Raw genomic sequence first — 57,671 nt, forward strand, 5'->3', positions numbered from 1 at the left:
CTTTTGTAATCGCTGCTTTAACATTACCGTCGAAGACCCTTGCACAATTTGCACGAATGCCAATCGCAATGAGCGCCAAGTCTGTGTAGTCGAGGAGCCACTCGATGTGGTGGCCTTAGAGCGCACTGGCGAATTCAAAGGCCTATATCATGTGCTACACGGAGCCATTTCGCCAGTCGAAGGTATTAATCCCGAAGATTTGCGGATTCGTGAGTTGTTAGCTCGTTTGCGGGTCGAGCCAATCGAAGAAGTGATTCTTTCGACCAATCCCAATCTTGAGGGCGATGCAACGGCGGCCTATCTGGCACGCGAGATTATCCCCTTGGGTATTCGGGTAACGCGCTTGGCGCGGGGCTTGCCAATGGGTAGCGATCTTGAGTATGCCGATGAAGTAACCTTGGGGCGAGCATTGCAAGGCCGTCGCGAAATGTAAGCCTGCCTTGCAGAGCGGGCGCGGTGTGGTATGATAGCTCAAACATCAGAACACACTGCACAGTTTGTTGATAAGGAGCCACTATGGGGATGAAAGACATTTTGGCCAGCGCGATTGAAACCGTACCCGGCGTGAAATTAGCCGGAGTCGTGGGCACAGACGGGCTGGGCGTTGAAATGCTCCTCAACGATGTTGATGCAAACTTTAGCAAAGATATTGCTGAAGTGGAGCTCGGTGGCCTTGCTGCCGCCGCTGCGGGAGCCGCCTCGCGCTTAAAGGCTGGCCATGTCCGTGATGTCGCGGTTGAGACCGATAATGCCACCTACTTGGCATCGCAAATCATCCCCGGCTACTTTGCTGTGTTGGCGGTTAATGGTGGTGGCAATCTTGGCCGCGCCCGCTTTGCGCTCAAACAATTGGTGGTTAAGCTCCAAGATACGCTGTAATCATCATAATCCTACGAGAGTTGCTTCGGCCTACTACTCGTAGGATTATTGTATTTAATTCGCCGCCAAATCAGGCAATTCATTAGGCGGTAGAACAATTTGTGGACGGGGCCACAACGATTTTTGCTTGATAATAACTTCTAACATCATTAGCCAGAGCATCAATACCGCTGCAAATATCTCAATCACTGTCGATGTCTTGAAAATAATTAATATTATCAAGATTATAAAAAGCATTTGAAGATTAAGTTTCTTCAAACTATTCTGAAAGTAGATCGTCAGTAAATAGATAACGGTTGGATAGATTGTAATAATATGATGTGTCCAAGAAAAAGGAGCAATCAAAAAGATGAGTGGCATCGTTACAAAAACAATTTTTTCAAGCGCCTCACGATCATTTTGATCGATATATCGATAAACAACAAAGAATGTAATAATGACTAAGCCAATACAAATAATATAGGTAGCAGCTTTGGCAAATAACGGATAATCGGCAATCTTTGATGAATCATCTTTGATCAAGCTTTCGGTAAAGATTCCATTAACCCCTGTATTATCAAACAACGATACATCAGTTAATCCCTCTGGATATTCACCATACCCTCCACTAGGTACAACATTCACAAGCCAATCTTGCCAGACGAAACTTGGAATAAATAGCGTCGATCCAAGGGTCATTAATAGTAGCAAGCTTGTTGTTTTAATTAATAATTTATAATTTTTATTAATCAATAGCACAGGCAAAATAACAATTGGATACATTTTTAAAATAATTGCCAGCGCTAAAGCTAAGCAGGCAATAGTTTGAAACCTATCTTTCAACAGTATAAATATCAATAAAAATACTAGCACAATAACACTAACTTGACCGCTATAGGTGTTTTCAACTAATGGATATGAATTATAGATGATAATCGTCAATAATAACGATTGAATTGATAGATATTTGTAATTAAAAATCTTAATCAAAAGAAATATTGCAGCGATTATTGCAAGGTGATTAATAATTGAATAGATAATTAATGCATTTTTATACTCAAATAATGATAATGGATAAAATAATATAGCACTTGGTGGTATATAGAGAAATGGAAATATTTTCTTTTCAGTATTTGATTGGAGATAATTAAAATCATATGGTGAAACATTATGATTAAATAAGGCATCACTCGCCCAATAAAATGAAGGAAAATCAATCGTTTTTTGCTCGCTAGTAATTTTTATGCCATATTCAAAAGTGAAATTAGCGATACTTAGTAACGTAACAATGATTAATATCAGCTTGATCGACCACATGATTTTAGAATTCGGCGATGTAAGGCTCAGCATGGGGTTCCAGTCCTCATTAAACTATTGCCGCCGAGCACGGTTTTTCGCTGCACGCAGCCGCTCTAAGGGGTCAGTAATCTCATCGAGATTGACCGCTTTGGGTGGTGGCCCCTGGGTTGGGGTTGGTGCTGGCATACTCGGCTTGGGCGCTGGGTCAACCTTTGTAGAAGCTGAAGGCGCTGCTTCGGGCTTGGGCTGGGCTACTGGTGGGGTATAATTGGCTCCAGGTTGATAGATTGGTGTATTTTTCGGGGTAATCGGGGCAGGCTCAGCCGCTGCCTGAGTTTGACCCATTTTATTGCGGGCACGTTGTTTGGCGGCAGCTAAATCGCCCATCGTTGGCGAAGGTGTCGCTTGACGGCGACGCACTCCGGCCAAGGCTTGGCCTAATTGACCAAAGCGCAAGCGTCGCGCCGCAATATCGAGCAACAATAAAGCCAGCGCGGCCAATAGCAAACTAAAGTGAATCGGCGTAGCTCGCGTAACCAATTCAAGTGAATGCTCAAAGACTTTGGTTGCATCGGTTAAAACGCGGCCTTGGCTACGTTGGGCAATCAACGCCAGCAAATTGGGGTTGGCTTGGCCTTGGCGATATTCAGGTGAGTAAGGTACAATCACCCCTGCCGTTTCTTGAAATACCGCTTGGCCTTCGCGATTACGGCCACCCAATTGCAAGAAGTAGGTTCCCGCGCCAGGGCTGGCAATTCGGCCTTGATAGATGCCAGCACTCACTTCAACCAAGGTCAAGCCTGATTGCACCCCACCATCATTGACCACGTTGCCATCGATCACCAACCCAGTTAACGGAGCATTATTGGCATCGCGAGCATTTAAAATGATTTCCATCTCTGGGCCAACAAACGTTGCATTAACGCTAATTGTTTCATTTGAGATTACTGGCAGCGTCCAGCCAACAATTTGGGCCGCCAAGCGCTCAAATTGATCCCAGCGTACTAAATTTGTGCCCCATTTGCCTTTCATATCGCTCATCCAAGCAACTGAACGACCCAAGCCATATTGCCATTGAGCCAATAACGGCGCATCTTCATCGGCCCACAACACCATATTGGCATTTTGCTTGGGCATCGTGCCGTTATAGCCCAGCAGTTGCGGCCAATTGGCGGTATTCAACTCGGCCATAATCACACTATCGCTGCCGAGCAAGGGCAAGAAGGCCTTTTCAACAATATAGGGAGCCAGCGAAAGTTGGGCATCTTGTAGCACAATATCGGGCAACGATAATGCATCTTCAACCAAGAAGTGCCGCCCACCACCAGCAACTGCCACGTTATTCAAAAAGCCAACATCGCCACCATTGCCAATTGCAATCGTGCTGGTGGTAATGCCTAAACGTCGATGTTCATCGGTCAGGCGCACAGCATTTTCTTGTTGCTGCGAATCCGAGCCATCAGCTAGCAAAATAATGTGGCGAATCGGGGCATTACGGCCTTTAAGTACATTGCCAGCAGCAACCAAACTATCGTGAACATTAATCCCGCCGCCGCCAGTCACGCCACGGGCAATAATCTCACTTTGGGCAACTTCGCGTTCTGAGCCAGCAACTGGCCCATATTGGTTTTGCACAGCGCTATCAAACGGCAACACGGTAATTTCATCAAAATCGCGCAGCAATTGCACCACTCGCGCCGCGCCTTCAGAGGCCAAGGTTACTTTTTCGCGGCCACCAACGACTTCGCTCATACTGCCCGAAATATCAAAGATCACCGCCACGCTCACTGGTGGGTATTTTTCGCGATTGCGCAATTGCATTTCTACGGGCAGCAATTCTTCGATTGGGGTGCTGGTGTAGCCCCCAATGCCAAAGCTATTTTCGCCGCCAAGCATCACAAAACCGCGCCCAAGATCGCGCACAAACGTTTGGAGCGCTTGCTGCGATTCATCGGCAATCAGGCGTTCGGGCACATTCGCCAAGACAACTGCTTCATAATCGGCTAAATCGGCGAGAGTTGTCGGCAAGCCGGTTGAGCCAACCACGGTTACCTGTAATTGGGCAGCCTCTAGCGCTGGCGCAATATTTTCAGCATCGGCAGGATCGTTGGCAACGATCAGCACTTTGGGCGGGCCTTGCAAATTCACCAAGGCAGTGGCTTCGTTGTTTTGTTTGCGAATATCATTGGTTGGAATAATCTGGGCTGAAACTTTATGAAAGCCCTGATCGTTCAAAACCACAGTTGAGGTATATTCCAAGGTACCTTTGGGCAAGCTGAGGCTTGATTCGGCATATAATTGACGATCGATCAAAATCCGAATGGTAGCATCCTGCGCTTCGTTACTATCAATTTGGGCTACAATTTGTAATTCTTGGCCGATACGGGCTTGGCCGGGCATGCGCAAGGCAGTAATTGCCACCTCAGCTCCGCCAATTTGAGCAATTTCCACCACATCGACGACAATCTGACGATCGTTGGCTAATTCGAGTGCTTTGAGCGATTGGCCGCTATTCTCGCCACCATCAGAGAGCAAAACTACCCGTTTTTGAGTATCAGCCGGAAACAGCGCAAAACTCAACGTCATGGCTTGCTCTAAATCTGTTCGTGCGGCGATTGGTACCGATTGAATGCGGCTGAGCGTGCGTACTTCCGAGGGCAAACGTTCGATCAAGGCATTTTGGCCAAACACAATAATTGCTGCTTGATCGTCTTTGGGCATAGTTTGCAGCGCATCAGCAATAAATTGATCTTGCAAACTACGCTGATTGGGAGTGATCGAATCTGAGGTATCAACCAAAAAAATCGTGGTGAGTTGTTGCACAGGAGAAATGATTTGTGCGCCTGCCAGTGAGCCAATCAGGCTGATTAACAACAAACTGCGCAGGAGCAATGAGCCAATTAAGCGGCTACGTTGGAAACGCCGCCCGTTCATCCAGCCTAAGGCAATAACGGGTATAAGTAGTAATAAAAACCATAAATAGCTTGGCGCAACAAACGAAATCCCCATAGCAACACCTTTTAATCAAACTTCTCGATCAATCAATGTTGCTATGGTATCACGTTTGGCAAGCCTTAGCATTTTAGGCTCGGGCTGTGGCAGGGTTCTGAGGCAAGGGCTTGTTGCGACGGGTAATTAGGATGCGATAGATCGTCATAAACACAACGCTCGCACCGGTGGCCCAATACCACAAACTCACCAATGGCGTACTGCTATCAGTGCCGCTGAAAATGCCATGAGCCAAAACCGTTAAAAATAGGCCAAAACTGGCGTAGTGAATCACCCGCCAAGCGCCACGGCCAATCCAGCGTTTGAGCCAAAAACTCACCGTCACCAGCGCCAAACCATAGAACCCAAGCTGACCTAAGCCAACCCACAATGGTTTATATTGGCTGCTAGCAAATGGCACGAGCAATTGTTTTAATGTGTAATTGCTATAACCATCGCCCAGCAAAATCACCGTATGAAACAGGCCAAAGCCAATCCCCAAGATACTAGCGTGCTGATGCAGATCGAGCATGGTTGGGCCGCCATTCCACAAACGCGCAACTTTACCCGTCAGCGAAAGCCCAAATAGCATCGAGAGCCAGACCAAACTATAGGCTACCAAGCCACTTGAGCGCGAAAGATACCAAAAAGCTTTGGGTTGGTCGCCAATCAACGAGCTGCTCAGGCCAGGAATCCAGCGCGGCATAACCAAAACCGCCGCCACAATTCCAATAATTAAAGCAATCATCAAGCTCATCAGGTTGGCGCTAACATCCTCAAGCATTTCGTCAGCGCTGGGAGTTGGCACATTTGGCGCAGCTTTGGCAATTGGCTTTGGGACAGCAACAGGCTGAGTTGTGCCAAGTGGTAAGGTTGCCACAACTTGATTTGGCAAAACTGATTCATTTTGTTTGGCAGCATTTTGGGCACGAATCGCCGCCAAACGCGCAGCTTTATCTTGAATCACAGGCTCGGTTGGCTCAATAGGTTGGGCTTTTTTGGCAGCATTTTGGGCACGAATCGCCGCCAAACGCGCGGCTTTATCATTTTCTGAAGCACTCATCGACATTACTCCCAACGATAACTATTAAAACGTTCGCTGCTATAGCTTTTGCCAGCGTGATCAAAGGCCAGCGCCGCAAAAGCAGGGTGCTGATTAATCCAAGCTAAGCCAGGTTCAATGCCCAGCAACACCACAATTTTGGCGGCTACCTCGGCTTGCGCTGCACTGGGCGCAATCACGGTGGCACTCAACACATCGCTCGTACTTGGTGCGCCTGTGCGCGGGTCGATTAAGTGATGTTGCCAGCGATCGCCTTTGCGCCAGCGCCGATAATCAACTCCTGAGGTTGCCACACCGCCAGTTGCAAACCAGATCATGGCTTCACGCTGCTGGGTGCGTGGGTTTGGCACGCCAACAGCCCAAGCCAAGCCATCTTGGCGCTGGCCTGCGGTTGCCAAATCGCCACCGACATCAACCAAGCAGGCCGCTTGCGTTGCGAATTGCTGAGCGGTTCGATCGGCGGCCCAACCCTTGGCAATGCCACCCAAATCAAGGGCGGTATCACGGGCTAGTTGCACCAAACGACCTTGATCGCGGCGGGAAATTGCCAGCCATGCTTGTGGCTGATAGTGCCAAGCCTGTGGTTGGTTGAGCGCGTTGCTCAACAATTCAAATGAGCGGTCATAGCCAGCATGCAAAAGCGCGGGCAGCAGGGTTGGCACAACTAAGCCTTTGCTCCAAGCGGCGGCATCGAGCGCCAAACCCAGCACTTCCCACAGGGTTTCGCTGACTGCCAGTGGCCGACCAGCCCGCTGATTGAGCCGCATCAATTCGCTATTTGAGCGAAAACGGCTTAGCGTTTGCTCCCAAGCCTCAAACCATTGTGGCACTGCCGCAAGATCGATTGACTGATCGCTAAGCACTGCCACCTCGCAACCCATTGCCCGAAAGATCAATTCGCCCATAAAGCACCTTTAGCGTGATGAACGAGTGTTGCGTGATGGTGCAGCAGGAGCGGCTGGCGCTGGCGCTGGCACGGCGGTCGGTACGGGCGCAACTTGACGGGGAGCGGCTGGCTGCGGCGCTGCTTGGCTGGGCGCATTGCCACTGCCACTACCGGTTGCTGGCTCACTTGGTACACTCTGGTTGGGTGCGCTTGGCTGAGTGCTGCCACCAGCGCTATCATTGGGAATGCGAATAATGCGATGGCCATTGCGGGTCAGTGGTGCAACCGTTGGCAGCGCTGGTAACTCAACTTGTGGTGCTTCGGCTACCGCCACAATTGGCTCAGGCGTGGCAAGTTCGGCACTGAAATCGACCGCTTGTTGATTGGAAAGCACTGCCCAGCCAGTGAGGGTCGCCGCGATTGCGGCAACACTCATGCTGGTATTGAGCATCAAACTGCTACGACGTTTTGGTGAATTGCTCATCGTGTTGTTTCCTTAGTTATCATCATCTTTTTTATCGTCGTCGTCTTTTTTATCATCGTCTTTGTGGTCGTCATCGCTACCACTATTGCTGTCACCACCATGGTCGTCATTGACATCATCGCTGCCATTGTCGTCGCTGCCACTGTCGTCGCTGCTACCAGACTCAACCTTGGCATAGACCACGCTGCCACTGTAGGCATCGACATAGACCCGACTATCGTTGGCAAAACGCACTTCGTAGACCAACGCGCCATGTTCTTCTTCCAACTCGACTTTGATCACCGTGCCGCCACCAAGATAGGCCACCGCCGCACTCGCAGCAGCATCGGGCGAGATTGTGCTTGGTGCTGGGGCGTTGGTTGGAGCAGGAGCCTGGGTTGGCGGTGCAACCGCAGTATTGGCCAAAACCGCGCCAGTGTTGGCATCGATATAGACCAAGCCGCGATCCAGCCGTGCTTCGTAAGCAGGTGTACCAGCATAATTAACTAACTCTGGCGTGGCCAATAAGCTGGCTCCAGGTGCAGCGGCCAAAGCCAATTGGCCAGCTTGCTCGGCTGAAATTGCATATTGCGGCGCATTCGAGCGTTCAACCGGAGCTTGGGTTGGTTGGGCTGGAGCTTGCGCAACGGGTTGGGCCGCTGGTACTTGAGCAACTGGTTGTTGTGCCGGAGCAGGCTCACGCACCACAATTGGCTCTTGCAAACGGGCATTGGCCTCGTCGATCGTGCGATTGGCTTCTTCAATCCGCTGGCTGGCTTCCAATAATTGTTGTTGATAGGCTTGATCGCTGGCCGTTGCAGTTGCTTGTACATCACCATCGCTGATTACATTTGGTACAGTGTTATCCATACCTGCAGCCAATTCAATTGGGCTAGGCTGAGCCAACGAACGAACCACGCCAACCACAATCGCCAAAACAAAAGTTGTCAGTACGGCGGCAAGTAAAAGTGCAAACTTGGGTTTCATCAGAGCCTCCTGTTGTTTGAATAACTGACCCAAGCATAGCAACTGTTTCTTGGAATATTCTTGACCAAGCTTGTGAATTTTCCAAGAATCTTCCAAGAATTAATTATTAGAGTAAGAGCATCACTTTTATGGTTTATTGGAGGTTGCTCATGACCGATCTAGCCCAATATCACCCATTGTTGGTCCATGCTCCATTGATGCTGTTGCCCACAGCAATTTTATTGCGCGTGTTACACTTGATTTGGCCCAAGGCTGGCTTTCGCATAACCGCAATTCTCTTATTGGTGGCTGGGGTTGGGCTGGGAATTTTATCCGAGGAAAGTGGCGAGGCTGCTGAGCATGCCGCCGAAGCGCGATCGGCCAATGTTGAAGCCATTCAAGCAACTGGCACCATTCCGGAAATGTTTGGTGAAGGCTCACTTTTAGAGACCCATGCCTCCTTGGCTGAAACCACCGTCATCGTCTTTATGCTGTTGCTGATTAGCGAAGCGATGTTGCTATTCCTAAGTCAACCATTGTTCGCCCGCTGGCGTGGATCTTTCAGCTTGCCAAGCGGCTTGCACAAACCTTTGGAAATTGGCTGGGTGGTCGTTGGAGTTGCAGCGATCGCTTTGGTGGTTTTAACTGGCCATTATGGTGGTAAGCTGGTCTATGAGCATGGGATTGGCGTTTCATTGAGTGCAATGCAATAAGGAACGAGCATGCGGGTGTTGCTAATTGAAGATGATCGCAAATTGGCCCGCTTGATTGAGCGAGCCCTGCGCGATGAACATCATCAGGTTGATCTGGCTTACGAGGGCGATAGTGGCTTGGATATGGCGCTGCATGGTATGTATGATGTGGCAGTGATCGATTGGATGTTGCCTGAGCGCGATGGTCCCAGCATTTGTCGGGCAATTCGCGCCGCCAAACTCAACACCAGGTTGCTTTTATTGACCGCACGGAGCCAAATTGAAGATCGGGTCACGGGCTTGGATAGCGGAGCCGACGATTATTTGAGCAAACCATTTGCCTTTGAGGAATTGTTGGCGCGAGTACGAGCTTTGGGGCGGCGCTTCAACAGCAATCTAAGCAGCGAAGAATTACGCTCAGGCGAGGTTGTGCTTGATCTGCGGGCGCACACGGCGCGGCGAGCCAATCAGCAGCTCGATTTAACCGCTACCGAATGGAATTTGCTCGAATGTTTGATTCGCAATAGCAACCAAGCCCTGAGTCGCCAACAATTGCTTGATTATGTCTGGTCGTATGAGCGTGATGTGCAACCATCGATGGTTGATGTCTATATCTCATACCTGCGGCGCAAACTTGAGCAACCAGCCAAACGTGATCCGATTCAAACCGTGCGAGGGGTTGGCTATCGTTGGGTGAGCGACAATGCTTAATCGATTGCGTTGGCGCTTAACCTTAATTTACGCTTGCACTGCTTTGCTGCTGTTGGCGGCAGTTGGCGGTAGCGTTTATTGGATGACAGTGCGCTATTTTCGCTTTGCCACCGAACGGGCCTTGCTCGAACGCATGACCTTGGAATTTGAGCAATTGGCCGCGCCCTTGCCGCCTGCCCTGCAAGCCTATCGCCCTCAGCAATTGCCCGATGAACGCCCAGTTGATAATGGGACACTTGCCAGTACGTTCGTTTTCACGATCGACCAAAACGGCCAAGTCTTCAACCCCAATCCGTGGAACCCGCCAATTCAGCCTGATCAAGCGGCGATTGAGGCGGCTAAGGCCGGCAAACTTGATCTGCGCACCATCAACTTGGCTGATGGAACCCAAGTCGCTTTGTTGACTGAAAAATTGACTCGAAGCGATGGCCCAGCTTTTTTGCAAGTTGGGCGCGTGCTCAACGAGCAAGAAGCGGCGTTAAGCACCTTGTTAAAAGGCCTAGTTGCTTTGTGGGCTGGGAGTGTGGTGGTTTTGGGCTGGTTTGGTTGGTGGTTGGCCGGGCGATCATTGCGGCCTGCCCAACAAGCTTGGGAGCGCCAACAAGCCTTTATCGCCAACGCCAGCCATGAATTGCGTGCCCCGCTGACCTTGATGCGAGCCAGCAGCGAAATTGCCCTGCGTGAATCGACCGACCCTGCCGAGCAACAGGAATTGCTTGAAGATATTTTGGCCGAAACCTATCACATGGCGCGGTTGGTTGAAGATTTACTGTTGCTCTCGCGGCTTGATGCTGCCAAAACCAATCTTCAGCGCGAAACTATCGATCTAACTGAGTTATGCCAGGATGTAGCCAAAGACGCTGGGCGCTTGGCACAAAATGCAGGAGTGGAGATTCGCGTGGCACATGCCGAGGGTCAGATCAAAGCGGATCGCACTCGCTTGCGCCAAGTTTTGTTAATTTTGCTGGATAACGCAATTGCCCATACACCGCGTGGTGGGAGCGTAGTTATTCACGCTGAACGCAAACAAGCTAACTATCAAATTAGCGTGATCGATACTGGCAAAGGCATCGATCCCAAACATCTCAAGCACATTTTCGAGCGTTTTTATCGGGTTGATAGTGCGCGAATCGCTGGCGGACGCGGCAACGGCCTTGGGTTATCCATCGCCCAAGCATTGATTCAAGCCCATAATGGCACAATTGAAGCTCAGAGCAACGTCGGCACTGGCACGACGATGATGATTACATTACCAAAATAATCCCTCACCTCTTCTCCCACGGCAGCAGGCGCGGGGCTAGCGCTCCTATTCATCCATTTCTTCAACCAACATGGGCACTCGAATGATAATCTGCGTGCCTTCGCCTGCCGATGAACGAATCTCGCAGGAGCCACCAGCGAGGCTTGCCCGTTCGCCCATATTCAACAACCCAAACGAGCCACGTTCCTCATATGAAGTCGTGATGCTCTTGAGATCAAAACCAATGCCACTATCACGCACCACAGCAGTGAGCATATGCCGCTCATGATCTTGAAAAAGCTCAATCCAGACCATTGAGGCTTTGGCATGTTTACGGGCATTATTGACCGCCTCTTGAATAATCATAAAGGTGGCGGCGGCAGTTTGTGGGGCCAAACGACCAAGGAAATTGCCAGGTGTAAAGCGCACTTGCATCCCCGATGGATCACGAAATTTGCTGGCGTATTCGTGTAGGGTTGCAATTAAGCCTTGGGTTTCGAGACCCAACGGGCGTAACTCAAACAACAGAGTACGCAACTCTTGGTAGGTTTTTTTGACCAAGGCCGCCAACGAATTAAGCTCATCTTCGACGCGCTCAGGCATGGCCTGCATCAATTTCTTGATGAACTCGATGTTCATGGCAATTGCTGCGACCGATTGGGTTGGCCCATCGTGCAGATCGCGATTGATTTGATGGCGCACTTCTTCTTCTTTGCGAATCAAGCGATCGCGTTCTTCTTTGAGTTTGGTGTAGAGATTGGCATTTTCAATCGAGATCGCCGCTTGGTTGGCCAGCATCGAGAGCGTGCGCAAATCGTGCTCGGTAAACGGGCCATTACGCTTATTGACCGCCTGAATTACCCCAACGGTCCGCTCGCGTGAACGCACTGGCACAGTCAGAATATTGCGGGTTTGATGCGAAATATCGCTATCAACTTGGCGATAGAAGCGCGCATCATTTTGCGGATCATCGACAATCAAGCCTTGACCATGGGTTACGACCCAGCCAGCGAAGCCTTGATCCATTGGCATGCGATAAGAACGCAATTCTTGGTTGTTGCTCGATGGTGTTTCAAAATACAGCTCTTTATGCACTTCATCGACCAACAGCAACGAGGCACTTTCGCTATCGACCAATTGGGTCACTTTTTCGATAATCGTGCGCAAAAGGCTGCGCAAATCAATATCACTGGCAATCGATTGGCTCACTTGATAGAGCAAATTCATCTCATCAAGCTCGCTGCGCGTCGTGTTGAGCAAGGCCACCCGATCGGCGGCTCCGCCAGCCACACCTACCAAAAGCAAGGCCAATTCGCCCTCGTTCTCAGGTGATACGCGGTCGGCAGAAACAATCAGGTGCAACAGGCCAACCTCATCATCACCGGAACGCAAGGTTAATTCCACCAAGGCTAGCTCATCGTTAATCCCATAGACCCCTAAATCCTGCTCGCCGCCAGTGGTGCGCTCGAAGACCGAGCGAGCCTGCTCGATCATTTCGTGGCCATCTGCGGGCAATTCGCCATGCTCCAGCGAAAACGGCACATTCAATGGGTCAATATAGAGCAATGCCCCTGCTTGGGCCGGCCAAAACTCAATTAAACGTTGCAAAAACGAATCAAGCAGATCCTGTGGGTTTTGGTAGGCGGTTGCCGTGAGCAACTGACTGAATGTTTGCCAGCGTTGAGCATCGAGAGTTATTGATGGCATTACCGAGCCTCCTTGCAGTATCAACTCAATCTACCCTAGCCATGCAACAGCGTCAAGCCTTGATCATGGTTGATCAGTTTTAGCATAGTTTTGCAATGATGGCTCAATCAACTAATCGTCATGTTGGTTAATGGCGGATGCTTGCCGATTATCTAACAGCAGCTATTTCATAAACAAATAGCGGGCACCAATGATAAACAGAAATGCGCCATAGAGCTTTTTCATGGTTGCCGACGAAATTGGCGCAGCAATTTTGGCTCCAAAATAGGTTCCAACTAGCAAACCAAGCGCAATAACGATCGAAGCTCGCCAATCTAAATTGCCCTCTTTATAGTAAACAAAAGCGCCGAGCAACCCAACTGGCAAAATTTGTGCGCCAATCGATGTGCCAGTCGCAAATTTCTGATCGAGTGCCAGCAACAAGACCATGGCTGGTACCATAATCGCCCCGCCACCAATTCCGAACATGCCGCCAGCCACTCCAGCGACCAACCCAATCAGAAGAAGATTGATAATCATGCCAACGCTTAGTGTAATCACGCGCTTTTGCTCCTTCGGTTGCTGATCCATTGATTCCTCCATTGACAGCTTGCCGCTATAATAGCGCAAACTGACCAATAACTTAGCACCGAATAGGATTGATACTTTGGAATTATTGTATGGACGCAATGCTGTTTTAGAGGCGTTACGCGCCAATCGGCGCAAATTGGGACGTTTACTGATCGCCGATGGCATCAAAGAGGGCGAATCGATGCAGGCGATCAATACAATTGCCCGCGAACGCCGAATTCAAGTTGCTAAAGTGCAGCGTGGTGAGCTTGATAAACGCACTGCTGGGGCAAACCATCAAGGCATTGCCCTCGAATGCGGTGCCTATCCCTATGTCGAAGTTGACGATATTATTGAGCTAGCCCGTGAGCGTGGCGAACAGCCGCTGATCTTGATTTTCGACCATTTGCAAGACCCACAAAATATTGGCACACTGATGCGTACCGCCGAAATTGTCGGCGCACATGGCATTATTTTCCCCGATCGACGCTCGGCCAGCATCACACCAGCGGTAATTAATGCTTCGGCGGGTGCAGTTGAGCATTTGTATGTGGCTCAAATTACCAATATTGCCCAAACTATCAAGCACCTGCAAGAGTACAATATTTGGGTGGCGGGAGTTGAAGATGATGAGCGGGCTGTCGATTTTGATAAGGCCAATTTGCGCGGAGCTTTAGCCTTGGTGATTGGCGCGGAAGGCCCAGGCTTGGCCCGCTTAACCCGCGAACGCTGCGATTTGTTGGTGCGCTTGCCGATGCGCGGCAAAGTCGCCTCGCTCAACGCCGCCACTGCTGGCTCAATCATTTTGTATCATGCTTGGCGAGTGAGGGGCTAGCGGCTAGGGGTCAGGGGCTAGGGATCAGAGGCCAGGGTTGTGATTGCACTGAATCAAATCGAACTGCCCCCTCATCCCTGAATCCTGACCCCTTCGTGCTCTTCGTGTCCTTCGTGGATCAATCGCTATACTACGCCCGTGGAGAACACCATGCTACGCAACAACGAACTATGGATCGCGATTGCCATCGCGGTAACCTCAACGATCATCGCGCGGTTGCCAGTGCTGCATTGGCTGGTTTATCCGTTTGAGCTGTTCAATACCTTTGTGCATGAGCTTGGCCATGGCTTTGCTTCATTACTGACTGGCGGCAAACTCGATCGGCTTGAAGTGTATTCAAATGGCGAGGGCGTGGCCTGGACAGCTGGCGGCATTCGTTGGATTGTGGCCAGTGCTGGCTATTTGAGCAGCGCCTTGGTTGGCGGCGCATTATTAATTCTTTCAGCACGGGGCATTAGCGCTGATCGCGTCACATTAATTATTGGAATTGCGCTGTTTGTGCTGTGTGGCTTGTTTGTTCGTAATATTTTTGGCATTATTGTTGGTATTTTGCTGGCGGGTGCATTCATTGCCGCTAGTTATAAATTGGCGTTGCACTGGAACGAGTGGCTCTTGTTAGTTTTGGGCGTGCAAACCATCTTAAATGCGCTCGATAGCTTATGGGATTTACTGCGACTTTCATCCTACCGTCGCCATGTCACCAGCGATGCCCTGATTATGCAACAAGCAACCGGAGTTCCAGCAATTTTATGGGCGTTGGTGTGGAGCGGCATCGCCCTCTTGATTTTGTGGCAGGCCATTCGATTTGCCTACTTCCGTGACATTTAGCCCATTCAAGCGCCGCCAGATGTGATATGCTCTAGGGGTGATCGAAGTAACCCGGAGGCAATCGCTATGCTGGAGGAGATTTTCGCTCCGCAATCGGTGGCCGTGGTGGGAGCATCTCCCGATCCATCACGTCTTGGTCACCGTGTCCTCAAAAATGTAATCGACAATGGCTATAAAGGGCGAATCTACCCGATTCATCCTACTGCCAGTGCAGTTTTAGGCCAAACGGCCTACCCGTCGGTCGCTGCTGTTCCCGCTGATGTTGAATTGGCAGTTTTGGTTATTCCACCGCAGCATGTCTTAAATGTGGTCGAAGAATGCGGCCAAAAAGGTGTGCGCGGTTTAGTCGTGATCACCGCAGGATTCAAGGAAGTAGGCGGTGAAGGGGTTAAGCTTGAACATCAATTGGTAGAGATTGTGCAACGTTACGGCATGCGCATGGTCGGCCCCAATTGTCTTGGTGTGATTGATACGGTCAGCGATTTGAATGCTTCGTTTGCAGCATTAATGCCCGCTGATGGTGAAATTGCCTTTATGTCGCAATCGGGCGCGGTTTGTACCGCCATTCTCGATTGGAGCAAAGAGGCCAATATTGGTTTTTCGCGCTTCGTCAGCCTTGGCAATAAATCCGATGTTGATGAAGTGGCGCTGTTGCAGGCTTGGGGCAACGATCCCCAGAATAAAGTTATTTTGGCCTATTTGGAAGGCATTTCCGATGGTCCAGGCTTTATTCAGGCCGCCCGCGAAGTAACCAAACGCACCCCAGTTATCGCAATTAAAAGCGGTACGACGGCAGCAGGTACGCGGGCAATTTCCTCGCACACCGGCTCGTTGGCGGGCAGCGAGAGCGCCTACGAATCGGCATTTGGCCAAAGCGGGATCATTCGTGCTCGCACAATGGAGCAATTGTTTGATTTTGCCTTGGTGTTTGCCTACCAACCCTTGCTGACTGGCTCACGCATTGCGATTGTCACCAATGCTGGCGGGCCTGGAATTATCGCCACCGATGCGATTGAGCGAGCTGGCTTGCAGATGGCCGAATTCACCCCCACAACCATCAGCCATTTACAAGCCAATTTACCAGCCACCGCCAATGTCTATAATCCAATCGATGTGATCGGCGATGCCAAAGCTGATCGCTATCGCATTGGGATTCAGGCAGCCTTGACCGACCCGAATGTTGATGCGGTGTTGGTGCTGTTTACCCCACAAGCTGGCAGCGAAGCCGAAGCCACGGTTGAAGCCATGGCCGAGCTTTCAGCCAACCAAAGCAAACCAATTGTCGCCAGTTTTATGGGCGCATATAGCATCAAGCCTGCGCTCAAGCTGCTTAATCAATATAAAATCCCCAACTACGAGTTCCCTGAACGGGCAGTATCGGCCTTGGAAGCCATGTGGCAACATCGCCGCTGGCGTGAACAACCAGCCATGACCTATGCGCGTTTTGATGTTGATAAAGCGCATGTCCGCGAGTTATTTGCTCAAGTGCGCGAGGCTGGGCGGGTTGAACTTGGCGAGATCGAGGCGCGTGAAGTTATGGCGGCGTATGGCATGCGTTTGCCCGACAGCCGGCTTTCGCGTTCGCCTGAAGAAGCCGCCGAAATTGCCAAGGAAATTGGGTTTCCGGTGGTGATGAAAATTAGCTCGCCCGATATTCTGCACAAAAGCGATATTGGCGGGGTGCGCGTGGGCATTGCCGACCCGCAAGCTGCCAGCGATAGCTACGAGCTAATCGCCTATCGCGCCCGTAAATTTAGCCCAAATGCGCGGATTTGGGGGGTTTTGGTGCAGGAAATGGCACGGAAAGGCCGCGAAGTGCTGGTTGGGGTCAGCCGTGATCCGCAATTTGGGGCGCTGATTGGCGTGGGCATGGGCGGTATTTATGTCGAAGTGCTCAAAGATGTTGTATTTCGACTTGCGCCCTTAAGCCGCGAAGAAGTGCGCGAACAACTGCGGGCAATTCGTTCGTTTCCATTGTTGCAGGGCGTGCGTGGCGAGCAAACCGCCGATTTAGAAGCCGTTGAAGATATTGTGCTGCGGGTCAGCCAATTGGTTAGCGACTTCCCCGAAATCGTCGAAATGGATATTAATCCGTTGGTTGTCTACAACCGTGGCGAAGGCGTAATCGTGCTCGATGCCCGCATTATTCTGCAAGGATAGATTTGAAAGGATGAGGGATGAAGGATGAATTATGAAGAGGAATCAGTTGGTTTCTCACGAATTTTGGATGAATATAGTTTCTTTAAAATTCAGCCAATATTCATCCCTCATCCCTCATCCTTCATCCTTCGATAAAGGAGTTTCGCTATGGCAACGCTGTATGTTGCATCAACAGAATCATATGTTGGCAAGAGTGCAGTTTGTGCTGCCTTGTTGCGCCAACTCAAGGATCGCCAGATTGATGCTGGCTACATGAAGCCAGTCAGTGTTTCGGTAACCCACACGCCAGAAGGGGCATTCGATGAAGATGCTGCCTTTATTCGCGAGAGTTTCGGCCTGAGCGAACCATTGGAGCAGATTGCGCCAGTGCTTTTGCGCCGCACGACGATCGAAAGCATTTTGCGTGGCGAGCAGCACGATTGGGCTGGGGCGGTGCAACAAGCGTTCCAAGCAATCAGCAGCCAACATCAAGTGACGATCGTTGAAGGCACGAACAGTTGGGCCGAAGGCTCGCTTGTCGATCTAAGTGCTGATCGGGTGGCCGATTTGATCGATGCGCCCATGGTCTTGGTTTCGCGCTACCGCACTACGCTCACCGTCGATGCAATTTTGTCGGTGCAACGCTTCGTCGGCAAACGGCTCAAGGGCGTAATTCTTAACCAAATCGAAGAAACCCGCCTCGATTTTGTCCAATCGCATGTTGTGCCATTCCTTGAGCAGCATGGCATCGCGGTTTTGGGCTTGTTGCCGCAAGATAGTGCGCTCTCAGGCATTCCGGTTGAAGATTTGGTGGCTGAGCTTGGTGGCAATGTAATTGGAGCCGATTTTGGCAAGGGCAAAATCATCGAATCGCTGATGATTGGGGCCATGGGAGCCGAAGCGGGCTTATCGCACTTCCGCCGTCGCGCCAACAAAGCCGTGATCACTGGCGGCGACCGCACCGATTTGCAACTGGCCGCCTTGGAAACCTCAACCAATGTCTTGGTATTGACGGGCAACTTCCGCCCACAACAATCGGTGATCGATCGCGCCGAACAACGCAACGTGCCGATTATCACAATTGCTGATGATACCTTGACGGCGGTTGAGCGGATTGAAAATATGTTTGGGCATATTCGCTTGCATGAACGTACCAAACTCGAACGCTTCACCAAACTCATGGCTGAGCGCTGCGATTGGTCACGCTTGGATGCGATTTTGGGCTTGTAGGTTCGTTTGAGCAGCAAAATCCCCGTGTTCAACTAAGAACACGGGGTTTTCTGTTTAGCCTTGAAGCAGAAGAATTGAGTTTAGCGATAGCGCCATTGTTCGTAGTGTTGGCCGACATTGCCCATCTCAACTTGCCAATCGGCGGGGTTGCTAGGCGTGTAGGTCAGCACGCGGCGCTCGAAGGCCTGTACCAACACAGTTTGCTCAACGCCACCAACATAGACTTTGGCCCAGTAGGCTTCGCTAATTGGGTAGCCCAAGGCAAAAACCCAATCCATTACTTGGCCGTTTTGGGTGCGACCATTTTGGTTGACCAAGCCTTGGCGATTGACAAAATCCCAGAAGGCGCTAGGGATGTTGTGGCCAGTTTGTGGCACGTAATGCACCAACTTAGCTGCATCAGTTGCAGCGCCAGCATAAGCGCTCACTTTGCCACTTCGCGCTAATTGCTGATCGGCGAATTGGCCAGTGCGATCGCTAGTTGACCCCAACAAATTGCTAAAACTGGCATAGGTTGGAGCTGAAGCATCGCCTAAATCGCCAGCAATATTAATTTGGGCGGGGCTACGCTGCACATAGTTGCTATCGCCAATTTGAATCTGGCCTTGAATCAATTCTTTAGCCAGCAAGCCGTTGGTCACAAACCATTGGCTTTGGCGGTCGGCCTCGAAATCGCTAATTTCCATGCGCGATTTATCGAAATATTGCACTTGACGCAAACCACCAGGCGCTTGATCGTAAACCTCGGCGCGGGCTTGGCCACTGCTCGGCCCCCACAACCACGAACGCACGGCTTGGCCACTTGCCACCGGAGCATCGGCGTAGCTCCAAACCTTGTTAAAAGCTGGGTCGGCAAATTTGCCATTACTGCGCGTATCGAAGTTGGGCAATTTGTTGCTCGATGAAGTTGTTGGGGTGGGATAGGCCGAAGTTGGCGTGCGGGTTGCCGTGCCAGTCGCGGTTGCCGTGCGATTAGGATCGCTAGTTGGCGTAACATCATCTTCGAAGGTTGGCGTAATATCATCTTCAAAGGTTGCGGTTGGCTGCATGGTCGGTTCGCCCTGATTTGCATTGGTCTTGATCTGGAAGGTTAAGGTGTAATCGATAAACTGATTGCCAACATCACCAACATTTTTGACCTGCACAAAATAGAAGCCATCGACGAATGGCGCGAAATCGATCCGCGAATCCAAGCCTGATTCATAATCGTCGTTGAAATCGATAATCGTCGTGCCATCGCGATCAGCCAATACCATGACTGTATCAGCACCAACGCTAAGTTCCGAGGTGAATAATGAATAGACTTTGCCAGCCTTGCCAAAGAATTTGACCCAATCGGCATCGCCGCGTGGGCACAACCGATGGTCAGGGTGAACTTCGCCAACCACAATCAACGGTGCAATTTCAGGCAACCCATCTGGCTCGTAGAGATCTTTACAAATTTCGGGGATGAGCGTTGGCGTGGGGCCGTAACTTTCGCTATTCAACACCACCGTATAGAGTGCATCAATAAACCCGCGTCCGGCGGAATCGCGCACCTTGATGTAATATTGGCCATTGGCAGGCGCACGCCACGATTGAATTCGTGGCTTGATATCGCTAGGGTCGTTGTTGCGCGGAAAGTCGTCGTTGAAGGCCAATTGATTGCCATTGCTATCATAGAGCGTCAACGAAAGATCCAGCCCATCGACCATTTGCGAGACATCAATTGTATAAACTTTGCCCTCTAAACCGCCAAATAAGAGCCAATCTTCGTCGCCAACTGGACAAATCGCGTGGACTTGGGGCACATCAACTTCAATTCGGCGAGCTTGGCTACGGGTATTATTTGGCTCAAATCTATCATTCATCGTCCCACCATTTCCATCGCAAATTCGCCCTGGTGTACCAGTATTAGTTGCAGTTGGGGTAGCAGGAGTCGGCGTATTGGTGCGGGTTGGAGTTGCTGTTGGTGCAACGACATTAAGCCTTATATCAGCAGAACGAACAATATTTGAGACTGTAGATCGTGCTTGGATATTAAACGTAAACAGTCCCCTGGCTGCCGCAGGGATTTGGATATTAGCAACAAAACTCGTAGACTCTCCCGAAGTAATACCTGGTAAAGGAGATGTTGCAGGGTTGAATGTTATAGTCCATCCTCCAGGAGTATTAGGTTGAAGATATGTATAAGTTTCTTGGACAATGTTATCTGGTGCTGTTGAATTATTACGAACCGTAAAGATTAACTGAAGTGTTTGACCTGCAACTGCATCTTGATCAACAACACTTGGGTCAATAAAAAAACTTGGGGTATTCGGTGCTTGCGGCTGGGCTTGGGGTGGGGTTACAGGCCGCGCCCATACACCGAGTGGCGTTAACAAGCCAGCTAGCACCACGAACATTAATAAACGCGCACGTTTCATAGGCAACTTCTCCGCTTCAAGGCTGGTTGATTTGACGAAAGGGTTAAAAAGAGCAGCATCGCTATTCTAGCCCATTATAACGTCAAATATTGATTTTGGGGCAAGCCAAAGCTCCCAATTATTAAGCATTTAAAGCTGATTGATCATGCTATTTTCGATAATTGGCTGGGGTGCGCCGTTTTGGGCAACCCGCAGCATGGCTTGGGCTAGTTGCTCGGTGGTAGTCACATATTGGGGAATCAAGCGTTTAAATACGGGATACAGCGGGCTAGTAAGCCTATACATCAACCGATACCAGCGGGTTTTGGAAACTATGCCATGTTGAGGTTGGATAAAGCCCGGGCGAAACATATAGGCTGCGCGAAATGGCAAGGCCAATAAGGCTTGTTCAGTTTGGCCTTTGACCCGTGCCCACATCGACCGCGAATCAGCATCAGTGCCCGAACCTGAAATATAACTAAAACTTGATTGGGGATTGAGTCGCGCCAAGGTTTGGGCCACATGCAGCGTCAAATCATAGGTAATCGAGCGATAAGCAGCCTCGGTCATGCCTGCCGCCGAAACACCCAAGCAAAAAAAACAAGCATCATAGCCCACCAATTCATGCTCGATTGAGCTTAGTTGATATAAATTGCTATGCACAATTTCGGCTAGTTTTGGGTGGCGTTGGCCTGTGGGCGTGCGGCCAACACACAACACTTGCTCAATCGCTGGATTCAACAAACACTCACGCAACAGGCCTTGGCCAATCATACCCGTAGCCCCAAAAATTATTATTTTCATCGAAATTTCCTTTTTCAAGCGATTGAATTAAGCCTAGCACGATTTCCATGCAAAATTAGTGCGAAGAAAAACGGTAGCCGCCAGCAGCAACCCTCGCTATACTGCTTGCAGTCAATCGGTCACACAGGAGTTTGCCCATGCAACAGTTAACTATCGAACAAATCGCAACGCCGATTGGCGCTGTCGTGATTATTAGCAGCCCTCAAGGCGTAGTCTATTTGGATTTTGGCGATAACCAAGCCCGCTGCCAACGCTTACTCAGCCAACGTTATGGCCAATTTGCGCTCATTCTCGCCAGCCAAAATCTGTGGGCCGATGCAGTTGCTAGCTATTTTGCAGGCGATCTGCGGGCGCTCGATCCGATTGCGGTCGATCTAGCAGGCAGCGAGTTTCAGCGCAAAGTTTGGTTGGCACTACGCGAAATCGGGGTTGGTCAAACGATGAGCTATGGCGAGTTGGCGGCCAAAGTTGGCACACCCAGCGCTGCTCGGGCGGTTGGCATGACCAATGGCCAAAACCCAATTAGCTTGGTGCTGCCCTGCCATCGGGTGATCGGAGCCAACAAAAGCCTGACTGGTTATGCTGGTGGTTTGGAACGCAAACGCTGGTTGCTGCGCCACGAAGGTGCTCAATTTAAAGATACGCCTGCCCAAGCGAGTTTTGAATTAGTGTGAAAGAAAAAATGATGTTAACTGAAACCGAGCCAAACCTGCCAAGCCATAACGAAATGGTTGCCCACATGCTGCAATCGGATGCCAGCTATAACGGCAAATTTATTACGGCAGTCAAAACTACGGGCATTTATTGTTTGCCAAGTTGCCGCGCCCGCAAGCCCAAGCCTGAGAATGTTGAATTTTTTAGCAACCCCAACGCAGCTCAAGGGGCGGGCTATCGCGCTTGCAAATTGTGCCGACCAGATGATTTTTATCGTGGTTTTGATCCTGAAGAACATTTGACTGAGCAATTGATTGAAGCGGTGTTGGCCCAACCAGCCGCATTTGCCGATGTTAAGGCCATGGCTCAAACTGCGGGCGTTGGCCAAACCAAATTATTTGAACTGCTGCGGGTCTATTACCACACGACCCCTGCCGATTTGCTGTTACGAGCGCGAATTGAGGCCGCTTGTGGTTTATTGCTCAACACCGAGCAAACGATTATTGCGATCGCCAACGAAGTGGGCTTTGATAGCTTATCGAGCTTCAACGAAAACTTTCGCAAACACACCATGCTCACGCCTAGCGAATATCGGCGTATAGCTGAAACTGGGCGATTTAGCCTTGCCTTGCCCAACGATTATCCTAGCCGCCAAATTTTAGGCCAGCTTGGGCGCGATCCAGTTAGCCTAACCGATCGGGTGGTCGAGCAAACATGGCACAGCACCTGTCGCTTAAATGAGCAAACTGGGGTGTTAATCGCAGTTGCAATCACCCCAACCACGGCTGAATGCAGGATTGTGGAGCAACCACCATTAACGCCCAGCGACGTTGCCACGATTCACAGCCATGTTATTGCAGGTTTGGGTTTAACCAACGATCCCAGCCGCTTCGAGGCTCATGTTGCCAAATCGCCGGCATTATTGCCATTAATTGAGCAACAACGTGGTTTGCGTATGCCCTTGGTGCATAATCCATTTGATGCCTTGGTTTGGGCAATTTTGGGTCAGCAAATTTCGCTGGCGGTGGCTTATCGCTTGCGCCAACGCCTTACTGAGCTGGTTGGGCAACAATTAAATGAGGATTTTTATCTTGCGCCAACGCCCGATGCAATTGCCCAATTAACCGTTGAGCAACTGCTACCCTTGGGCTTTTCCAACGCCAAGGCCCGCTATTTAATTGATACAGCGCAGGCGATTGTTGCTGAAAGTTTGCCCTTAGCGAGCTATCACCGCAAATCGGCCACACGGATCGAGCGCGAACTATTAGCGTTGCGGGGCATCGGCCCATGGACAGCCCAATATGTGTTGATGCGTTCGTTTGGCTTTAGCGATTGTGTGCCAGTGGGCGATAGTGGCCTGACCAGCAGCTTACAGGCATTTTTCCAGCTTGAGCAACGCCCAGATCGCTCGACAACCCTCGCTTTGATGGCGGCATTTAGCCCCTATCGCAGCCTAGCGACATTTCATTTATGGCAACGTTTGAAACCAATGTAAGAAATCAGGAGTTTTTAACCACGAAGGACACGAAGGACACTAAGTTTAGGTTTATTGTTCTAGCCCATTTGTTGGCAATTCAAACACTGGATTACCCCAACCTTAGCGATCTTCGCGTTCTTCGTGGTTCCATAACTTTTGATCATTCATCCCTCATCCTTCATAATTCATTCTTTTTTGATCCACCAAGGATACGAAGTGCACGAAGGTTTGATTGATCGTTCTAGCCCATTTGTTATCAATTCAAACACTGGATGAACCCAACCTTAGCGATCTTCGCGTTCTTCGTGGTTTCATAACTTTTTATCATTCATCCCTCATCCTTCATAATTCATCCTTTCGCAGAAAGTGCTACAATGCACGCCAATTGATTGTTGCTAGTACGGGATGGAACCTAGGCCATGACACAAAGCGAACACGAAGCGATTATTGCGCAAAGTGATAAATTTCTGTTGCCGCTTTACAAACGAGCCAAACTCGCGTTAGTTGGTGGCGAAGGCGCATGGCTGCATGCCGCCGATGGACGACGTTTGTTGGATGCAACCGCTGGGATTGCAGTTAATGCCTTGGGTTATGGCGATGCTGAAGTTGTAGCAGCAATTCAACAAGCAGCGACAGGCTTGTTACATAGTTCAAATCTGTATTACACCGCCTCAGTAGCTGAATTGGCTCAACGTTTGATCGATTTAACGCCGTGGGCTAGCAAGGCTTTTTTCTGTAATTCTGGCACCGAGGCAATCGAAGCCAGCCTGAAATTTGCCCGTCGCTACACCCACAACCAACGCCCTGAGCAGCAAACCGGCTTTGTAGCCTTTAACGACGCATTCCATGGCCGTTCGATGGGCGCATTGTCGGTTACCTCACGCGAGGCCTATCGCACACCATTTAATCCATTGATTCCAGGGGTGCGCTTTATCAACCTTGAGTGTGATCAAGCGACCCTTGAAGCGACGATTGATGCGAGCGTTGCCGCCGTGATTGTTGAGCCAATTCAAGGCGAAGGTGGAATTCGGCCAATCAGCCCTGAGTTTGCCCAAGCCTTGCGCCGCCGTTGCGATCAAGTCGATGCCTTGTTGATTTTCGATGAAATTCAATGTGGCATGGGCCGAACTGGCGACGTTTGGGCACACCAAGCCTTAGGCATCAATCCTGATATTATGGCGCTGGCCAAGCCGCTTGGTGGTGGTTTACCAATTGGCGCGGTGTTGGTCAACGAACGGGCTGCCAAAGCTTTGAATTACGGCGATCATGGGACAACGTTTGGTGGAAATCCCTTTATTTGTGCCGTTGCCAACGTCGTTTTGCAAAAGGTCACGCATCCCACGATGTTGGAGCATGTGCGCTCGGTTGGGGCCGAATTGGGCGCTGGCCTACGCGATTTAGGCGAACGCTTTGATGTGATTAGTGCTGTGCGCGGGCGTGGCCTGATGTGGGGTGTAGAATTCAAAGGCCCAACTGCGGCCCAAATTACCGAAGCAGCCTTTGATCAGGGCTTGCTATTAGTTGGTTCGGGCAACGATGTGGTGCGGGTGATTCCACCATTAATCATCGGCCATAATGATGTTGAGCAATTGCTTACCCGCTTAGGCGATGCGATCAATCAAGTCGTGAGCTAAATTTCTTTCATCCTAGCCCCTCTGCCAGCTTGTGGCAGAGGGGCTTTTAATTAGGAGCTGAGGCAATCACTATTCAGCTTGCAGCAAAATCCGCGTAATTTGCTCCATATGAATCAAATCGTGGCCAGTTACCTGCATCAAGGCATCGGCCAATGAGAATGCGCCTAATTTGGGATGTGTACCATGGCGCTGCCATTGTTCAGGGCTAAGGCTTTGGAAAAACTCCACGTAGCGCGTGCGCGAAACACATAATTCAGCATAAACAGCATGCAATTCACTGGCGTTGTAGTTGCGTTCACGAGCAAGCTGATCGGGATTGTAGCTTTGAAACAGTGGATTATCCTGTTCGAGCATACTGCTTGCCCGATCTTGAAAAATCCGATCGTAATCGCGCAAATGACAGACAACTTCTAAAACCGTCCAGCCATCAGCGCCATCGCGCAAGGTCGTGGCTTGTTGCTGGCTGACGCGAGCTAAAATATGCCCCAAAGTTTCGAGCGTGCGGCTCATCAGCGGCAGATGCCAACGCAGCATCGAATCAATTAAAGTTGGATCTGACATGCTTATTGCCCCTTTGCTTGTAACAAAATTCGCGTAATTTGCTCAAGATGGGTCACATCGTGAATGCCAACTTGCATGGCGGCATCAGTCAGCGAAAAGTAGCCACGTTCGGGGTGAGTGCCAGCTTTTTCCCATTGCGCAGGCGTGAGTGCCTGAAAAAATGCGATAAACCGTGGGCGTGATTCCTGCAAGGCTGCATAGACTGTGGGCAAATCGTTGCTATTGTAGTTGCGCTCAATCACCATAGCCTCGTGATCGTAAATTGGCAATAATGGAAAATCGCCATCACGCATCATGATTGCTCGCTCAAGGAAAATCTGGTCGTAATCGCGTAAATGGCACATCACTTCGACCACCGTCCATCCGTCAGGGCCATCGCGAAACGTGGTGGCTTGGGCTTGAGTCACAGTGCTCAACACATGACCCAGCGTATCAAGGGTCAATTGCATCAAATTAATATGGCGTTGGCGAACTAAAGCTAATTGATCGTGGTTGCTCATGCGCATTTCCTCGTAACACACCGATACCTTGTAAGCATAGCAAACCTAGCAAGCTTTGGACATGGACAATATGATGGAGATCTAAACGAGATTGTGGCTTGAGCATGAGCAAAATTGGTTATAATGGTGCGTGAATCCCCGGTACCAAAGGAGGTTCTATGCGCGTAGTCGCGATGATTATGGCTGGCGGTGAGGGGACACGTTTAAGCGTGCTATCCGAAAAACGCGCCAAGCCCTCGGTTCCATTTGCTGGCAAGTATCGCATTATCGACTTTACGCTTTCCAACTGTGTCAACTCCAATATTTTCGATGTTGCGGTGCTCACTCAATATCGGCCTCATTCGCTCAACGACCATATCGGCATTGGCAAGCCCTGGGATCTCGACCGCAATCGCGGCGGGGTACGCTTGCTTCAGCCCTACCAAGGTCGCAATGATCAGAGTTGGTATAGCGGCACTGCCGATGCCATTCTGCAAAATATCAATTACATCCGTGAACAACGCGCCGATCTGGTGCTAATTCTCTCAGGCGACCATATTTATAAGATGGATTACCGTGAGTTGATCGCCACCCACCTCGCCAAAAATGCTGATCTGACTGTGGCAGTCATGCACGTCTCGCTCGAAGAAACTGATCGTTTTGGGATTATGACGGTCAATGATGACGATCAAGTCGTCGAATTTACCGAAAAACCCAAGGCCCGCGATAAGGGCACATTGGCCTCGATGGGCATTTATGTGTTTGATGCCAAACGCTTGGTCGAACGCTTACGCGAAACCAGCAGCCAATATCCCAACCTTGATTTTGGCAAGCATGTGATTCCCACGATGATTGCCAACGACAATGTGTATGCCCACCCCTTCTCGGGCTATTGGGTCGATGTGGGCACGGTGCAATCGTACTGGGAAACTAGCATGGAATTGCTTGATCCTGCTTGCACCCTTGATTTGTTTGATGCTGAATGGCGCATTCACACCCGCTCAGAAGAACGCCCACCAGCCAAATTCGGCCCGCAAAGCAAAGTCGAAGGCTCGATGATTTGCAATGGCTGTGTGGTGCGTGGCACGGTTGAGCATTCGGTGCTCTCGCCAGGAGTCTATGTTTCACCTGGAGCGGTTGTGCGCGATTCAATCGTCATGACCGACACTTGGATTGGCCCAGGCGCGGTGCTTGATCGGGTGATTGTGGATAAAGATGTGGTGATTGGGGCCAATGTGCAACTTGGGGTTGGCACTGAGAACGTTCCCAATCGCTTGCAACCAGATAAATTGACCACAGGCATTAGCATTGTTGGCAAAGGTGCGCATATTCCTGCCGGCATCAGCATTGGCCGCAATGTTGTGATTGCCTCCGATTGCGATGAGGACCAATTCAACGGCGATGTGGCTAGTGGCGAGTCGATCTAGTGCTGGGGAGTGTTGTATATGCGTGTTTTAGCTTTGATTATGGCTGGTGGTGCTAGCCCTTCGTTGAGCGCCCTAACCGCTGGACGAGCCGCTGCCGCCACGCCATTTGCTGGCAAATATCGAATTATTGATTTTACGCTTTCGAATTGTGTTAATTCGGGCATTTACGATGTGGGCGTGCTTTCGCAGCACCAGCCGCGTTCGTTGCACGAGCATATTGGCGTAGGCAAACCATGGGATCTCGACCGCTTGCAAGGTGGTGTGCGCGTCTTGCACCCCTTTCCCACGCCTGATGGCGGCGGTTGGCAACGCGGTACTGCCGATGCGATCCGCTACCATCTTGATGTGATCGAAGAACGCCCCGTTGATTATGTGATGGTCTTGGCGGGCGATCACGTTTATAAAATGGATTATCGGCCTTTGCTCGATTTACATATGCAGCGCGGTGCAGATATTACCTTGGCGGTGCATAGCGTGCCACCACATGAGGCTTATCGCTATGGCATGGTTTCGGTCGATGGCGAAGGTCGCGTGACCAAATTCGAGGAAAAACCGCGCCGTACCAGTAGTGCCTTAGCTTCAATGGGCGTATATGCCTTCCGCAAGGATTATCTGGTCGATCTGCTGTATCGTGATCAGGCGGTCGATTTTGGTAGCGAAATGTTGCCGCGAATCGTCAATGAAGCCAATGTGTGTGCCTACACCTTCAACGGCTATTGGGCCGATGTTGGCACGGTGCAAGCCTATTACGAAGCCAATATCGCCTTGTTGGCCGAAACTCCCGCGCTGGATTTGTATGATCCTGAGTGGGTGGTGCGGACTCGTTCGTTTGAACGGCCTGCCGCCCAACTCGGAGCCGCAGCGCGGATTGAACGCAGTTTGCTCTGCGATGGCTGTCGCGTCGATGGTCATGTATCTGGATCGGTAATTGGCACAGGGGTTGTAGTTGGCGCAGGTGCAATTATCCGCGACTCGGTAATTATGCCCGATAGCGTGATTGAGCCAGGCGTGGTGCTCGATAACTGTGTCGTTGATAAACAGGTGGTAATTGGCCGTGATTGCCGCATTGGCGAAGGATCGATTGGCACGCCCAACGCTGCCCAACCTCAACTGCTCAACACTGGCTTGAGTGTGATCGGCAAAGCCGCCCGTATTAGTGCTGGCCATACCATTGGCCGTAATGTGGTGGTTACCGCGCGGACTTTTGTTGACCAAGATTTAGCCAGCGGCGAAACCTTCTAACCAAGCAGTTAACCACGAAGAGCACGAAGAACACCAAGTGCAGGTTCATCAAATGCCAGAATGATGAACCACTGCCAGAGAATCAACCAAACTACCTTTGTACGCATCATGTTCTTTGTGGTTAACCTAGCAATTCAAAAGTAAAGCGCCCGCAGATCCTTTGTTTGGGATCTACGGACGCTTAGTGGTTAAGCAATTTTAGGCCTGCGGTTTGTCGGCCTCATCCTTGCGTAGCCGATGTTTGTCGATGATGCCTGTGGCAATAAAGCTGGTGCGCTCGCCAATGTTGATCGTGCGGTCGGCGATGCGCTCAAGGTTGTGGGCAATCCATAAGTAATACATCGCTCGCTCAACATGGTCGGGCTGGCTGCGCATCGTGGCGAATGTCCAGGCCAACACTTCGCGATACAAGCCATCAATCTCGTCGTCGGAGTGTTCGAGGCGTTCGGCAGCTTGGGGATCACGCTCGTGCAAGGCATCAAGTGCATCGCGCAGCATGGCTTGGGCTTTCAAGGCCATGGTTTTGATTTGGGTTGGTTGCTGCAAGGCTGGCAATTCGATACAGCGAATCACCAACTCGGCGATCCCCTCGGCATAATCGCCAATCCGCTCAAGCTCCGAGGCTAGCTCCAAAAACATACTGACCACCCTCAGATCACGAGCCATTGGCTGTTGGCGGGTAATCACGCTCAGGGCGTTGGTTTCAATTTGGTAGCGTAAATCGTCAATCACATTATCGTTGGCGATAATTTGGCGGGCAAAAATCGGTTCGTTGCGTTCAAGCGACCACAAAGCATCGCGAACGGCCAAAGAAACCCGATTGCCCATATCACGAATCTGGCCTTCTAGCTCGGCCAAGGCATGCAGAAAATGTTCGCGCATTCGATACCTCGTGGCCACATGGTGGCAGATATACAAGAGCAACGAACATTGTCCGTTGCTCATTGCTCGCTATTGCAGCTAACTGGCGGATTAACCGAAGCGTCCGGTAATGTAATCTTCGGTGCGTTTGTCTTTGGGGTTGGTGAATAAATCGCCAGTTGGGCCATATTCCACCAACTCGCCAGCGCGTTGATCGTTCATCAAGAAGAAGGCGGTGTAATCTGAGGCGCGAGCAGCTTGTTGCATATTGTGGGTCACAATCGCAATCGTATAGCGTTGGCGCAACTCCATCATCAGTTCCTCGATTTTCAAGGTGCTGATCGGGTCGAGTGCCGAACATGGCTCGTCCATCAAAATTACTTCTGGCTCGACCGCCAAGGCGCGAGCAATACACAAGCGCTGTTGTTGACCACCAGAAAGCGCCAAACCACTTTCCTTCAACTTATCTTTGACATCATCCCACAAGGCTGATTGACGCAAACACCGCTCAACCAAATCGTCCATTTCGCTCTTCGTGCCCTTCCAACCGTTGATCCGTGGGCCAAAGGCGATGTTATCGTAAATGCTTTTGGGAAAAGGATTGGGCTTTTGAAACACCATGCCGATGCGGCGACGAACTTCGACCGCATCAACATCGCTGGCATACAGATTTTGCTCGTGGAACAGCACTTCGCCTTCGACCCGTGCGCCATTGACCAGATCGTTCATGCGGTTGAGCGAGCGCAGCACCGTGCTTTTGCCACAGCCTGAAGGGCCGATCAGCGCGGTAATTTTGTTGCGTTCGATATTCAGCGAAACATTGTTGATGGCGCGGAATGCTCCATAGTAGACATTCATATTGCGCACAGTCAAGGTATAGTTGGCAGTGTCAGTTTGTTTCTCGGTCATGGCTTAACCTCGTTTGCTGAAGCGATTGCGTAACAAGACGGCAATGGCATTGAGCGATAGCAACATCACCAACAACACCACAATTGCTGAGGCCGCAATATGGGCAAATTCTGGTTGTGGTCGCGATGTCCAGTTGTAAATTTGAATTGGTAATGCGGTAAATTTGGCAAATGGGCCATCAGGATCGGTCACGATAAAGGTCGAAGCGCCAACCACAATCAAGGGGGCGGTTTCGCCAATTGCCCGTGAAACGGCCAAAATTGTGCCAGTAAAGATCCCTGGCAAGGCGTTTGGCAACACATGATGCCAAATTGTTTGCCATTTGGTCGCCCCAAGCCCATAGCTAGCTTGACGCAACGACAATGGCACAGCGCGAATCGCTTCTTGGCCATTGATAATCATAATTGGCAAAATCAGCAACATCATGGTGAGCGAAGCAGCGACGATTGTGCGGCCATTGCCACTATCAGCGCCGAAGATTCGCCCGCTGGTCAGTGGCTCAAGCGTGCGCACAAAAATCACCAAACCAAGCATCCCATAAATAATTGATGGCACACCGGCCAAATTATTGATATTGGTTTGAATGATGCGGTTAAAGCGATTGTCGGTGGCATACTCTTCGAGGTAAATTGCTGCGCCAACCCCAATTGGGAAGGCAAACAAAATCGTGATTGCGATCATCCACAATGAGCCAAGCAAGGCCGTGCGCACCCCAGCGCGAAGCGGGTCGCTCGACATTGGGGTGGTCAAGAAGCCAGCGGTGAGCCATGAACGGAATTCAAGCTTGGCTTCGGGAAACTCGCTGGCCACTTGGGCATCGATCGCAGCCTTGTTGAACCACGAATCGCGCAGCGTCCAGGTTTCGAGGGTTTGAGGCTTTAACACCCGCTCAATCACCAAATCGTAAACTTCGCTATCGCTACGGTCGGCCATAGGCTTTTCGCGCTCTAGGGTACGAAAGGCGTTTTTGCGCATATTATCTTGCAAGATGACCACTAATTCATCTTTGCTAAGCTCATCAAGCGGCTTATCGCTGAGGGTTGCTGGATCAACTGCATATTCGGTGGCAACATAGCCAAAGACTTCATTGACCACGTTGTAAATCAACAAACTTAGGGCAATTAAGCCAATAATCGTGGCCGAAAGAAAAATGGTGCGCCAGATTGCGCCAGTGCGGCGACGGCTAGCAACATTGCGGCGCGCCGCTTCACCTTGAGGCAACCCTGATTTAATCTCATCATTCAGTGTTGTCATTATTCGTATACCTCACGGAAGCGGCGTACCAAGCGACGGCTGACCATATTGAGACCGAGGGTCATCAAGAACAGGGTCAAGCCGATGGCAAAGATACTGTTGTAGTCGATGCTGGCATAACTTAAGTCGCCACCGCTGATCCGTGCGATGTGGCCAGTCATGGTTTCGGCGGCTTCGAATGGATTGAAGGTAAAGGTTGGTTTAGCACCAGCCGCCACCGCCACAATCATTGTTTCGCCAACTGCCCGCGAAATTGCCACCACAAAGGCCGCAATAATCCCCGAAATCCCCGCTGGCAAAACGACTTTGATCGCCGTTTCGAGGCGGGTTGCACCTAAGCCATAAGCCCCTTCACGCAGGGCGCGTGGCACAGCACTGAGCGCATCTTCACTCATCGACGACACCATGGGAATGATCATAATCCCCATCACCAAGCCAGCCGAAGCCATGTTGTAGATATTGACATTGGCCTCACCAAAGATTGCCTTGAGGACTGGTGTCATAAATTTGAGCGCAAAGTAACCATAAACCACGGTTGGCACGCCCGCCAAAACTTCCAAGATTGGCTTGAGAATGCTGCGAGCGCGGCTTGAGGCATATTCGCTCAGATAAATTGCCGCTGCGAGGCCGGTTGGCAATGCAATAAACATTGCGATGGTTGAAGTGAGCAACGTTGAGAGCAGCAAAGGCAAAATCCCAAATTCATCAATTTGGGGTGACCAAACCGTGTTGGTCACAAATTCGACAATGCTGACTTGGCGAAAGAATGCAATTGATTCTGAGCCAAGCACAACCACGATCCCGATCGTTGTGAACATCGAAAGCACACCGCAAAAGAGCAAAAATCCTTGGATGATGCTTTCACCAAGGCGCGGCTGCTTTTTTAGGCTAAACGGGCGAGTTGTCTCACGCTGCGAGGTCGTAATACGACGGCTATCCATACCAATACTCACCTTATCGTCCATTGAAACCTCCCGGTTTTGAATCGGGGTTTGTGTAGGTCAACAGGCTGCGGAGCCGAAACTCCGCAGCCTGTGCCATGGTACCATAAACCCTTGGTGCTTACTTGGTTGCGTCGAGCAGGTTTTGCTTGGCTTCGTTCAATGCTTCTTCACTCGCTGGGAAGTAGCCCACTTCGAGGATAACTTCATTGACGTTGGTCAAGTAGTAGTTGATAAAGGCCGCGACTTGAGCTTTTTCAGCCAAAATGTTCTTGGCTGAGTAGATGTACAACGGACGAGCCAACGGATAGCTGCCATCTTCGGTGGTGGCTTCGGTTGGTTCCACACCGTCAATCGTCAAGGCTTTGAGCTTGGCTTTGTTTTCGTTGTAGTAGGCATAGCCAAAGTAGCCGATCGCATTAGCATCGCCTTCGATCCCGGTCACCAAGACGTTATCGTCTTCGCTCAACTGTGGGTTGGCACCCAAGATGAACTTCCCTTCTTTAGCGTAGAAGTGTTCGACGAAATAGTCGAAGGTCCCGCTATCGGTGCCTGGGCTGTAGAGTTTGATTGCTTCAGCAGGGTAGCTGGCATCAACTTGGTCCCAAGTTTTGTAGGTGCCTGAGAAGATATCGGCGACTTGGGCTTCGGTCAAGTTGCTAACGAAGGTATTTTTGCTGCTGACCACCACGGCCAAGGCATCGGTACCGACGCGGAACTCAACGACTTCACGGCCTTTATCGGCACATGCTTTGGCTTCTTCATCTTTGATTGCGCGGCTGGCGTTGGCGATGTCGGTTTCGGCAGCAGTACAGAAGCGCTCGAAACCTGCACCCGTACCGATGCTATCGATCGTGATGTTGCCAGTATAGCCGTCTTCGGTGAAGATTTCAGCCACGGCTTCGCTCAACGGATAGACCGTTGATGAACCAGCACTCACGATATCGCCTTGAATTGCAGCAGGATCAACTTCTGCCAAAGCGACAGCGCTACCAGTGTTGGTGTTGCTGCTGCTGCCACCAGTCAAGGCATTGACCAATGCATCTTTCGCTTCGCCCAACGCTTGGTCGCTGGCTGGGAAGTAGCCCACTTCAAGAATAACATCATTGACATTGGTCAAGTAGTAGTTGATGAAAGCAGCAACTTGAGGCTTTTCAGTCAAAATATTCTTAGCTGAGTAGATGTACAACGGACGAGCCAACGGATAGCTGCCATCTTCCGTCGTGGCTGCGGTTGGTTCGACACTATCAATCGTCAAAGCTGTCAGCTTGCTCTTGTTTTCGTTGTAGTAGGCATAGCCGAAGTAGCCAATTGCGTTGGCATCGCCTTCGATCCCCGTCACCAACACGTTATCATCTTCGCTCAATTGTGGGTTTGCACCCAAAATGAATTTTTCTTCTTTGGCGTAGAAGTGTTCGACGAAGTAGTCGAACGTTCCGCTATCCGTGCCTGGGCTGTACAGTTTGATCGCTTCAGCTGGGTAGCTGGCATCAACTTGGTCCCACGTTTTGTAGGTACCTGAGAAGATGTCGGCGACTTGGGCTTCGGTCAAGTTGCTAACGAAGGTATTTTTGCTGCTGACCACGACGGCCAACGCATCGGTACCAACTCGGAACTCGACGACTTCGCGGCCTTTGTCGGCACATGCTTTGGCTTCTTCATCTTTGATTGCGCGGCTGGCGTTGGCGATGTCGGTTTCGGCAGCAGTACAGAAGCGCTCGAAACCTGCACCCGTACCGATGCTATCGATCGTGATGTTGCCAGTATAGCCGTCTTCGGTGAAGATTTCAGCCACGGCTTCGCTCAACGGATAGACCGTTGATGAACCAGCACTCACGATATCGCCTTTAACCGTTGCTGGGTCAACTTCTCCACCAACAGAAACTTCAGCGGTTGCTTCAACTGAAGGAGTTGCAGCAGCTTCAGTGGTGGGGGCAGTAGTAGCAGCAACTTGGCCAGTGGTGGCGGTAGCTGGTGCTGTAGTGGCTGGTGCAGTGGTTGGAGTGCTGTCGCCGCCACATGCTGCGAGCATTGTCAGCAACATGATTGAGGCAAGCATTAAACTCAGCAGTTTCCGCATGATCTGGATTCCTCCGAAAAAGATATTTCTGTAAGTTGCAAATTGAATTACGTGCATCACGTAAGAGCAGTCTAAATCGCTATACTTAAACTGCTTTGATCGCTGTGTTAAGTTCCGATTAAATGTTAGTACAATGCTGAGTGCGGTGGATTGGCGCGTTAAACGTCAATTACATTTAACCCATAATGATGCAGAAATTCACGCACCGAAGCCGTATCGGGCAAGGCTACAACTTGGCGCATTTCTGAGCGCGAAAGCACCACTTCAACCGCTCGAATACTGCCCCGTTGATCAAGATAGGCATGGCGGCCAAGTACCGGAGCATCAATTTGCCAGCCTTGTTGCATGTGGTAGCGCACGAGTTCCAAGCGTTTGGTCGCATCGTCTAGGTGAACCATAAGCGATCAAGCCTCCGTGATGCGCAATTGCGCAATTCAACGCCGTTAGACTTGATCAGACCATGTTTGGGTTATGCTGAGGTTAATCGTTGGTCAAATTATGGCGATTAAGCTTCGTTGGCCTTCGATTGAGGTAGTTGGTAGCTGGTGGAACGACCATCACCAGAACGCACTAAAACATTCCGCTCCACCAAATCATTGAGATCGCGGGCGGCTTGTTTGGGCGAAATTTGGGTTAACTCACGGTAATCACGGTTGGTAATCGATGGATGTTGTTTGAGATAATCGAAAATTCGCTGCTGACGCTCATTTAATTCGATCGTTGGTGGGTACAGGCCCGGGTAGTTTTCAGCCAAGCCATGCAAATCGTTTAACAAGCGATCAAGGCCACTCGATTGAGCCAATTGAATCGCCTCGGCATAGTAGTGGCGCATCAGTTGGCTTTGGCCAAGCTCAGCATAGGCTTCGGCCAAATCGTAGCAAGTATTGGCTTGCCAATTGTGGTTGTGCATGGCCGCAAAAATCTGATAGGCCGCCAGATAATGCTCGACCGCGAGGGTAAATTCTTGCATCCAAAAGCAACATGCGCCGATGCTTTTTTGACATAGGCCTTGCATGCGCCGATTGCCCGTGCGATCAGCCAAATTCAGGCTTTGCTCAAAATAATCAAGCGCTTGCGAGTAATGGCCCAAATCAAGGTAATCGTAGCCTAAATTATGGGCGATATGGGTCATGAGTAAACTATGGTTCACTTCATTGGCCGCCAACCATGCCGCTTGATGCTGGTTGATCGCCTCAGCATGCTCGCCCCGATGAGCGTAGAACATCCCACGGGCGTTAGCCAGCTCGGCCCAAGCCCCGCGATCAAGCGGATCGATCAAGCTAGCGGCTTGCTCAAGGCTGGTTTGGGCTTGCTCAAAATCACGCTGATCCTGAAACCACATCCATGCTTGCTCCAAACAAACCCGATAGCGCAAGGGGTCGTTGGGTGCGGCCCGTTCTAAAATCGCGATGCTATAGTTGAAGTGGGCTTGCGCTTCCATGGTGCTTTGCGAACGAAAAGCCTTGCCCCGCTTGTAGTAGGCCTCGGCTTTGAGCAATGGCTCGTTGGCGGCCAAAGCTGCTTGATATTCACCCAAGGCGGTTTGGACATCGTTCATGGTCATGGCTACATCGCCACTGACCAACTTCAGCCGAAACCACAGCTGTGGTTGTTGAATATCGTGGGCTTGAATCTGGGCCAACAATTCACGCAGTGCGCGACCCTGCAAATTATCAACAATCGTTTGATGCTCAGCGATGACCAGACTAGCTGCTTGATCGTAGGCTTGGGCTTGAACCCAATGTTGAATTGATTGGAGTGGCTCGCTTGGTTGCAGCAACTCCGCTAATTGTTGATGCCAGCGGCGGCGTTCGGGAGCGCTAATTTGGCTTTGTAAAAAGGATCGCAGCTTTTCAACCAAACCCAAACTCTCACTTCTAATCAGGCCATAATCGGCTAATTGTTGAATTGTGGGTTCGGCAATAGCATTTAATTCGAGCCAATGCTCCAGCCAACGTTGGGCTAGTGGTTGCTGATTGAAAGCCAGCATTCGTGCAAGGGTTTGTTCCGCAACCGTTAATTGCGGATACAATCCAATAATCGCATGGTTAGGAATCGTGGTGCTTGGTTGCTGTAATTCTTCGAGCAGCAATTTTGCCAAGCTTTGCACTGCTTGGTTGCGAATTGGATAGATTGTTTGCTCGACCACGCCCATGGCCTCGGCGAGATCGGCAATTCGCAAGCCTTCGATATAAAAGCCTGCCAACACGTTGTATGGTCGCCAAGGCAAGGCTAGCCAATGGCGCTCACCGTGGGGGCGAATCCGCTCAATCAGCCACCACAACAGTGCTTGAACTGCTCGCCCAAGCTCAGCCGAACCTTGGGGCGTATCAGCAACATACCAACGTTCGATTACCCGGCAGGTTGCTAAAGGCGAACTCGCCAAAAACAACACATCACCCTCACGAGCATGGCGCAAGGCTTCCGCCAGCATTTTCTCAATCGTTGCTAGGTTGTAGGCCAACAAGTCTGGCTGATTCATGGTACATCCTTGTCCAAATTGCGGCTGCTCCTCACTCCTACCGCATACCCCGAACCATTGGCTAATCAGGTCATGAGACGAATCGAATCGCTTAAAAATAGCTAAAAACGCTAGAGCTTTTTTGATTGAGTTAGGAATGGCTGACTGCGATACTAAAACCAGCTTCCACTACGTCCCCGCCATTGTCACGTTCCACCCCGTGTAAGGAGGATTGTATGTCGTTGGTTCTACGTCGGTTTGGCATGATCGCATTTATGGTCATGTTTATTTTAGCATTAGCGATTGGCAGTTCTGCCAAGGCCGCTCCGTTGGCCGATGATGTGAGCATCGATCTTGGCGATGCACCCTCATCAAACAACAATTTTGGTTTAATGATGGATGCCTATAGCGGCGTGCCTGCTAAGTATCCAACCGTCTTCTCGACTGTGCCGAATGGCCCTTCACACATCTTGGCTAAGTTGATTCACCTTGGCCCCGGCGTAAGCCAAGAGGATGAGGCTGATAGTGGTTTTGATGCTGATGGCCCAAATAACATCGACCCCAGCGCCAACACCCCCGACCAAGATCGCTATGATAATGCCTTCCTCAGCCCATTGGATATCAATAGCTTGCCCAACTGCCAACCAACCCAACTGCGCTACCAAGTGACAGTTGACCCAAGCTGGACTGGTGGCACAATCAAGCTGTATACCAACTTGTGGTTCGACTGGGATCGCAGCGGCTATTGGGGTGGAGCAACCTTCAATTGTGCCAATGCGACCACCACTGAATGGTCAGTCCAAAATGATGTGAATGTGATCACTGGCCCTGGCACCTATATTTTCAGCACCTCGGCTTTCTTGCCAGTCAATACCAATAGCAACAAACCCTTGTGGATGCGGATTTCGTTGAGCGAAACACCTGCAACCAATGACGATGGTCGCGGCCCAGCCAATCGCTGGAAATATGGCGAAACCGAGGACTACCTATTAACCGGTAGCGATGAGCCAACCCCAGAACCAACCAAAACCTTTACCCCAACTCCAGTCCCAACGCGGACGTTTACCCCAACCCCACCACCAACCCGCACCTTTACCCCAACGCCAACCAATACGGCGACGGCTACCTCAACTAATACCCCGCCACCAACGCGGACATTTACTCCAACGCCAACCCCAAGTGGCAATGATATTATCTCCGATCTTGGCGATGCGCCGGATTCGACCAACCACTTCTCAACTGGTATGTTGGCCTATGCTCCAGCGACGGGTGCTCGCTACCCGACCGTGTTCGACCCCAGTACAGGCTTGCCTGAAGGCCCATTGCACTATGATGCCAAACAAGTTGTGCTTGGCAACCTCTCAACCTTTGAACGCGAGGCGGATATTGGCCCCGATGCCGATGGCGTGAACAATATTCAGCCAAGCACCAATTTACCCAACCTTGATAAAGCTGATGATGCCTTCTATTTGGGCGTGCCCACGGTCAACAGCTTTATTCCCGCCTGCCAAACCGAGGCTCTTGACTATCAAGTAACGGTCAACAGTGTTCCATCAGGTGTCACACGCCTGTATGTCAACGTCTGGATTGACTGGAACCGCAGTGGTTTCTGGGGTGGTTCAACCCAATGTAATGGTGGCTTGGCCAATGAATGGGCCGTGCAAAACCAAATGATCCCTGTGGTAAGCGGCAACTATGTCACGCCCAATTTCTTGAGTGGGATTCAAACCAGCAATTTAGGCGATATCTGGATTCGGATCACGATCAGCGATAGCCCAGCAACCAACGATGATGGCCGTGGCCCAAGCAGTGGCTGGAAATATGGCGAAACCGAAGATTATCTGCTGCGCTATATCACCAACCCAACGCCAACCCACACGCCAACTCATACCCCAACCAATACGCCAACCAATACCCCGACTCCAAGCCATACCCCAACCCCGCTGCCAGCAATCAGCGATTTGGGCGATGCTCCTGATTCAAGCAACAATTTCGCGGTCAATATGACCACCTATGTTACTGGCGTGATTGCCCGTTTCCCAACCGTCTTTGGTGGCCCCGCGCCAATTGGCCCCTTCCACCGCGATGCCCGACGCTACCACCTTGGCCGAGGTGTAACCTTCGAAAAAGAAGCTGACATTTCGTTCGACATGGATTATACCCATAACATCTCACCAACCCTCAACATGAACGACCAAGATCGGGCTGATGATGGTTTGGTTAGCCCACGCACCTTGCAGGCGTATCAAAACTGTAGTGCTACGCGGTTTACATACACCGTCACCAATAATACTGCATCACCTTTGACGGTCTATTTCAACTCATGGTGGGATTGGAACCGCAGCGGCAATTGGGGCGGAACCTTCCAATGTCCCAATGGGCTTTCCAATGAATGGGCGGTGCAAAATCAAGTGATTGTACTGGCTCCTGGGGTCAATACCTTTACTACGCCTACGTTCTTCCCCTACCATCCACCACAACGGGCTGGGATTTGGTTCCGCATGACGGTTAGCCCAACACCTGCCAGCGCCGCTGATGGTCGTGGGCCAAATGCTGGTTGGGAGTTTGGCGAAACCGAGGATTATATCTTCATGCCCGATTTGGGCGATGCGCCGGATAGCAATAATAGCGCAGGAGCCAGCATCCTCGCCTATTCGCCAGCAACTCAAGGTTTCTTCCCAACGATTTTCAACCGTGTGCCAGCCGCTTTGCCCAAAGGCCCATTACACCAAAACTTGGGCATGCCGTATATGCTAGGCAAATCGTTGACCGCTGAAACTGATGCCGATATTGGGCTTGATGACGATGCCACAACTAATATTCAAACAGCGCTGAACCGGGGCAATTTTGATCGCGCCGACGATACCTTTGCCGGTGGTCCACCGACTGCCAATAGTTTCGGCCACTGCCGCGCCAATACTTTGCCTTATACCGTGCGTTTGCCCAATAATCCAGCCCCAACTGGCTCGATGGTCGCCTATGTCAATGTCTGGATCGATTGGGGCGCGAATGGGCAATGGGGTACAAACTATGGCTGTGTCGATTCACTTGGGATTACGCGGGTAGCTCGCGAGTGGGCTGTCCAAAATCAGGTCGTCAATCTTAGCGGCCCAAATGTCTACAACTTAGTAACGCCAGTGTTCTATTCATATCAACCAACCTTGCCATTCAAGCCAGTTTGGCTGCGGATCACCATCAGCAACACCCCGGCAACCGCCGCCGATGGTCGTGGCCCAAACACTGGTTGGGAATACGGCGAAACCGAAGATTATCAATTGAAGGTCTTGTTGACCCACGTGGTTAGCGGCCATGTCTTTGATACTGCTGGCTTGCCACTTGTTGATGCCAATGTCTACTTGTATCGCCGTGGTACTGCTGGCAATCCAGCTCCCGAGTTGGTTGCCAGTGCCCAAACCGATGAACAAGGGTTCTACGAAGTGAGCGGCGAAGCCAATGGTGAATACTTGATCTTCGTCGAGCAAGCGGGCTACCAATCAATTTGGTACAAAGATGCCGCCACCGCCGACCAAGCTCAACCGATCTCAGTCGATGAGCCTGGGGTCAATCGAATCGATGTTACGCTTGTGCCAAACGGCGAACCAGCGCCAACCTACGAAAAATAAACGGCACTGCTAGCCAATTCAAACAATGAGGTTACCGACGCTTGCTCAGCCAGTTTTGGCTTGGGCAGGCGTTGGCGTTTGCGGAGGATTATCCCATGGGAACACGTCTGCTGCGGTGCTGCTTGCTGATCGGTCTATTGTTAAGTGCCATGCTTCCGCCAATCGTGGAGGCAACACCGAAAGCAGCGCCATTGGTGGCCATTTATATTTTGGCCTACGATAATCGGCTTGATAGCACGATGAATTTAACGCCCTATTATGATGCAACTCTCACTAGCATCACCAATGCCACTGTTGGCCAGCCCGATCTCACGGCGATTGTGTTGGCTGATTTGGCAGGAATGAATGATACCCATGTGCGGGTTGTGCAGAATGGCAATGTCAATACCTTGATTGGCTTGCCCGACTTTGATGGAATTATTGATAGCAACCTTAAAGAATATGATGTGACCGATGGCAAAACCTTGGGCGGTTTTTTATTGTGGGCCAAAAGCAGTTACGTTGGCCAAAACTACACCTTGAGCTACATTGGCCATGGTGTGCCAATTATGCCCGATATCGAGATTTCAACCCTCAGCCAGCCCGAACGCCCAGCCAGCAGTGTCAATCTGCCACCATTGCCCACCCGCATTGGGGCCAATGCCGATGTGACCGATCACACGCTGACCACGAGTATCAGCGGCTATAATGCGCTTTCGCCCAATGATTTGGCTTTGGCCTTGGCAATTGCGGCTCCGGTTGGCCCACGCTTGGCCGTGCTCGATGTGTTGATGTGCTTTGGTGGCTCGATTGAGGCCTTATACCCACTTGCACCGTATGCTGAATATCTGACTGCCTCGCCCAATTATGCCTTTTTCGACCCAACGATGCCTGGTAATGCGCTATTTGGCTTGAATAGTAACCCCAATCCGCTACAAATGGCCCAGCACATCCTCAATAGCTACCATAATCAACTGCCAAGCAGCGATCATCCACGCATTTTAAGCGTGATCGATGCCGATCAATTAAACAATCTCAAAACGACGTGGGATAGTGCTTCGAACGCAATCTATGCCAACTTGCTCAATCCCAGCCAGCGCGAAGTAACTCGCACAGCCTTGTTTAACGCCTACCTTGAGAGCCGAAAATACGATTTGACCTATTGTGAGCCAAGCGACTGGGAGCTGAATGCGCCCGATGGCTTGGTCGATTTGCGCAGTTTTGCCCATGGCTTGAGCCAAAGTTTCGCCAATCTCAATCCGCAAGTTGCTAGTTTTGCTGCGCAAACCCGCGATCGGATTCGCAATAGCAGTGGTAATCCAATGGTTGTGGTTTATCGCTTGGTGGATAACGATTTTCCATGGTTCGACCCAACGCCAACCCAATGGATTTTTGATGGCCCTAACCAGCTTGGGATTGACGATGATGCCGCTGGCTTAAGTTTATATGCCGATTTGCAAGGTCTTTCGGTGGCGGGAGCAACCGAATTAAGCTGGCAGGCCCATTGGTATCACGATGATGATACCCAGCTCGACAATCCGCATCCGTTGGCATTTTTAGCCGATGTGACTCATCGCAACGGCTGGGATGAAGTGTTTCAGGAATATTGGCGCGATATTGAGGTACAAACGGCGTTGTGTACGCCCAGTTTACCTGCTGCCCGCGATCAATCGACTCCTCGCGCCGATATCAGCGTGAGTCAATTCAACCCTACCGATAGCAACTTGGCGGTCAACGAATCAATTCGTTTGAGTGTTATGCTGAATGCTAGTCGCGCAGTGCAACGTAGCGATCTCTGCTTTGAGGTTGTTTTGAATGGAACCATTGTATTTACTGATAGTTTGATGTTGACCAAACTTGAGGCAGGGAGCCAACGAATCTTTGCCCAAAAAATTTGGCAACCAACCAACGCTGGTGTTTATAGCTTGCGGGTCGTTGGCGATGGCGGTCAGCATGTGCAAGAAAGCAACGAAAATAATAATGTGCTTACCCGCTCGCTAAATATTGCGCCAACCGTGCCGCGCCGTCCGATGTTAAATGCGACAACACTCAATAATCTGCAATTATCGAATAGCCCAACCGTTACGCTGAAAGTCCAGCAACAAGCGGGCAGTGGTACACCAGTTTCAAGAGTGATTATCCAAGCCTATCAATATCAGGGCAATGCTGCCAACCCACGCTTGCAAACACCAGTGCTACGGGCTACTACCACGATTAATCAACCAAATTTACCAACAGTACAATTAAGCGTAGCAGGCTTAGATCCTGGCGCGGTGGTCTTGTATATTTGGGGCTATTCGAGCAATGGCTATAGCTTGATTCCGGCAATCGTGCGGCTAAATTATGCGCCATTGCCCGCAATCATCAGCCAAAACCAAAAACATATCTATCGATTTAGCCTCAAGCGCGACCAAGCCCAAGCCTTTCGTTTACAAAGCCAACTTGGTAATAGCAATTTGCACGCTTGGGAGCCACATATCTGGACAGCCCCAACTCAGCAATCAACCAGCCTTGGATTGGATCAGATTAGCTATAACCCAACGCCATTAGCTGGCGAATACATCATACAAGTTAGTAGCAGTGATACTAGTCGCTATCTGTTTACGGCGATACCCAACCCGCCAGCAGGTCGCAACCTTGAAACGATCACCAGTAAACAACCACGGCCAATTTTTGAGGAGCCAATTCCATTTTTGCCGACTGATCAGATGTTTATTCCAGTAGTGCAACGTTAATGGTTGACTCAACCACTCGCCAATAAAAAGCCCCTCGCTCACTGTAGTGGACGAGGGGTCGTAGGAAACCAACGAAGGTTATTCGGCGCTAACCAAACTGCCGCCACGCGCCATCCCTTTGGCAATCCGCACGGGATCGCCGTTGTAGAGCATGGTCAGCGGGCCAGCCATAGCGCTAAATCGTTCGCTGGTAATTTGCCATTCGTGCATACGGCTGCCACCAAGGTAAATCGGTGAGCCAGCGCGGAGCCAGCCAAACAAATTGCGCATCAAATCGAGCACAGTTTTGGAGCCAAGCTGAAACGGCACCAACATTACCGCCAATGACCATGGCTCAGTTGGAAAACCATCGGGGTCGCGCAATTCGTCAAGTTCTTGCAAAACTGTAGCGTGGGCAAATTGGGCCAACGCTTCGCTGGCCGCCTGCCAACGATCATACTCGCTGGTGATCAGCACCAACTGACCATCGGGAATTTGCCGCGCCAAATGCACCGCCAAATCGACCAGTTCATCACCAAACAAAATAATCCGATCAGCTGGTGATTCAGGCACAACCAAGCCTTTGAAATGCGGAGCAACCAATGTTGCATATTCGTTGCGCCGATCAGCTCGGTTCTGTTCACGCGCACCACGTCCCTTTTGACGGGTCATGAAAACTCCTTAAACTTATTGTTGTTGAGCAAGTAAATTAACTTCCAGCCGAATTTCCTCAGCAGGAATTTCGACAACCATGGTTAATGCGGTTGGATTCTTGATCGGCAAGGTGAGATCAAGCGTTGTGTTAGCGTTGGGCGGCAAATTGGCCGCTGCATCGCCTTGGGCAGCATAGACCGTGCCCGATTGGTCGGTAAAACGAAAGGCCGACAAGGGCACGCGCAATTCTTTGCTACTAATATTGGTAACCAGGCCTTTAATTTGTAGGCCATCGCCCACTTGTTGGAGCGATTGAATATCAACTTTGAGCTTATTGTTGGTGACCACAGGCGTAATTGGCACAACCGCCTCGCCGCCTTGAAGCCGCGCAATTGCGGTTGAACTCCACTCCTGCACGGGAGCAGGCAAAGGCAAAATCGGTGTACCAAGATCTTGGCTGGCCACCTGAGTGGCGTTGGCTTCGGCAAAACGACTGCGAAGCGTTTGCTCACTATCAGGATTACAAGAACGAGTTGAAACCAAAAAAATTAACACCAGCCCAATAATGACCCCGATCAGCGCCGGGTGAGGGCTATTGACTCGCTGCGAAAACATCATCAACCTCCAGCACAATCGTAACGAGTATTGTACCGCGCTTTTAGCCAAACATAATCATCCAGGTAATAACCCAATCATAGGACAAAAATCCATGTTTTCGTTCAGGGCGATTAACGCTACAATACGAGCATCGCTCCCCCGCGTAGTGATTTTGGCAAAAGGAGTTCCACGGCGATGAGCTTCGAAACATACGACGACCTCTTTGAAGTGGTATCTGAGCTTTATACGGCTCAAAAATATCGCGAAACGCTCGATTTACTTGATGTAGAGGGAGCGAAATTTCCCGAACACGCATCGATGATTGCCTATCTGCGCTCGTGTATGGCCGCACGGATTGGCCTGCCCGAACATGCAATTCAAATTCTCAGCGAGGCCGTGGCCCGTGGTTTTTGGTATGGAGCCGAAACGATTCGTCAAACGCCTTCGTGGATTAGTTTGCAAGGCGACCCTGAGTTTGAGCGCTTGGCAGCGGTTTGTTTTCAGCGCCAAATGGAAGCAGTCAAAGATCCCAAGATGTATATTTTGGGGCCAGATGAGCTAGGGCCGTATCCGCTGTTTTTTGCCTTGCACGGCAACGGCGATAACAGCATGCACACCTTATATGGCTGGAATAATCTGATCGATATTGATTGGATTTTGGCTGCGCCGCAATCGGCTCAGGCTGAATCATCCGATGGCTATGTGTGGAACAACCAATCGGCGGCCTTGCGTCAGTTGGTGCAGCAATTCACCGATGTTGGCAACGAATACCAAGTTGACCCTGAGCGGATTATCTTGGCGGGCTTTTCGATGGGCGGCGAAACGGCCTTACGCCTAGCCTTGATTGGGCCAATCGAAGCGCGTGGCTTTGTATTGCTTGGTCCAGGCGGCCCGACCATCGACGACCCTGAGGAATGGTTGCCGGAAATTCGCGAAGCCAAAGGCCGCAATTTGCGCGGCTATATTTTGGTTGGCGAACATGATCGCACGATTCCCCACGACCAAATCAAACGCATGGTCAAACTATTAAATGATAATGGAATTCCCTGCGAGCTGGAAATTATTCCAGGCTTGCGCCATGCCTACCCCAGCAATACCTTGGAATATTTACAACGGGCTTTTAATTTTATTGGGGTTGCCTAAATGCGTTTAGGGTTGTTAGCCGATATTCATGGTGATGGTGTCGGCTTTCAACAGGCCTTGGCTTGGTTTGAGTCTCAAGCGATTGAGCAAATCCTGTGTGCTGGCGATGTGGTTGATCGCGGGCCGGATGCTGATGCGATTGTTCAAGTGCTGATTGCTCGCTCAATTCCTTGTATCAAAGGCAACCACGAATTCACCTTGCTGCGCGAGCATAGCCGTTGGAGCCAAAGTAGCCAGCGCGAACGCCTCGCTAGTCGGGGCCGAATCGTCACCCAAGCCACTTTAGCGTATATTGCTGCGCTACCAACTAGCCTCCGTTTACAAGTGGAGCATCGCAGTTTGGTGCTAGCTCATGGTGCACCCTGGAGCGATGTCGTAGATATGTTGCCAGAGCGCCGCAACGTCAAATGGCAACGGCTGGTACGCGAACATCCCAATGATCAGATTATTGTGCTTGGGCATACCCATCGCCCGATGCATGTGCGCTGCGGCCATCTGACGGTGCTCAATCCAGGCTCGGTCTATGGCGTAACTATTCGCGATAGCCACACCTGCGCCATCTACGACACCACCAGCGACAACCTGACCCTCTACGATTTGCGCAGCCAGCAAACCCGTATTTGCTCTGTGGTTGAGGTTGAATTGAGCTAAATAAGAGTTATAAATCGCAACCACGAAGAGCACGAAGAGCACGAAGAATGATTAAGATAAGCATGCAACCCCATGTTAAGTTCATCAAGCAACCATTGCTCACCACAGATTACGATTGAGTGTGCAGCTTGGCGAATTCCGACAAACCAAAAAACTAAGGTAGTATGACTTCATTTAGGTAAAGTCGATTTTGTTAACTTAGGCTGTTATCTCGATTCTATGGTAGACGAGACAGATAGCTATGTTCAAGTGACAATTAAGGCTTGGCGTGATTTTTGAATAGACAATAACTGGAGAGAAGCACGATGCAGCTTGAGCATTACCCCAGCCGAGAAACCACCATCGAACTCCCATCACTTGCGCTCCTTACGGCTCCAGACGATCAGCGCTCGATTGTTGGCATGGGTACAGTCTTGCGCAAGGTTGATGGCAGCCAAGCAATCATCGGCGTGATCGCGTTTGACCAGCTCTATTTAATTGTTGATAAAAAAGTTGTGCCCTTCATACCCACCTTGTCTATTCGCCACGAATCGGGAACATTTATGGGCAAGCTGAGCATCAACGCTGGCGCAACCAAGCTCATCCAAACGCGCTATTGGAAATCACGCCCAGCGATTGTGGCCGCTATCGATCCGGTTTACGATCAGATTGATGATACTGAACAGAACTTTTGCAGCTATCTAGCCTCCTGCTATGAAGACCTAAGTTGGCGAAAATGGGTGTATGAGCGCTATCAGCCAGCCAAAGAACCCATGAATAACACGCTGAATGAGGCCTTAGAATATTTATTGAGCCGACTATCGCCGCATACCCCACCAGTCTTTTTTGCCGAAATTATCGACCAACTCTGTTGGCTCGTCGATGGGCAGCGCGTAAGTCTGTATCAGATCATGCGCGACTGGCTCCATTCCGATGAGAAGGAGAAGGTAAAAATTGCCCTCACCACGAGCGAGGCGTTCTTCCTTGGATCAAATGCCGCCGATCAGGCAGTTGTCGCTCGAATTATTGAGCGCTGGCCCGACCTCGCACCGTTGTGTAGTAAATAGCGTCAGTGGGAGCGCAATAAACGCTAGCAGTACTCCTAGCTAGCTAAATTTCCGAATTATGAGAAAAATAATGGCTAGGAGCAAGAGCCAGGGTAGGTAGCCAAAAAGGAGAGCTGATGAGTATGACCATGGATGCCGCGATTGACGCGCTATTTGACCACTTAGCTGCGCAAACACCAGTTGAACTTCTTGCTGAAATCCTTGACGACGTAGGCTGGCTGATTGATGATCCGACCATGGATCTGCATCGGACGATGCGGGGCTGGCTGATTGGCGATGAGCTTAAAAAAGTCAAGGTCGCCTTGTCCATGCAATCAATGGCCTTGCTAGAATCGGATGCCGAGCGCCATGCTATCGCTGAACAGCTTGTGCGTCGTTGGCCCGAACTTGAGCCGCTGTGCCGTAGCTCGCCGCAACTACGGACGACAACACTCTCCAACCATCGATAACGACGCTGGTTTTCGCCGCGAATCATGCATCATGAGTGAAGGGAAATATATTAATGGACGTGCTCGATACCGTCATTGCTAATGCAATTCAACAGTTTGATCTGATCGCTCCAGTTCAGGTGGTTGCCCAATTTCCCAGTGTCAATCATCAGTCCATCCAACTACGGGCGGCGAATGGCGATTTTGTCATCAAGGTCTACGCCACCGATCAGGATGAAGCAACACGGCGCTATGAACACATGTTGGTGCAGTGGCTCTCATGGCGGCCAGCCTCGTTTACAGTGCCTTTGCCGCTCAGGGGAAGAAGTATCGACTATTCGCACTATAACTATAATAGCGATCGTTTTTATAGCATAACTCCCTACATCGCGGGCGAAACACCCGACTTTCGGGTCGGTACGGATGACCAGTATCATCCATTGATCCAGCAATGGGCTTATTCCATGGGCACAGCCCTTGGTGAATTGCAGACGATCCTGCAAGCCCGCCCCGCCCAGCAACGTCGTCCTTTGGCCCTGTTTCAATCGTTGCTCACCTACGCCCAACCGCGTTATGATCCGCTTCAACTCTCAGCTGCGCAGGTTGGCGGTTCGTCGGATGATGAAGCTCTGTGGACATGGTGGCGGATGGAAGCAACCAGCCTCATGGCATTTGTGACGAATGAGTATCCTAGCTTACCTCAGCAACTCTGCCATAACGATTTTGCTCCGTCCAACCTGCTTATGCGTGATGGACGAGTGGCAGCGATTCTCGATTTTGAATTTGCCTGCCCAGCGGCACGAGCGCTCGATGTAGCCATGGCCTTGCGCATGATTATGCAACTCGATAGTAATCCGGCAAACCCGTGGGCGGTGGCTGCGCAGTTTTGCTGCGGCTATGCCGAATGGATCACACTGACCGCGCCGGAAATTGCTGCCATGCCGCAGTTGATTGGCCTGCGTACCGCAATTCCGGTAATTTGGGCCGTGAGCAAAACCGAGCGTCCAAGCCCAACCAGCTTAGTTCAGGCAATTCGCCGAATGCAGGTGAGCAAGGCATGGATGAGCCAGCATCACCCACAATTGATCGCACTGTTGCAGACAGCGTTTGCTGCATGAACGGAGCGCTGGTTCTCGCTACGTGCTGCTGCAGAAGAAGATTTCAATGCCTATAAGCGTCGATGATGCTCTTGCCTATCTGCTAGGACGACTCTCCGCGCACACCCCACCCGTCTTTTTTGCCGAAATACTCGAGCAGTTATCTTGGATAACCGATGACAATATGGTGAGTATGTATCGCATCATGCACGATTGGCTCAACTCCGATGATAAGGAGAAGGTGAAAATTGCTCTGTCGATTACGGAAGTCTTGTTACTACGATCAGATGAAGAATATCATGCGACCGTTACCTAGATTGTTGGCCGCTGGCCCGAACTTGAGCCAATGTGTTATAAATTTCAACAAGCGTGGGAGCGCAATAAACGATAATTATCCCCAAGTCTCGATTTAGGCCAGGTTACCCAATTGCTAGTGATAATTAAAGCTGATTGGAACAGCCAAGAACGATTTTCCATTAAATTGTGGCCACATCAACATGCAGGAGTATGGATGATTATGAGCATTGAAAAAGTTATGGAATATTTGTTTACTCGAATACCCAACTCTCTACCACCAGAGTTATTTGCTGGACTCTTGGAGCAATTAGCATGGCTTATGGATGATAATGGAAAGGATATCTATCAGGTCATAGACGGTTGGCTCAACTCCGATGATAAGGAGAAGGTGAAAATTGCCCTTGCGATTACTGATGTTTTGTTGCTTGAATCGGATGAAGCGTATCATACGACCGTCGCACGGATTGTTGAACGTTGGCCTGAACTCGAACCGATGTGCATCAAATTCCAGCAATTGTGGGAGCAAAATAAAAAATAATATTGCTAAAGCCATACTTGGTAACACAAGGTGCTCTTTTATTCAGAATTAAGTACCAGTGTAATCACCACATCATCACAAAATTGGTGATTACACTAAATCATGTATTTTTGAATCGTGCCTGAAAATTCAATCCACGTTCTTTATATAAATACTGATTAATAGGCATAGATTGTGATTTATGAAGCAAGTGGCATGATAAAAAACCAAACACCTAATACATAAACAGATAATATTATTACGCCAGCAAGTCCCCATCGATATCCACGATTGAGTAAAGATCTGCTAAACACAAAGTAGTAGCAATCAATACCAATCAATACAGAAACAATTAGAACTAGCGCAATACAGGGTATTATTGCTATTGGGTAGATGCTATGAGATAAAATATTTATAAGGGAACCCAACCCAAATGCCTGATAAATGGGAATACTAGAATATATAATTGCGCCTGTAGGTAAACCAGCGATGAAAAGCAATAAGATATTGCGCTTCAATAACTTCCAAATCGGTGTCTGATAGGTTGGAATGTGATAGGTTGGCTGCATGATTAACTCCCTTCACGCGATGAATATGCCTCACTTTAGCAATTGATCGCAATGATCGCTTGTATCCAAATGGCTATGAGTGGGTGCAAAAGAGTGACAAGCCAAGAGAATGAGAGTCGAAGCGTACCAAAGCATAAAAAGTGAGTGAACCAATTCCTGTTGGAGCTAGTATAGCAATTTGAATCTAGTCAGCAGGAGAACGTATGACTACTACGCTTGATGAGGTTTTAGAATACCTATTAAGTCGCCTATCCCCCTATACGCCGCCAAGCCTTTTTTCAGAAAAATTACAATGCCTTAGTTGGATTATGGATGATGATGGCTCGGATATCTATCGGGTTATGCGTGAATGGCTTAACGCCGATGAGATCGAAAAAGTCAAAGTTGCACTCTCGATCGAGGAAGTGCTTTTACTTACCTCTGATGAGGCCTATCAAACAACCGTCACGAGGATTGTTGGCCGCTGGCCGGAACTTGAGCCAATGTGTTATGAATTTCAACAAATATGGGAGGGTCATAAAAACTACTATAAGGAAGTGTCAAAAAATGAATATTACGATTGATCTGGCCATTGAATACCTCTTTATTAGGCTGACGAAAAAAGTCTCCCCAGAATATTTTGCCGCAGAAGTAGAAGCGTTAATCTGGCTAATGGATGCTCAGGGAGGAGCAGATATTTATCGGGTTATGCGTGAATGGCTCTACTCCGATGAGATCGAAAAAGTCAAAGCAGCACTTGCAATCTGCCAAGCTGCGCTGATTGACTCCGATGAAGCATGTCACGCGGCTGTTGCGCAGATTGTCGGTCGCTGGCCGGAACTTAAGCCAAACTGCATTGAATTTTTACAACTTCGCAATTTGCCGAACACGCCGGACTAAGCAAGCAGGCAGCAATGCTGTATTTGGAGCGCAAACAATCATGCACGATATTAATCCATTCGTTACTGCGGCAATTCGGGCATTTGATTTAATCGAGCCTGTTGAGGTGATTGCCCAGCTTGCAAGTACCAATAACCTTAATCTACATCTTCGCGCAGCCAATGGCGATTTTGTGTTGGAATGCTATCCATATGAGCGTCAAAATTCGCTTTTCTATGAGCATCAGTTGATCATGTGGCTTGCCCGCCATCCTAGCTCCTTTGGCGTACCCGTACCAATGATCATGAGTCGTAGTATCTCATACCTAGGATCGACAGTGCAGGGATTATTCATATTGACCCCGTTTATTGCTGGCGAAACCCCAGAATTTCGGCTGCTAAACAACGGCCAGCAGCACCCATCCATCCAGCACTGGGCCTATGCCATGGGCACAGCACTTGGCGAATTGCAGACGCTGCTTCAAGCATGCCCCATGCGTGAGCGTCATCCCCATGCGCTGTTCCAGTCATTTCTCAACTATGCCCAACCACGCTATGATCCGCTTCAACTCTCAGTCGCTCAGGTTGGCGGTTCGTCGGATGATGAAGCTCTGTGGACATGGTGGCGGATGGAAGCAACCAGCCTCATGGCATTTGTGACGAATGAGTATCCTAGCTTACCTCAGCAACTCTGCCATAACGATTTTGCTCCGTCCAACCTGCTTATGCGTGATGGACGAGTGGCAGCGATTCTCGATTTTGAATTTGCCTGCCCAGCGGCACGAGCGCTCGATGTAGCCATGGCCTTGCGCATGATTATGCAACTCGATAGTAATCCGGCAAACCCGTGGGCGGTGGCTGCGCAGTTTTGCTGCGGCTATGCCGAATGGATCACACTGACCGCGCCGGAAATTGCTGCCATGCCGCAGTTGATTGGCCTGCGTACCGCAATTCCGGTAATTTGGGCCGTGAGCAAAACCGAGCGTCCAAGCCCAACCAGCTTAGTTCAGGCAATTCGCCGAATGCAGGTGAGCAAGGCATGGATGAGCCAGCATCACCCACAATTGATCGCACTGTTGCAGACAGCGTTTGCTGCATGAACGATTGTCCATTAAATCGTGACCACATCTCACAGACACGAGGGAGAGACCATGAACAATTTAGCCTTTGACCTCATCCATATTGAGCCTCGTTCTTCACAATATTGGCACGTTGGTGGACGAGCACTCACTGATATTTGTATCGGGGATATTCTCGAAATTCGCCTTCCCGACAAAACTTCCATGGCAAACAAAGGCTCTTTTGTGGTGATCGCGATTAGCGCGTATAACGTGAGCATGCCCAAACTCAGTTCTGGGGTGTCAGGAATGTTAACCCTTCAAGATAACTATGGTGATCTCCTCACCAAGGGGGCGAAGCTCGTGCGTGCCACCACAGAATCATCTCCGGATGATGAACAGTATAGGAGAATCATAAAAGCCATGGTGAGGATTCGGGTTGAAGGCGACTTACGAGCGGAAGTTCTTGCGTTCAAGCAATCGCTGGAGGCCCACGCCGAGAGTATCCAGTTTCAGCCGATCACGGCGGTTGGAGAGCGGTTCGTGGCCTACGGTGCGGTGTTACGTCGTGCCACGCCATCGAACATTGAGCACTTTATCGCTATCCTGCGGCGCTTTAATGAGAAGGTTGATACGCTGTTGGGCTTATCCTTTGTCCAGCACATCAGGCGCGAGAACGAAGCCAAACGATGGGAAGGGCGCACCTACCACCGTCGGAAGCGATCTAAATGGAAATTGTCCTTTATCCAGTCGCTAGTAAAACGTCGGAACGAAGCCAAAATACGAGCTGCATGTGCAGCCAACGACCAGTATCTGTCCAATGCGATAGCTCTAGGACCCAGATCCGAAGCAACCGCTGCGTTTGTGCTGACCATGCGGTGCTTCCTCGACGATACTGAAGAATGTTCGCTGGAAAACCTTGCGCACTACTATCAGGATGCAACGATTGGCACCGAGCATGCCTACCTCTATCTTGCGAATCGAGACTTATTCGCTATTGCATTGAATGGAGTTACGGAGCTGATTGATCGGGAGCAAGTCGTCGATCACGATGGAAACGTGATCGGCAGGATCGAAACGCCGCTCACCCAGCGGCAGGTGTTTGATCTGTGGGTCTATGGGGGACTCTCACACGCCAACCGAACCAAAAAACAGCAGTTTGATGCGCTCTTTGGCGACCCCGTGACGCGGGCTATGCTCAGGCAGAGCTTTGTTGATTGGCTGGATGCGTATTGCGGTCTTTTGGACACACAGAGGAACATCAGCAGATCGATGATCCTGGAGTTGGAAAAGCATGGTTGATGTATGGTATTGTTCATACTTGATCCACGAGCTGGACTCGAATAGCCAATCCAAACGGAGCTTTGATTAAAACTTTGTAACAATCACCCTAAAAACTCCCAAAACTCCCAACAAATGTGCCGTTTACCAGCGAGCAATCTAGGCTTTGAATGATTCATTCATGGCCTGAATTGGTGTTTTAGCACGGATTTCAACTGATAAATGTTGATAATTGTTAGGAAATATTTTAAATAAAAAGCTATGTTCAATTAAGCATAATGATCATAAGGCTCCTCGCAATTGCAGCAAGTTTAGAGAAAAATGCGCCTAAATGGAGAGAATCTAGAGAAACTTGGAGAAAATATCCCCCGTAAATCATCCCACATAAAGGGGATATAAAACCGCTCATGGTGTAGGATCAGAGGGATAACACCAAGGGAGGAATCTGTATCACGTATCAGCTTGACACTACCTAGCAAAACGTCTATGATACGGCAGGAAACGGAATTCTTAGCAAACCCTTAACACAGCTTATCATCGTGCCATTTCGTCGGTGAACCTTAACAATTGAGCCAGGAGGAAACCCTGTGGACTTTATCCTTCCAGCTCTGGCTTTACTCATTGGCCTAGCTGCAGGCGCAGGCGGTGCCTATGTTTGGTTAACGAAAAAATCTGGTGTAGCACTGGCCCAAGCTGAAGCAGCAGCACAACTACAATTAGAACAAGCCAAGACTGAGTACAAACAATTGCAATTAAAAGCCCGCGAAGAACAACAACAACTGCGGGAAGTTGGTGAAAACGAACTCCGCGAAGCCCGCTTACGCTTGCAAAAACAAGAAGAACGGGTCAATCGCAAAGAAGAAACTCTCGAACGTAAGCTCGACCAAACCGAAAAGCGCGATCGCCAGTTAGGCCAGCGCGAGCGAGCGGTCGAAAACTTACACAGCGAAGCCGAACGCCTACGCACAGCCCAACAAGCTGAGCTAGAGCGGGTCGCAGGTCTCACTAACGAACAAGCACGTGAAATTATTCTCTCTCGTGTTGAACAAGAAACCCGTGCCGAGGCTGCTCGCCGCATCCACGAAATCGAAGCGGCAGCAAAGCTCGATGGCGATCGGATTGCACGCAAAATCGTTGGGTTGGCGATCCAACGCTGTGCATCAGATTATGTCGCCGAAATTACTGTAAGCACGGTACAACTGCCCAGCGAGGAACTCAAGGGTCGGATTATCGGGCGCGAAGGGCGCAATATTCGCGCATTCGAGCAAATTACTGGTGTCGATATTATTGTCGATGATACGCCCGAAGCGGTTACACTCTCGTGCCACGACCCAGTACGTCGTGAAGTAGCCCGCTTAACCCTGAACCGATTGTTGAAAGATGGTCGGATTCACCCCGCCCGGATTGAGGAAGTCGCTGATAAAACCCGCCAAGACCTTGAGCAAATAATCCGCGAAGAAGGCGAACGCGTGGCCTACGAAGCCAACGTCCAAGGCCTTCATCCAGATCTCTTGAAGATTCTGGGGCGGTTGAAATATCGTACTAGCTACGGCCAAAATGTCTTGCAGCATTCGTTAGAATGTGCCTTTTTGGCAGGAGCGATGGCAGCAGAATTGGGTGCCAATGTGCAGGTTGCCAAGACCGCAGCGCTGCTCCATGATATTGGGAAAGCCATTGACCACGATGTACAAGGGCCGCACGCGTTAATCGGGGCTGATATTGCCCGACGGCTTGGCCGCAACGCGGCGGTAGTTCATGCAATTGCTGCCCATCATAACGATGAGGAACCTCAAACTGTTGAGGCTTTTCTTGTTCAAGCCGCCGATGCCATCTCTGGTGGTCGCCCAGGCGCTCGCCGCGAGACCATCGACTTGTATATTAAGCGGCTCGAAGCTCTTGAACATGTCGCCACATCGTTTCCTGGTGTTCAACGGGCATTCGCAATTCAAGCCGGTCGGGAAGTACGGGTTATGGTGCAACCCGATGCGCTTGATGATCTTGAAAGTATCCATTTGGCCCGCGAAGTGGCCAAAAAGATCGAGAGTACCCTGCAATATCCAGGTCAAATCAAAGTTACCGTCATCCGCGAAACCCGTGCGGTTGATTATGCACGGTAAGCATAGGGCGAGGCTCTGTGTGTGAGGGAGAGGGCCAAGATGGTTTTTGTACCATCGTGGGCATGCGGCTTGGCAAGTCCGTGTTCATCGCCCTCCCCCCTCAAACCGAGAAGGCGCGATGCGTGCATGACAGCAATCTCTACCGTTCCTTTTCAAGGAGGCAGCAATGGCGTATCAACTTGATCGCTTTAGCAACGACGACCAACGGACCACTTCAGCCGATGCTCCCAGCAATGCTGGCGCAGTACACAAAGATGCCGAAGTATTAAAGGTCTCTACCCGTTCACGCCCATCGGCTGTTGCCGGGGCCATTGCCGGAGTTATTCGCGAGGCGGGCCATGCCGAAGTTCAATCGATCGGCGCTGGTGCAACCAATCAGGCGATTAAAGCGGTAGCAATCGCCCGCTCGTATCTGCAAGAAGAAGGAATCGATATTGTGTGTGTGCCTTCGTTTATTGATGTTGCCATCGATGAAGAGGAACGCACCGCGATTCGCTTATTAATTAAAAAAGGCTAAAGCAGGTTGAGGCGGTTGCAGCCTAGGCAATTGCTGTTGGCACTATCAAGCAAGGCGATTTAGCATCAGCTAGATCGCCTTGCTTGGTTTAGCTTACATCTGAAACCCACCAGGGTTCTGGATTTTGTTGGTGAACCAGTAGCGAAAATCAGCAACATGGCGGCTAAGCTTGGCGCTCAATTCTTGCCATTCGTTGCTCTGCATAAACGAGCGGAGTTCGATTTCTTCATCCGAGGTTATCCCGAGGATCATTTCGGGAGCCTCAGGCGTACCACCCAACGAAAGCCAGGCATCGCTGATCGCGCCATGCTTCATCAGAGCAGGAACAAACTCACTCGTGACATACTCAAGATGAGCTTGCTCGCGGCCTTCTGCTATATTCCAACTCATCAGTAGTTTTATCATAGTTCTATTGTAGCAGAATTCACACCCAGCGACAGCATTTGGACTAGCTGCAAGCAGCCATTTGGCGCGGGGTCGTGGGTTGTAAAATAGGCCTGATTATCCATTGCATTGACCCGCATGGTTGGTGTAGGCTAGGGCTATTGGTTCTCTTGGCTTAGCGATAGGGTGGCACTATGACGATCAACTGTTATGCATGTCAAACCGTTGTGACAGCAACGGATGTTCGTTGTTCGCAATGTCATCAGCCCTTGCTGCTGCGCAATCGCTACCGCGTCAAAGGCTTGCTCGGCCAAGGTGGGTTTGGGGTGGTCTATGAGGCCTTTGATATCGATTTAGCCCGTCATTATGCGATTAAATTGATTACTGCCAACTCGCCAGCCATGCGCGAACAGGTCAACGTTGAGGCGCAAATTCTGGCTCAGCATGCCCGCCAACTGCCATTTATTCCCGAAATTTACGATATTTGGAGCGATGGCAATGTAATTGCGTTGGTGATGGA

General features: G+C 50.3%; 53 protein-coding genes and 1 pseudogene (2 of these 54 running past the window's edge). 30 read left to right on the forward strand and 24 right to left on the reverse strand.

Translation table 11 applies throughout. The features are described from left to right. Positions 1 to 433, forward strand: the 3' portion of a protein-coding gene (recR, locus tag LCH85_19935) for a recombination mediator RecR (GenBank protein ID MCA0354269.1). It extends 182 nt beyond the left edge of the window; 433 of the gene's 615 nt are visible here — the last part of the coding sequence; its start codon lies off the left edge, out of view; the stop codon is at positions 431 to 433. Between the two features lie 83 nt (positions 434 to 516). Beyond that, positions 517 to 879 carry a roadblock/LC7 domain-containing protein gene (locus tag LCH85_19940; protein MCA0354270.1) on the forward strand — a complete coding sequence of 121 codons (363 nt, stop codon included), beginning with the start codon at positions 517 to 519 and terminating at the stop codon, positions 877 to 879. Positions 880 to 933: 54 nt separating this feature from the next. Here the strand turns inward: LCH85_19940 and LCH85_19945 are convergent, their stop codons facing one another. From LCH85_19945 to LCH85_19970, 6 genes are all read right to left on the reverse strand, one after another. Then, positions 934 to 2,208: a DUF2029 domain-containing protein gene (locus LCH85_19945; GenBank protein MCA0354271.1), complete on the reverse strand. Its 1,275-nt coding sequence runs from the start codon at positions 2,206 to 2,208 to the stop codon at positions 934 to 936. Positions 2,209 to 2,229: 21 nt separating this feature from the next. After that, positions 2,230 to 5,166: a glutamine amidotransferase gene (locus LCH85_19950; protein ID MCA0354272.1), complete on the reverse strand. Its 2,937-nt coding sequence runs from the start codon at positions 5,164 to 5,166 to the stop codon at positions 2,230 to 2,232. Between the two features lie 73 nt (positions 5,167 to 5,239). Further along, a complete protein-coding gene (locus LCH85_19955; protein ID MCA0354273.1) occupies positions 5,240 to 6,208 on the reverse strand; it encodes a hypothetical protein in 969 nt (322 codons plus the stop codon). Between the two features lie 5 nt (positions 6,209 to 6,213). Continuing rightward, positions 6,214 to 7,113, reverse strand: coding sequence for an FAD:protein FMN transferase (locus LCH85_19960; protein ID MCA0354274.1), 900 nt, complete (start codon positions 7,111 to 7,113; stop codon positions 6,214 to 6,216). A 9-nt stretch (positions 7,114 to 7,122) separates the two neighbouring features. Continuing rightward, on the reverse strand, positions 7,123 to 7,578 hold the full coding sequence (locus LCH85_19965; GenBank protein MCA0354275.1) for a hypothetical protein: 456 nt from the start codon (positions 7,576 to 7,578) through the stop codon (positions 7,123 to 7,125). Between the two features lie 12 nt (positions 7,579 to 7,590). Continuing rightward, positions 7,591 to 8,544 (reverse strand): PepSY domain-containing protein, encoded by a 954-nt coding sequence (locus LCH85_19970; protein MCA0354276.1) that lies wholly within the window; start codon positions 8,542 to 8,544, stop codon positions 7,591 to 7,593. Positions 8,545 to 8,693: 149 nt separating this feature from the next. On the opposite strand from LCH85_19970, the gene LCH85_19975 reads away from it, so the two are divergent. Genes LCH85_19975 through LCH85_19985 form a run of 3 tightly spaced genes read left to right on the forward strand, consistent with a single transcriptional unit; the run spans position 8,694 to position 11,187 of the window. After that, positions 8,694 to 9,236 carry a hypothetical protein gene (locus LCH85_19975; protein MCA0354277.1) on the forward strand — a complete coding sequence of 181 codons (543 nt, stop codon included), beginning with the start codon at positions 8,694 to 8,696 and terminating at the stop codon, positions 9,234 to 9,236. A gap of 9 nt (positions 9,237 to 9,245) precedes the next feature. Then, entirely contained in the window at positions 9,246 to 9,926 is a 681-nt protein-coding gene (locus tag LCH85_19980) for a response regulator transcription factor (protein ID MCA0354278.1), read from the forward strand. Further along, a complete protein-coding gene (locus tag LCH85_19985) occupies positions 9,919 to 11,187 on the forward strand; it encodes a histidine kinase (GenBank protein ID MCA0354279.1) in 1,269 nt (422 codons plus the stop codon). Before LCH85_19980 ends, LCH85_19985 begins: the two co-directional genes overlap by 8 nt. A 45-nt stretch (positions 11,188 to 11,232) precedes the next feature. On the opposite strand, the gene LCH85_19990 is transcribed toward LCH85_19985, so the two are convergent. Further along, complete coding sequence (locus tag LCH85_19990; protein ID MCA0354280.1) at positions 11,233 to 12,873, reverse strand: GAF domain-containing sensor histidine kinase; 1,641 nt, start codon at positions 12,871 to 12,873, stop codon at positions 11,233 to 11,235. A gap of 162 nt (positions 12,874 to 13,035) precedes the next feature. Beyond that, positions 13,036 to 13,443 carry a sulfite exporter TauE/SafE family protein gene (locus tag LCH85_19995; protein ID MCA0354281.1) on the reverse strand — a complete coding sequence of 136 codons (408 nt, stop codon included), beginning with the start codon at positions 13,441 to 13,443 and terminating at the stop codon, positions 13,036 to 13,038. Between the two features lie 76 nt (positions 13,444 to 13,519). Between LCH85_19995 and rlmB the strand changes: the two genes are divergently transcribed. The 4 genes from rlmB to LCH85_20015 all read left to right on the forward strand — a co-directional run bounded on the left by rlmB (position 13,520) and on the right by LCH85_20015 (position 18,454). Continuing rightward, entirely contained in the window at positions 13,520 to 14,257 is a 738-nt protein-coding gene (rlmB, locus tag LCH85_20000) for a 23S rRNA (guanosine(2251)-2'-O)-methyltransferase RlmB (protein MCA0354282.1), read from the forward strand. A gap of 150 nt (positions 14,258 to 14,407) precedes the next feature. Next, positions 14,408 to 15,085, forward strand: coding sequence for a M50 family metallopeptidase (locus tag LCH85_20005; GenBank protein ID MCA0354283.1), 678 nt, complete (start codon positions 14,408 to 14,410; stop codon positions 15,083 to 15,085). Positions 15,086 to 15,151: 66 nt separating this feature from the next. Continuing rightward, a complete protein-coding gene (locus LCH85_20010; protein MCA0354284.1) occupies positions 15,152 to 17,245 on the forward strand; it encodes an acetate--CoA ligase family protein in 2,094 nt (697 codons plus the stop codon). Between the two features lie 147 nt (positions 17,246 to 17,392). Beyond that, positions 17,393 to 18,454, forward strand: coding sequence for a phosphotransacetylase family protein (locus LCH85_20015; GenBank protein MCA0354285.1), 1,062 nt, complete (start codon positions 17,393 to 17,395; stop codon positions 18,452 to 18,454). Between the two features lie 80 nt (positions 18,455 to 18,534). Here LCH85_20015 and LCH85_20020 read toward each other — a convergent pair whose 3' ends face one another. The 3 genes and pseudogenes from LCH85_20020 to LCH85_20030 form a co-directional block, all read right to left on the reverse strand. Beyond that, positions 18,535 to 20,859 carry a hypothetical protein gene (locus LCH85_20020; GenBank protein MCA0354286.1) on the reverse strand — a complete coding sequence of 775 codons (2,325 nt, stop codon included), beginning with the start codon at positions 20,857 to 20,859 and terminating at the stop codon, positions 18,535 to 18,537. Positions 20,860 to 21,404: 545 nt separating this feature from the next. Beyond that, positions 21,405 to 21,464, reverse strand: a complete 60-nt coding sequence (locus LCH85_20025; protein MCA0354287.1) for a GlyGly-CTERM sorting domain-containing protein — start codon at positions 21,462 to 21,464, stop codon at positions 21,405 to 21,407. Beyond that, positions 21,454 to 21,642: pseudogene (locus LCH85_20030) on the reverse strand (epimerase). The gene LCH85_20025 and the pseudogene LCH85_20030 overlap by 11 nt, the downstream one beginning before the upstream one ends. A gap of 137 nt (positions 21,643 to 21,779) precedes the next feature. On the opposite strand from LCH85_20030, the gene LCH85_20035 reads away from it, so the two are divergent. From LCH85_20035 to LCH85_20045, 3 genes are all read left to right on the forward strand, one after another. Beyond that, complete coding sequence (locus LCH85_20035; GenBank protein ID MCA0354288.1) at positions 21,780 to 22,316, forward strand: methylated-DNA--[protein]-cysteine S-methyltransferase; 537 nt, start codon at positions 21,780 to 21,782, stop codon at positions 22,314 to 22,316. A gap of 8 nt (positions 22,317 to 22,324) precedes the next feature. Further along, a complete protein-coding gene (locus LCH85_20040) occupies positions 22,325 to 23,791 on the forward strand; it encodes a helix-turn-helix domain-containing protein (GenBank protein ID MCA0354289.1) in 1,467 nt (488 codons plus the stop codon). A 401-nt stretch (positions 23,792 to 24,192) separates the two neighbouring features. Continuing rightward, positions 24,193 to 25,407: an aspartate aminotransferase family protein gene (locus tag LCH85_20045; protein ID MCA0354290.1), complete on the forward strand. Its 1,215-nt coding sequence runs from the start codon at positions 24,193 to 24,195 to the stop codon at positions 25,405 to 25,407. A 69-nt stretch (positions 25,408 to 25,476) separates the two neighbouring features. On the opposite strand, the gene LCH85_20050 is transcribed toward LCH85_20045, so the two are convergent. Further along, complete coding sequence (locus tag LCH85_20050; protein ID MCA0354291.1) at positions 25,477 to 25,968, reverse strand: DinB family protein; 492 nt, start codon at positions 25,966 to 25,968, stop codon at positions 25,477 to 25,479. Between the two features lie 2 nt (positions 25,969 to 25,970). Then, the gene (locus LCH85_20055) at positions 25,971 to 26,468 is read right to left on the reverse strand and encodes a DinB family protein (protein MCA0354292.1); all 498 of its coding nucleotides are present in this window, start codon (positions 26,466 to 26,468) and stop codon (positions 25,971 to 25,973) included. Positions 26,469 to 26,626: 158 nt separating this feature from the next. Here LCH85_20055 and LCH85_20060 point away from each other — a divergent pair, with 158 nt between their 5' ends. Then, positions 26,627 to 27,874, forward strand: coding sequence for a glucose-1-phosphate adenylyltransferase (locus LCH85_20060; GenBank protein ID MCA0354293.1), 1,248 nt, complete (start codon positions 26,627 to 26,629; stop codon positions 27,872 to 27,874). An 18-nt stretch (positions 27,875 to 27,892) separates the two neighbouring features. Beyond that, a complete protein-coding gene (locus LCH85_20065) occupies positions 27,893 to 29,116 on the forward strand; it encodes a glucose-1-phosphate adenylyltransferase (GenBank protein MCA0354294.1) in 1,224 nt (407 codons plus the stop codon). A gap of 198 nt (positions 29,117 to 29,314) precedes the next feature. On the opposite strand, the gene phoU is transcribed toward LCH85_20065, so the two are convergent. From phoU to LCH85_20100, 7 genes are all read right to left on the reverse strand, one after another. Then, positions 29,315 to 29,998, reverse strand: a complete 684-nt coding sequence (gene phoU, locus LCH85_20070) for a phosphate signaling complex protein PhoU (GenBank protein MCA0354295.1) — start codon at positions 29,996 to 29,998, stop codon at positions 29,315 to 29,317. A 90-nt stretch (positions 29,999 to 30,088) separates the two neighbouring features. Then, complete coding sequence (pstB, locus tag LCH85_20075; GenBank protein MCA0354296.1) at positions 30,089 to 30,886, reverse strand: phosphate ABC transporter ATP-binding protein PstB; 798 nt, start codon at positions 30,884 to 30,886, stop codon at positions 30,089 to 30,091. A 3-nt stretch (positions 30,887 to 30,889) separates the two neighbouring features. Beyond that, positions 30,890 to 32,140 (reverse strand): phosphate ABC transporter permease PstA, encoded by a 1,251-nt coding sequence (gene pstA / locus LCH85_20080; GenBank protein ID MCA0354297.1) that lies wholly within the window; start codon positions 32,138 to 32,140, stop codon positions 30,890 to 30,892. Then, positions 32,140 to 33,081 carry a phosphate ABC transporter permease subunit PstC gene (gene pstC / locus LCH85_20085; GenBank protein ID MCA0354298.1) on the reverse strand — a complete coding sequence of 314 codons (942 nt, stop codon included), beginning with the start codon at positions 33,079 to 33,081 and terminating at the stop codon, positions 32,140 to 32,142. Before pstC ends, pstA begins: the two co-directional genes overlap by 1 nt. 121 nt (positions 33,082 to 33,202) lie before the next feature. Next, positions 33,203 to 35,161 (reverse strand): PstS family phosphate ABC transporter substrate-binding protein, encoded by a 1,959-nt coding sequence (locus LCH85_20090; protein ID MCA0354299.1) that lies wholly within the window; start codon positions 35,159 to 35,161, stop codon positions 33,203 to 33,205. Positions 35,162 to 35,319: 158 nt separating this feature from the next. Then, positions 35,320 to 35,559 carry a hypothetical protein gene (locus LCH85_20095; GenBank protein ID MCA0354300.1) on the reverse strand — a complete coding sequence of 80 codons (240 nt, stop codon included), beginning with the start codon at positions 35,557 to 35,559 and terminating at the stop codon, positions 35,320 to 35,322. 107 nt (positions 35,560 to 35,666) lie between these two features. Next, the gene (locus LCH85_20100) at positions 35,667 to 37,643 is read right to left on the reverse strand and encodes a tetratricopeptide repeat protein (protein ID MCA0354301.1); all 1,977 of its coding nucleotides are present in this window, start codon (positions 37,641 to 37,643) and stop codon (positions 35,667 to 35,669) included. 215 nt (positions 37,644 to 37,858) lie between these two features. Here LCH85_20100 and LCH85_20105 point away from each other — a divergent pair, with 215 nt between their 5' ends. Then, on the forward strand, positions 37,859 to 41,245 hold the full coding sequence (locus tag LCH85_20105) for a carboxypeptidase-like regulatory domain-containing protein (protein MCA0354302.1): 3,387 nt from the start codon (positions 37,859 to 37,861) through the stop codon (positions 41,243 to 41,245). A gap of 95 nt (positions 41,246 to 41,340) precedes the next feature. After that, on the forward strand, positions 41,341 to 43,959 hold the full coding sequence (locus tag LCH85_20110; protein ID MCA0354303.1) for a clostripain-related cysteine peptidase: 2,619 nt from the start codon (positions 41,341 to 41,343) through the stop codon (positions 43,957 to 43,959). A 78-nt stretch (positions 43,960 to 44,037) separates the two neighbouring features. On the opposite strand, the gene LCH85_20115 is transcribed toward LCH85_20110, so the two are convergent. Continuing rightward, positions 44,038 to 44,610 carry a hypothetical protein gene (locus tag LCH85_20115; GenBank protein MCA0354304.1) on the reverse strand — a complete coding sequence of 191 codons (573 nt, stop codon included), beginning with the start codon at positions 44,608 to 44,610 and terminating at the stop codon, positions 44,038 to 44,040. Between the two features lie 15 nt (positions 44,611 to 44,625). After that, the gene (locus LCH85_20120) at positions 44,626 to 45,210 is read right to left on the reverse strand and encodes a hypothetical protein (GenBank protein MCA0354305.1); all 585 of its coding nucleotides are present in this window, start codon (positions 45,208 to 45,210) and stop codon (positions 44,626 to 44,628) included. 174 nt (positions 45,211 to 45,384) lie between these two features. Between LCH85_20120 and LCH85_20125 the strand changes: the two genes are divergently transcribed. The 7 genes from LCH85_20125 (at position 45,385) to LCH85_20155 (ending at position 50,389) form a co-directional block, all read left to right on the forward strand. Continuing rightward, on the forward strand, positions 45,385 to 46,332 hold the full coding sequence (locus LCH85_20125) for a dienelactone hydrolase family protein (protein MCA0354306.1): 948 nt from the start codon (positions 45,385 to 45,387) through the stop codon (positions 46,330 to 46,332). Continuing rightward, positions 46,333 to 46,983, forward strand: coding sequence for a metallophosphoesterase family protein (locus tag LCH85_20130; protein MCA0354307.1), 651 nt, complete (start codon positions 46,333 to 46,335; stop codon positions 46,981 to 46,983). A 305-nt stretch (positions 46,984 to 47,288) separates the two neighbouring features. Further along, the gene (locus tag LCH85_20135; GenBank protein MCA0354308.1) at positions 47,289 to 48,029 is read left to right on the forward strand and encodes a hypothetical protein; all 741 of its coding nucleotides are present in this window, start codon (positions 47,289 to 47,291) and stop codon (positions 48,027 to 48,029) included. A 116-nt stretch (positions 48,030 to 48,145) separates the two neighbouring features. Continuing rightward, positions 48,146 to 48,478 (forward strand): hypothetical protein, encoded by a 333-nt coding sequence (locus tag LCH85_20140; GenBank protein MCA0354309.1) that lies wholly within the window; start codon positions 48,146 to 48,148, stop codon positions 48,476 to 48,478. A 53-nt stretch (positions 48,479 to 48,531) separates the two neighbouring features. Further along, entirely contained in the window at positions 48,532 to 49,575 is a 1,044-nt protein-coding gene (locus LCH85_20145) for a phosphotransferase (protein ID MCA0354310.1), read from the forward strand. Further along, positions 49,565 to 49,870, forward strand: coding sequence for a hypothetical protein (locus LCH85_20150; protein MCA0354311.1), 306 nt, complete (start codon positions 49,565 to 49,567; stop codon positions 49,868 to 49,870). Before LCH85_20145 ends, LCH85_20150 begins: the two co-directional genes overlap by 11 nt. A 201-nt stretch (positions 49,871 to 50,071) precedes the next feature. Further along, on the forward strand, positions 50,072 to 50,389 hold the full coding sequence (locus LCH85_20155) for a hypothetical protein (GenBank protein MCA0354312.1): 318 nt from the start codon (positions 50,072 to 50,074) through the stop codon (positions 50,387 to 50,389). Between the two features lie 179 nt (positions 50,390 to 50,568). On the opposite strand, the gene LCH85_20160 is transcribed toward LCH85_20155, so the two are convergent. Next, positions 50,569 to 50,937: a hypothetical protein gene (locus LCH85_20160; GenBank protein ID MCA0354313.1), complete on the reverse strand. Its 369-nt coding sequence runs from the start codon at positions 50,935 to 50,937 to the stop codon at positions 50,569 to 50,571. Between the two features lie 203 nt (positions 50,938 to 51,140). Between LCH85_20160 and LCH85_20165 the strand changes: the two genes are divergently transcribed. From LCH85_20165 to LCH85_20190, 6 genes are all read left to right on the forward strand, one after another. Continuing rightward, on the forward strand, positions 51,141 to 51,500 hold the full coding sequence (locus LCH85_20165; GenBank protein ID MCA0354314.1) for a hypothetical protein: 360 nt from the start codon (positions 51,141 to 51,143) through the stop codon (positions 51,498 to 51,500). Further along, positions 51,484 to 51,816 (forward strand): hypothetical protein, encoded by a 333-nt coding sequence (locus LCH85_20170; GenBank protein MCA0354315.1) that lies wholly within the window; start codon positions 51,484 to 51,486, stop codon positions 51,814 to 51,816. Before LCH85_20165 ends, LCH85_20170 begins: the two co-directional genes overlap by 17 nt. A 40-nt stretch (positions 51,817 to 51,856) precedes the next feature. Next, positions 51,857 to 52,894, forward strand: coding sequence for a phosphotransferase (locus LCH85_20175; protein MCA0354316.1), 1,038 nt, complete (start codon positions 51,857 to 51,859; stop codon positions 52,892 to 52,894). 51 nt (positions 52,895 to 52,945) lie between these two features. Then, positions 52,946 to 54,154, forward strand: coding sequence for a hypothetical protein (locus LCH85_20180; GenBank protein MCA0354317.1), 1,209 nt, complete (start codon positions 52,946 to 52,948; stop codon positions 54,152 to 54,154). A gap of 545 nt (positions 54,155 to 54,699) precedes the next feature. After that, on the forward strand, positions 54,700 to 56,250 hold the full coding sequence (rny, locus tag LCH85_20185; protein MCA0354318.1) for a ribonuclease Y: 1,551 nt from the start codon (positions 54,700 to 54,702) through the stop codon (positions 56,248 to 56,250). Between the two features lie 310 nt (positions 56,251 to 56,560). Next, positions 56,561 to 56,767: a stage V sporulation protein S gene (locus LCH85_20190; GenBank protein MCA0354319.1), complete on the forward strand. Its 207-nt coding sequence runs from the start codon at positions 56,561 to 56,563 to the stop codon at positions 56,765 to 56,767. A 93-nt stretch (positions 56,768 to 56,860) separates the two neighbouring features. Here the strand turns inward: LCH85_20190 and LCH85_20195 are convergent, their stop codons facing one another. Beyond that, entirely contained in the window at positions 56,861 to 57,157 is a 297-nt protein-coding gene (locus LCH85_20195; protein MCA0354320.1) for a hypothetical protein, read from the reverse strand. A gap of 188 nt (positions 57,158 to 57,345) precedes the next feature. On the opposite strand from LCH85_20195, the gene LCH85_20200 reads away from it, so the two are divergent. After that, positions 57,346 to 57,671 carry the 5' portion of a protein kinase gene (locus LCH85_20200; GenBank protein ID MCA0354321.1) on the forward strand. The gene runs 1,330 nt beyond the window's last position, so 326 of the gene's 1,656 nt are visible here — the first part of the coding sequence; it begins with the start codon at positions 57,346 to 57,348; its stop codon lies off the right edge, out of view.

Source organism: Chloroflexota bacterium (genome assembly GCA_020161265.1).
In the GTDB taxonomy this organism is placed as follows: Bacteria; Chloroflexota; Chloroflexia; order Chloroflexales; family Herpetosiphonaceae; genus Herpetosiphon.

Coding starts and splice junctions, on each gene's coding strand:
- pstC (MCA0354298.1), bottom strand. CDS start 33,081: ATGGATAGCCGTCGTATTACGACCTCGCAGCGTGAGACAACTCGCCCG.
- LCH85_20110 (MCA0354303.1), top strand. CDS start 41,341: ATGGGAACACGTCTGCTGCGGTGCTGCTTGCTGATCGGTCTATTGTTA.
- LCH85_20145 (MCA0354310.1), top strand. CDS start 48,532: ATGGACGTGCTCGATACCGTCATTGCTAATGCAATTCAACAGTTTGAT.
- LCH85_19965 (MCA0354275.1), bottom strand. CDS start 7,578: ATGAGCAATTCACCAAAACGTCGTAGCAGTTTGATGCTCAATACCAGC.
- LCH85_20120 (MCA0354305.1), bottom strand. CDS start 45,210: ATGATGTTTTCGCAGCGAGTCAATAGCCCTCACCCGGCGCTGATCGGG.
- LCH85_19995 (MCA0354281.1), bottom strand. CDS start 13,443: ATGGATCAGCAACCGAAGGAGCAAAAGCGCGTGATTACACTAAGCGTT.
- LCH85_20005 (MCA0354283.1), top strand. CDS start 14,408: ATGCTACGCAACAACGAACTATGGATCGCGATTGCCATCGCGGTAACC.
- LCH85_20155 (MCA0354312.1), top strand. CDS start 50,072: ATGAGCATTGAAAAAGTTATGGAATATTTGTTTACTCGAATACCCAAC.
- LCH85_19970 (MCA0354276.1), bottom strand. CDS start 8,544: ATGAAACCCAAGTTTGCACTTTTACTTGCCGCCGTACTGACAACTTTT.
- LCH85_20195 (MCA0354320.1), bottom strand. CDS start 57,157: ATGAGTTGGAATATAGCAGAAGGCCGCGAGCAAGCTCATCTTGAGTAT.
- LCH85_20055 (MCA0354292.1), bottom strand. CDS start 26,468: ATGAGCAACCACGATCAATTAGCTTTAGTTCGCCAACGCCATATTAAT.
- LCH85_20095 (MCA0354300.1), bottom strand. CDS start 35,559: ATGGTTCACCTAGACGATGCGACCAAACGCTTGGAACTCGTGCGCTAC.
- LCH85_20125 (MCA0354306.1), top strand. CDS start 45,385: ATGAGCTTCGAAACATACGACGACCTCTTTGAAGTGGTATCTGAGCTT.
- LCH85_20160 (MCA0354313.1), bottom strand. CDS start 50,937: ATGCAGCCAACCTATCACATTCCAACCTATCAGACACCGATTTGGAAG.
- LCH85_20010 (MCA0354284.1), top strand. CDS start 15,152: ATGCTGGAGGAGATTTTCGCTCCGCAATCGGTGGCCGTGGTGGGAGCA.
- LCH85_20040 (MCA0354289.1), top strand. CDS start 22,325: ATGATGTTAACTGAAACCGAGCCAAACCTGCCAAGCCATAACGAAATG.
- LCH85_19960 (MCA0354274.1), bottom strand. CDS start 7,113: ATGGGCGAATTGATCTTTCGGGCAATGGGTTGCGAGGTGGCAGTGCTT.
- LCH85_20140 (MCA0354309.1), top strand. CDS start 48,146: ATGAGTATGACCATGGATGCCGCGATTGACGCGCTATTTGACCACTTA.
- LCH85_19940 (MCA0354270.1), top strand. CDS start 517: ATGGGGATGAAAGACATTTTGGCCAGCGCGATTGAAACCGTACCCGGC.
- LCH85_19950 (MCA0354272.1), bottom strand. CDS start 5,166: ATGGGGATTTCGTTTGTTGCGCCAAGCTATTTATGGTTTTTATTACTA.
- LCH85_20045 (MCA0354290.1), top strand. CDS start 24,193: ATGACACAAAGCGAACACGAAGCGATTATTGCGCAAAGTGATAAATTT.
- LCH85_19945 (MCA0354271.1), bottom strand. CDS start 2,208: ATGCTGAGCCTTACATCGCCGAATTCTAAAATCATGTGGTCGATCAAG.
- pstA (MCA0354297.1), bottom strand. CDS start 32,140: ATGACAACACTGAATGATGAGATTAAATCAGGGTTGCCTCAAGGTGAA.
- LCH85_19955 (MCA0354273.1), bottom strand. CDS start 6,208: ATGAGTGCTTCAGAAAATGATAAAGCCGCGCGTTTGGCGGCGATTCGT.
- LCH85_20180 (MCA0354317.1), top strand. CDS start 52,946: ATGAACAATTTAGCCTTTGACCTCATCCATATTGAGCCTCGTTCTTCA.
- LCH85_20175 (MCA0354316.1), top strand. CDS start 51,857: ATGCACGATATTAATCCATTCGTTACTGCGGCAATTCGGGCATTTGAT.
- LCH85_20130 (MCA0354307.1), top strand. CDS start 46,333: ATGCGTTTAGGGTTGTTAGCCGATATTCATGGTGATGGTGTCGGCTTT.
- LCH85_20170 (MCA0354315.1), top strand. CDS start 51,484: ATGAATATTACGATTGATCTGGCCATTGAATACCTCTTTATTAGGCTG.
- LCH85_19990 (MCA0354280.1), bottom strand. CDS start 12,873: ATGCCATCAATAACTCTCGATGCTCAACGCTGGCAAACATTCAGTCAG.
- LCH85_20115 (MCA0354304.1), bottom strand. CDS start 44,610: ATGACCCGTCAAAAGGGACGTGGTGCGCGTGAACAGAACCGAGCTGAT.
- LCH85_20015 (MCA0354285.1), top strand. CDS start 17,393: ATGGCAACGCTGTATGTTGCATCAACAGAATCATATGTTGGCAAGAGT.
- LCH85_19975 (MCA0354277.1), top strand. CDS start 8,694: ATGACCGATCTAGCCCAATATCACCCATTGTTGGTCCATGCTCCATTG.
- LCH85_20035 (MCA0354288.1), top strand. CDS start 21,780: ATGCAACAGTTAACTATCGAACAAATCGCAACGCCGATTGGCGCTGTC.
- LCH85_20065 (MCA0354294.1), top strand. CDS start 27,893: ATGCGTGTTTTAGCTTTGATTATGGCTGGTGGTGCTAGCCCTTCGTTG.
- LCH85_19985 (MCA0354279.1), top strand. CDS start 9,919: ATGCTTAATCGATTGCGTTGGCGCTTAACCTTAATTTACGCTTGCACT.
- LCH85_20165 (MCA0354314.1), top strand. CDS start 51,141: ATGACTACTACGCTTGATGAGGTTTTAGAATACCTATTAAGTCGCCTA.
- LCH85_20020 (MCA0354286.1), bottom strand. CDS start 20,859: ATGAAACGTGCGCGTTTATTAATGTTCGTGGTGCTAGCTGGCTTGTTA.
- LCH85_20050 (MCA0354291.1), bottom strand. CDS start 25,968: ATGTCAGATCCAACTTTAATTGATTCGATGCTGCGTTGGCATCTGCCG.
- LCH85_20100 (MCA0354301.1), bottom strand. CDS start 37,643: ATGAATCAGCCAGACTTGTTGGCCTACAACCTAGCAACGATTGAGAAA.
- LCH85_20060 (MCA0354293.1), top strand. CDS start 26,627: ATGCGCGTAGTCGCGATGATTATGGCTGGCGGTGAGGGGACACGTTTA.
- LCH85_20090 (MCA0354299.1), bottom strand. CDS start 35,161: ATGCGGAAACTGCTGAGTTTAATGCTTGCCTCAATCATGTTGCTGACA.
- phoU (MCA0354295.1), bottom strand. CDS start 29,998: ATGCGCGAACATTTTCTGCATGCCTTGGCCGAGCTAGAAGGCCAGATT.
- LCH85_20105 (MCA0354302.1), top strand. CDS start 37,859: ATGTCGTTGGTTCTACGTCGGTTTGGCATGATCGCATTTATGGTCATG.
- LCH85_19980 (MCA0354278.1), top strand. CDS start 9,246: ATGCGGGTGTTGCTAATTGAAGATGATCGCAAATTGGCCCGCTTGATT.
- LCH85_20135 (MCA0354308.1), top strand. CDS start 47,289: ATGCAGCTTGAGCATTACCCCAGCCGAGAAACCACCATCGAACTCCCA.
- pstB (MCA0354296.1), bottom strand. CDS start 30,886: ATGACCGAGAAACAAACTGACACTGCCAACTATACCTTGACTGTGCGC.